The 50826-nt window shown below is 54.8% G+C and carries 36 protein-coding genes and 5 pseudogenes (1 of these 41 only partly in view); 19 read left to right on the forward strand and 22 right to left on the reverse strand.

From position 1 onward, the window contains the following. The 4 genes from cobT to OSC10802_RS0111470 all read right to left on the reverse strand — a co-directional run. Positions 1 to 518 carry the start of a nicotinate mononucleotide-dependent phosphoribosyltransferase CobT gene (gene cobT / locus OSC10802_RS0111455; protein WP_017716907.1) on the reverse strand. It extends 640 nt beyond the left edge of the window, so the window shows 518 of its 1158 coding nt (coding positions 1-518); its start codon is at positions 516 to 518; its stop codon lies beyond the left edge, outside the window. A gap of 354 nt (positions 519 to 872) precedes the next feature. After that, positions 873 to 1712 carry a DUF2232 domain-containing protein gene (locus OSC10802_RS0111460; RefSeq protein WP_017716908.1) on the reverse strand — a complete coding sequence of 280 codons (840 nt, stop codon included), beginning with the start codon at positions 1710 to 1712 and terminating at the stop codon, positions 873 to 875. A gap of 192 nt (positions 1713 to 1904) precedes the next feature. Beyond that, positions 1905 to 2429, reverse strand: a complete 525-nt coding sequence (locus OSC10802_RS0111465) for a universal stress protein (RefSeq protein ID WP_017716909.1) — start codon at positions 2427 to 2429, stop codon at positions 1905 to 1907. Positions 2430 to 2937: 508 nt separating this feature from the next. Continuing rightward, positions 2938 to 3645, reverse strand: a complete 708-nt coding sequence (locus OSC10802_RS0111470; RefSeq protein ID WP_017716910.1) for a Crp/Fnr family transcriptional regulator — start codon at positions 3643 to 3645, stop codon at positions 2938 to 2940. A 30-nt stretch (positions 3646 to 3675) separates the two neighbouring features. Between OSC10802_RS0111470 and OSC10802_RS39735 the strand changes: the two genes are divergently transcribed. The 4 genes from OSC10802_RS39735 to pgsA all read left to right on the forward strand — a co-directional run bounded on the left by OSC10802_RS39735 (position 3676) and on the right by pgsA (position 11089). Next, complete coding sequence (locus OSC10802_RS39735) at positions 3676 to 3996, forward strand: hypothetical protein (protein ID WP_044170077.1); 321 nt, start codon at positions 3676 to 3678, stop codon at positions 3994 to 3996. Positions 3997 to 4252: 256 nt separating this feature from the next. Beyond that, on the forward strand, positions 4253 to 9076 hold the full coding sequence (locus tag OSC10802_RS44270; RefSeq protein WP_017716912.1) for a hypothetical protein: 4824 nt from the start codon (positions 4253 to 4255) through the stop codon (positions 9074 to 9076). Positions 9077 to 9765: 689 nt separating this feature from the next. Next, positions 9766 to 10416, forward strand: a complete 651-nt coding sequence (locus OSC10802_RS0111485) for a sugar transferase (protein ID WP_017716913.1) — start codon at positions 9766 to 9768, stop codon at positions 10414 to 10416. A 151-nt stretch (positions 10417 to 10567) separates the two neighbouring features. Beyond that, entirely contained in the window at positions 10568 to 11089 is a 522-nt protein-coding gene (gene pgsA, locus OSC10802_RS0111490; protein ID WP_017716914.1) for a CDP-diacylglycerol--glycerol-3-phosphate 3-phosphatidyltransferase, read from the forward strand. Positions 11090 to 11528: 439 nt separating this feature from the next. Here pgsA and OSC10802_RS39745 read toward each other — a convergent pair whose 3' ends face one another. Continuing rightward, entirely contained in the window at positions 11529 to 12134 is a 606-nt protein-coding gene (locus tag OSC10802_RS39745; protein WP_017716916.1) for a hypothetical protein, read from the reverse strand. A gap of 109 nt (positions 12135 to 12243) precedes the next feature. On the opposite strand from OSC10802_RS39745, the gene OSC10802_RS39750 reads away from it, so the two are divergent. From OSC10802_RS39750 to OSC10802_RS0111515, 3 genes are all read left to right on the forward strand, one after another. Continuing rightward, entirely contained in the window at positions 12244 to 12468 is a 225-nt protein-coding gene (locus tag OSC10802_RS39750) for a hypothetical protein (RefSeq protein ID WP_017716917.1), read from the forward strand. A gap of 132 nt (positions 12469 to 12600) precedes the next feature. Then, entirely contained in the window at positions 12601 to 12891 is a 291-nt protein-coding gene (locus OSC10802_RS0111510; protein WP_017716918.1) for a nucleotidyltransferase family protein, read from the forward strand. Continuing rightward, entirely contained in the window at positions 12888 to 13229 is a 342-nt protein-coding gene (locus tag OSC10802_RS0111515) for a HepT-like ribonuclease domain-containing protein (RefSeq protein WP_017716919.1), read from the forward strand. Before OSC10802_RS0111510 ends, OSC10802_RS0111515 begins: the two co-directional genes overlap by 4 nt. 94 nt (positions 13230 to 13323) lie before the next feature. On the opposite strand, the gene OSC10802_RS0111520 is transcribed toward OSC10802_RS0111515, so the two are convergent. After that, positions 13324 to 14322, reverse strand: a complete 999-nt coding sequence (locus tag OSC10802_RS0111520) for an aldo/keto reductase (RefSeq protein WP_026098386.1) — start codon at positions 14320 to 14322, stop codon at positions 13324 to 13326. A 344-nt stretch (positions 14323 to 14666) separates the two neighbouring features. Here OSC10802_RS0111520 and OSC10802_RS0111525 point away from each other — a divergent pair, with 344 nt between their 5' ends. Continuing rightward, on the forward strand, positions 14667 to 15485 hold the full coding sequence (locus OSC10802_RS0111525) for an SDR family oxidoreductase (protein ID WP_017716921.1): 819 nt from the start codon (positions 14667 to 14669) through the stop codon (positions 15483 to 15485). Between the two features lie 74 nt (positions 15486 to 15559). Continuing rightward, on the forward strand, positions 15560 to 15754 hold the full coding sequence (locus OSC10802_RS49530; protein ID WP_155967583.1) for a hypothetical protein: 195 nt from the start codon (positions 15560 to 15562) through the stop codon (positions 15752 to 15754). Positions 15755 to 16139: 385 nt separating this feature from the next. On the opposite strand, the pseudogene OSC10802_RS46150 reads toward OSC10802_RS49530, so the two are convergent. Further along, positions 16140 to 17145: pseudogene (locus tag OSC10802_RS46150) on the reverse strand (IS4 family transposase). An 88-nt stretch (positions 17146 to 17233) separates the two neighbouring features. Between OSC10802_RS46150 and OSC10802_RS55555 the strand changes: the two are divergent. Beyond that, positions 17234 to 17359: a hypothetical protein gene (locus tag OSC10802_RS55555; RefSeq protein WP_017716924.1), complete on the forward strand. Its 126-nt coding sequence runs from the start codon at positions 17234 to 17236 to the stop codon at positions 17357 to 17359. Between the two features lie 124 nt (positions 17360 to 17483). Here OSC10802_RS55555 and OSC10802_RS0111550 read toward each other — a convergent pair whose 3' ends face one another. Further along, complete coding sequence (locus OSC10802_RS0111550) at positions 17484 to 18092, reverse strand: hypothetical protein (RefSeq protein WP_017716925.1); 609 nt, start codon at positions 18090 to 18092, stop codon at positions 17484 to 17486. Between the two features lie 553 nt (positions 18093 to 18645). Between OSC10802_RS0111550 and OSC10802_RS0111555 the strand changes: the two genes are divergently transcribed. Further along, on the forward strand, positions 18646 to 19569 hold the full coding sequence (locus tag OSC10802_RS0111555) for a DUF2382 domain-containing protein (protein ID WP_017716926.1): 924 nt from the start codon (positions 18646 to 18648) through the stop codon (positions 19567 to 19569). A gap of 102 nt (positions 19570 to 19671) precedes the next feature. Then, positions 19672 to 20634: an S-layer homology domain-containing protein gene (locus OSC10802_RS0111560; protein ID WP_017716927.1), complete on the forward strand. Its 963-nt coding sequence runs from the start codon at positions 19672 to 19674 to the stop codon at positions 20632 to 20634. 203 nt (positions 20635 to 20837) lie between these two features. Here OSC10802_RS0111560 and OSC10802_RS0111565 read toward each other — a convergent pair whose 3' ends face one another. The 3 genes from OSC10802_RS0111565 to surE form a co-directional block, all read right to left on the reverse strand. Further along, a complete protein-coding gene (locus OSC10802_RS0111565) occupies positions 20838 to 23513 on the reverse strand; it encodes a C2 family cysteine protease (protein ID WP_017716928.1) in 2676 nt (891 codons plus the stop codon). 183 nt (positions 23514 to 23696) lie between these two features. Beyond that, a complete protein-coding gene (locus OSC10802_RS0111570) occupies positions 23697 to 24632 on the reverse strand; it encodes an NAD-dependent epimerase/dehydratase family protein (protein ID WP_026098387.1) in 936 nt (311 codons plus the stop codon). Between the two features lie 261 nt (positions 24633 to 24893). Beyond that, a complete protein-coding gene (gene surE, locus OSC10802_RS0111575; protein WP_017716930.1) occupies positions 24894 to 25565 on the reverse strand; it encodes a 5'/3'-nucleotidase SurE in 672 nt (223 codons plus the stop codon). 188 nt (positions 25566 to 25753) lie between these two features. Here surE and OSC10802_RS39770 point away from each other — a divergent pair, with 188 nt between their 5' ends. The 4 genes from OSC10802_RS39770 to OSC10802_RS0111600 all read left to right on the forward strand — a co-directional run bounded on the left by OSC10802_RS39770 (position 25754) and on the right by OSC10802_RS0111600 (position 35669). Then, the gene (locus tag OSC10802_RS39770) at positions 25754 to 29914 is read left to right on the forward strand and encodes an FHA domain-containing protein (RefSeq protein WP_052334302.1); all 4161 of its coding nucleotides are present in this window, start codon (positions 25754 to 25756) and stop codon (positions 29912 to 29914) included. Between the two features lie 355 nt (positions 29915 to 30269). Then, complete coding sequence (locus tag OSC10802_RS44275) at positions 30270 to 32516, forward strand: HEAT repeat domain-containing protein (protein WP_017716932.1); 2247 nt, start codon at positions 30270 to 30272, stop codon at positions 32514 to 32516. Between the two features lie 51 nt (positions 32517 to 32567). Next, on the forward strand, positions 32568 to 34220 hold the full coding sequence (locus OSC10802_RS39785) for a HEAT repeat domain-containing protein (protein WP_017716933.1): 1653 nt from the start codon (positions 32568 to 32570) through the stop codon (positions 34218 to 34220). Positions 34221 to 34334: 114 nt separating this feature from the next. After that, positions 34335 to 35669, forward strand: a complete 1335-nt coding sequence (locus OSC10802_RS0111600; RefSeq protein ID WP_017716934.1) for a GTPase family protein — start codon at positions 34335 to 34337, stop codon at positions 35667 to 35669. A 262-nt stretch (positions 35670 to 35931) separates the two neighbouring features. Here the strand turns inward: OSC10802_RS0111600 and OSC10802_RS0111605 are convergent, their stop codons facing one another. Both OSC10802_RS0111605 and OSC10802_RS39790 read right to left on the reverse strand, forming a co-directional pair. Next, positions 35932 to 36096, reverse strand: a complete 165-nt coding sequence (locus OSC10802_RS0111605) for a hypothetical protein (RefSeq protein WP_155967585.1) — start codon at positions 36094 to 36096, stop codon at positions 35932 to 35934. Positions 36097 to 36106: 10 nt separating this feature from the next. Then, complete coding sequence (locus OSC10802_RS39790) at positions 36107 to 36391, reverse strand: hypothetical protein (RefSeq protein WP_155967587.1); 285 nt, start codon at positions 36389 to 36391, stop codon at positions 36107 to 36109. Positions 36392 to 36480: 89 nt separating this feature from the next. Between OSC10802_RS39790 and OSC10802_RS0111615 the strand changes: the two genes are divergently transcribed. Then, a complete protein-coding gene (locus OSC10802_RS0111615; RefSeq protein WP_017716937.1) occupies positions 36481 to 38397 on the forward strand; it encodes a GTPase family protein in 1917 nt (638 codons plus the stop codon). 188 nt (positions 38398 to 38585) lie between these two features. On the opposite strand, the pseudogene OSC10802_RS0111620 reads toward OSC10802_RS0111615, so the two are convergent. From OSC10802_RS0111620 to OSC10802_RS39795, 3 genes and pseudogenes are all read right to left on the reverse strand, one after another. Further along, a pseudogene (locus OSC10802_RS0111620) lies at positions 38586 to 39428 on the reverse strand (SDR family oxidoreductase); the annotation flags it as partial. Between the two features lie 999 nt (positions 39429 to 40427). After that, a pseudogene (locus tag OSC10802_RS54295) lies at positions 40428 to 40588 on the reverse strand (transposase family protein); the annotation flags it as partial. Positions 40589 to 40733: 145 nt separating this feature from the next. Continuing rightward, positions 40734 to 40973: a hypothetical protein gene (locus OSC10802_RS39795; RefSeq protein ID WP_017716939.1), complete on the reverse strand. Its 240-nt coding sequence runs from the start codon at positions 40971 to 40973 to the stop codon at positions 40734 to 40736. A 347-nt stretch (positions 40974 to 41320) separates the two neighbouring features. Here OSC10802_RS39795 and psb32 point away from each other — a divergent pair, with 347 nt between their 5' ends. Beyond that, positions 41321 to 42046, forward strand: coding sequence for a photosystem II repair protein Psb32 (psb32, locus tag OSC10802_RS0111630; RefSeq protein WP_017716940.1), 726 nt, complete (start codon positions 41321 to 41323; stop codon positions 42044 to 42046). On the opposite strand, the gene OSC10802_RS0111635 is transcribed toward psb32, so the two are convergent. The 6 genes and pseudogenes from OSC10802_RS0111635 to OSC10802_RS0111660 form a co-directional block, all read right to left on the reverse strand. Then, a complete protein-coding gene (locus OSC10802_RS0111635) occupies positions 42043 to 42426 on the reverse strand; it encodes a DUF4346 domain-containing protein (protein WP_017716941.1) in 384 nt (127 codons plus the stop codon). The two genes, psb32 and OSC10802_RS0111635, sit on opposite strands and share 4 nt — an antisense overlap. Before the next feature lie 26 nt (positions 42427 to 42452). After that, positions 42453 to 43236, reverse strand: a pseudogene (locus OSC10802_RS56415) (RNA-guided endonuclease InsQ/TnpB family protein). A 346-nt stretch (positions 43237 to 43582) separates the two neighbouring features. Beyond that, positions 43583 to 44199 (reverse strand): annotated as a pseudogene (locus OSC10802_RS47560) (IS607 family transposase); the annotation flags it as partial. Between the two features lie 129 nt (positions 44200 to 44328). Continuing rightward, positions 44329 to 45003 (reverse strand): lysozyme inhibitor LprI family protein, encoded by a 675-nt coding sequence (locus tag OSC10802_RS52825; RefSeq protein WP_017716943.1) that lies wholly within the window; start codon positions 45001 to 45003, stop codon positions 44329 to 44331. Positions 45004 to 45507: 504 nt separating this feature from the next. Then, positions 45508 to 47334: an aspartate kinase gene (locus OSC10802_RS0111655; RefSeq protein ID WP_017716944.1), complete on the reverse strand. Its 1827-nt coding sequence runs from the start codon at positions 47332 to 47334 to the stop codon at positions 45508 to 45510. 391 nt (positions 47335 to 47725) lie between these two features. Then, entirely contained in the window at positions 47726 to 50521 is a 2796-nt protein-coding gene (locus tag OSC10802_RS0111660) for a toll/interleukin-1 receptor domain-containing protein (protein ID WP_017716945.1), read from the reverse strand. Positions 50522 to 50546: 25 nt separating this feature from the next. Between OSC10802_RS0111660 and OSC10802_RS55560 the strand changes: the two genes are divergently transcribed. After that, complete coding sequence (locus OSC10802_RS55560; protein ID WP_255349131.1) at positions 50547 to 50672, forward strand: hypothetical protein; 126 nt, start codon at positions 50547 to 50549, stop codon at positions 50670 to 50672. The last annotated feature ends 154 nt before the right edge of the window (positions 50673 to 50826 follow it).

The raw sequence follows: 50826 nt of genomic DNA on the forward strand, positions 1-50826 counted from the left end.
GTTAAAATCGCTAGGGCGGTGGTGGTGCCTCCCACCACGCACTCGCTGACGATTAAATATCCGGATGAATTCGCCAGCTTTTCGCCCCAGCTGAGTCCTTGCGCGAGCAGGTGTTTGACTGCTGGCAGTTCCAAGGCGGTGCCGGTGGTGAGACAGCGTGCCGGTGCGCCGCCCAAATTTATTGCCGGTACTGCCGGCGCTTCCGGCAAACCCGCATTGAACAGGTAAACGGGGATATCTAAAGCCTCGACAACGGCGCGGGAAATCAGCACCGGCGATACTCCCGCACACAGGGGGGGTAAAGGATATTGGGGACAAGGTACCGGCCCACTGCAGAGAAACTCGGCGTCCGCAATTGCCGTGCGCCGCCTTGCTTCTGGGGTTGCGCCGGCAGCTGAAATCCCGGGAATTAAACAGGTGTCCGTGAATCCCAAAATGCACGCGAATGCCGGTTTGATTCCCCGATACTTTTGCAGCCACCGCTGCCCAAGTTCGAGCTGGGTGTAGACGCGAATCATATCAATTTCGGTTGAGGGCATGGGGTATCGGGCATGGGGCATCATCGCATGGGGCATCATCGTATGGGGCATGGGGCATCATCGCATGGGGCATCATCGCATTGGGCATTGAGGAAAACAATTAATCCCCTATCCAAAATCCAGCCTCCAAAATTCAACATCCAAAATCCTAAATCGAAAATTTAAAATCTGATCGGTGGGGATTTGGGCCGAGATTAGGAGATTAGGGGATTAGGAGATTTGGGGTTAGGTTTTCGGGGAAAGCCAATCCCCCATCCTAACTCCTAACTCCTAACTCCTAACTCCTAACTCCTAACTTCAAAATCTAAGCTCCCAACTCCTAACTCTTAACTCCTATTCCTCAGTTAGCAGGACTTGCACCCAGGGTGGGGGTGGCGGAATTGGGTTGCCCAGGCGTTCCAGCAGCAGACAAGCAGCCAGATGCACCGCGAACAAATAAATCACATTATTGAGCAACACAACTGCAAGAGCGATCGCCTGAATCATCGCCAATTCTGGCTGAGCGAGCAAACCCAGACGCTCAAAAATCCATTCAGTCAATTCAGTAATTTGAGCAGTCAGGTAAACCCAGAGGTCTTCACCCAGCAAGATTGAGAGCAGCCAAATGCGAAAAAACACCCCGAAAGTGCCCACCAGAGAGCCCATAAAAATAGAGGCGTTCCAGTTGGCACCGCGCCGCCACAGCCCACCCAGGAGCACCCCCAAGAGGCCAAAAGGCATGACAAAGAGGATACTGCGCGTCGGGCCCATGAGCACTGCGAGCAGCAACCCAGAAACCAGCGCCCCCATCCAGGCGGCTCGCGGTCCCCAGCGCAGGTAAACCAGCGCGATGGGAACGGGAAAAAAGATCCGCAGCACCGGCCCGAGGGGAAAATAGTAATTGATCAGCCAAATCAGACTGGCGGTACTGGCCAGAAAAGCTGTTTCCACCACAATCAAAGGGGCAACATCCCTCACGCGCCCGTCGGAAACAGGTGGCGAGCCGGTCGGAGGGGACGCCGCTGCCGGTGGGTTGAGGTCATCGTCCGGTATCCACTCACCGGCATCTGACTGATCTCGGTTGCTGACCGGCTCAGCAGCAGATTGCTCATCTGCCGGTGAGGGAAGCTGGTTTTCAGCTTTACCGGCACTAGCTGTTTCAGGCGAAAAGCCCTCTCCCTGGGGATTGCTCATGCAGATTCTAGGGCAGCCGACATGGGCCCGCCCGGATTAAGACAGCCGCAGACCATTCCGAGCCGGAGCCCGGACGCCAGTGCGACAGACGCCGACATCTACCATTATCTGCGTTTATCTGCGCTCATCTGCGGTTTTTTAATCAATCGCGGCCTAAAATCCAAAAACTGCCATCTAAGAATTCAAAGCCGGCTAAGTCGCGGGACCGGCAGAGATGGGCGAGACTTCCGGCGCGGTCGGGTGCTGAATCACCAGCACAGAACAGGGAGCACCGTGCGTGACATAGTTGCTGACACTGCCGAGCAAAGCTTCTGCCAGTCCCGTGCGCCCCCGGCGTCCCACCACAATCAGATCCGCTCCCCAGCTTTTGGCCAACTGACACAGCAACTCACCGGCTTCGCCAATCTTGCAGTCAAATTCTGCCGGCACGCCCTGACTGGTGGCGGTATGGCAGTAGCGGCCCAGCATTTCCCGCGCCTGCTGTATCTGGGTTTCCACGAGCCGGTGCTGAGTCTGGAAAGTGTAATCGACAGCGGCAGGAGACAGGCCCAGCTCCACCGGCATCGCCACCATTGGCTCGCCGAGGGTTTCGTAAGTCAGGCCGTGAAACAGCATCAGACTGGAACCTTGCGCCAAAGCCATCTCCAGCGAGCGGGTAAAAACCGACTTGCTCAATTCCGAGTCATCTAGGGCAACGAGAATCTTTTTAAAACTCATAGCTTCCGATACATTTTTGCTCACAACCTTTAACAGTTGTCAGCAAATACATAAGCCAAAAGAGTTTCTTTTGGCCAAGGCGTATCAACCCATGCCCGCAGGGAACCCGCGAGCACAACGTCCAAACTCCAGACAGAGTGACTTCCTTTGAGAAAGAAGCTGTCTCAATCAAATCTAAAGGCCATTTGCCTTTGGGGTTCGGGCTTTAAGGCGATTTAGCAGACACAGCCACCTCCCTTTGGTTTTCGGGTTTAGATAGCTGTTTTGGACTTTTCAGAGCAACTACCCGCCTTTGGTTTTCGGGTTGGGGTGGCTGTCTTGAGCAAAGTATAGCATAGATTAGTATATGGTGGCAAATCGCTTGCTGGTGCCAGCCTCCTGCGGGGGGGGTGGAGGGCTTCCCCACCCTAACCTTAGCGCAGTCCGAGGTCAGCGCTGAAGCCGCATAACAATACTTGACAATTGAGAGAGAGGGAATGGCTTCACTTGGAGAGCGAGCCCCCGACCGCTAGACCAGCAGGCGCTCTAGGGCGTGCAAGTCGGGAATGCAAAGAACATCGCGCTCCCGCTGAATCAGCCCTTTTTTCTCCAGCTTGCTTAGCACCCGCGTCACCGTTTCTCGGGCCAGTCCGCTGAGACTGCTCAACTCCCGGTGGGGCAAATTGGGAATTTCAAGACCTTCGGGGGACTGTTTTCCTTGGCCCTCCGCCAGAAACAGTAAAATATCAGCCACTCGCGAAGTGCTGTCTGCTTCCCGCAAGCGCAAGCGGCGGTTGACTTGACGCAGACGCCGGGCCATCAGCTGAGCCAGCCGAATGCCCGCCAGGGGCTCTGTGTGAATCAGCTGGACAAAATCCTGAGCTGGCAAATTGCCAATCACAGTAGGAGCGAGAGTAATCACATCCGTTGAGCGAGGCACCTCATCGAGTGCCGCCATCTCGCCAAACAGCTCTCCCTTGCCCAGAATATTGAGAGTCACTTCCTTCCCATCCAGGTTGTAGGTGCGAATCTTCACCCAGCCGTCCAAAATGAAGTAGACCGAACTGCCCCAGTCATTTTCGAGCAAAATCACCTGATTCGCTGGATGGCTGCGGCTGACAATATGGGCAGTGGCCTTTTCCACAATATCCTCTGGCAGGCCGGCAAAAAAAGGGGTAGAGCGAATCAACTGGTCAACACTGGAGTGGGGCTCGCGGAGGCTAAATCGTTCGTCCATGGGGCCTTCATATCCTAAACGCTCTTGAGGATGGATTCAGTTCTAGAGTGCGGCGGGCGGGATGGGGAAGGGCTGAGCGCGTTTCAACAAGGGCATCCCAGGTGGCCGGCCAACTTCAAAGGCAGCACCCGCACGCTCCTGACAAACCTATCTAGATCCTACAGGAGCCTTGACGCGGGTATGTTTCCAGCCTGCCAGAGCGCAGGGGGGCACCGGCAGCGGGCTGAAAAGCGCCCGAGCACTTTTGGGGTGGGGTGGGCTTCCACCGGCTGGCTGCTGCTAACAGCAACCTGCCTGCAAAGCGCTTTTCACCAGAAAAGCCACCGCAATGATAGCTCAAAGAGTTTGTGATTGCGGATCTGGAATGGCGACCGCTCTCGGCGTGCGCCCAACCCCATTGTGGCAGCTTTTGCCCACAGGCCGGTGCTATCCCACAGGAGAGCGGTTTTCAAATCAATGCTCTATCTGTTCCCCCGCCACGCACGGGGGGGGATGGGGGGTTAAAGGGGGAGCTGTTTGGAGGATAACTGTATAATAAAATCACCCAGCGGCAGAAGACTTTTTTCAAGAGCTCAATCCCGGGAAGGGGATTGAAACAAACAAACCTATGAGCTCCCATCTGGATCAAATTCAAGCACTTATCTCCGACATTGACGGAGCGCTAGCGGCACCAGCGCCCCGCCTGCCTTGGATGGGAGATACTGCCAACTTTCGCCGGCTCCTGACGCGAATTCGCAACTATCTCGTCTGGCTGGAGGGCCAGGTGAGTGCGGACGAGTCTTTTCTGCAACCGAAAACGAATCAAAATCTGCGCGGCGCTGCCATCGAGCAGGGGACGGCTGTCCCCTCCCTGGAAACGCCGGTTTGGGCAGGGCAGCTGCTGCAAGCGGTTGCCTCAGAGATGGCATCTGTGCGCTCTGCCCTGGCGCAGCCACTGCAGGCAGACTTGGCCGCCCTGCATCAGCAGCGGGACGCCCTGTTCAAAGAAATTCGCCAGCTCGAGGCGCAGCGACAGCACCAATACTCTCTGGTTCAGCAACAGGCTTCCCAGCAGCAAATTATTTCGGAATTTTTGCAGGCGTTAATGGGGCGCTTGCAGGAAAGCTTGACGGAGCAAGTGGCCCAGACCTTGGGCCATCTGGAGCAGCAATTTTTATCCGGATATGAATCGCGTCCTTTAGGGCAATCCCAGCTGGAAGGGGCGGGCTACTCAACCTCAACTCCGTCCCTGCAGTTCGCCTCCGCCAGCCGCCAGATGCACCCGCAAGAGCGCTTGGAGCGGATGCGGCTGCTGCAGCAAAAGAGCGACGAGCTGTTACTGACACTCGACTCCACCCTCAAGGTGATGTTTGAAGCGCTGCTGCGGAATATTCACAGCTATGAGAAGTCTTTGGCCCGAGGGCTTGACAAAAGTTTCAATCCTGTTCCCGGAATTCAGCTAGCAGAAATATCCCCGCCGCCGGCACCGGAATTTATTATCCCGGAAACCGACCGCAGCGAGTCCCGAAAAAACCTGCCACCGGCTGCTGCAGGGGAAACGCACGACCCGGAGAGCTCGGTGAAATCCAGCCGCCGCGCCGGTGCGGCTAAGCTCAAACAGCCTATTTCCGGACAGCCGGCCCCACAGAGCAAACGGCAGCAGCAAGCCGCCGCCAACCGCACTCAGGCCACCGGCACGGGGGCTTCCGACCGGCAAACACCGGAAAAACCCAGCACAGAAGCCGCAGCGACAGTCACTCCGCCCCAGCAAGAATCGGCCCCAAAGGTGGCTGGTGTGGGCCAAGCTGACGCGGCGGAGATGGAAACGGCGGAGATCGAAACCCTGCTCAATCTGGACGTGGGGGCAACTGCTGCGCCAGCCCCACCAGAGCTGGCTCCGGATGAGGATCTCAATGCCGTTCTCGATCTGCTCAATGCCGAGCGCAATCCCCCATCCGAGCCAGCTGAGGCCAGCAGCATTCCAGCCCGGTTGAGTGCCGGTGGGGCCTCTGCCGACGTCTCGCCAGATCTCCACGAGCTTTATGCCAGTCTGTTTGCGGCGGAGGACGCCCCCGCCACCACAGCGCCGGCAGGGCAGACTGCCACCGGATCGCCGGAGGTTCTGTTTGAAGAGGTACTGTTTGAGGGATTTGCGGACACGGCGGCAGTTGCCCCACAGGAACCCCAGGAAGAGCAATCTGTGGCGTCTGTCACCCCGTCGCTGGAAGCGTTTTTATTTGATGAGGATTCATACGGTAGCATTCGCACGGGCTCCCTCAGGGTGGCAGATTTATTCCGGGAGACAGCAGCAGAGCCGGAGGAGAGTAGCACAAAAGAGTCAGTTAGTCAAGTGCCAAATGCTCTCAGGGACCGACCTGGGGCAAGCAGTACCGGCAGCGAGGATGACATATCCCTGAGCGAGCTTTTCGGAGAGCCAGAGGCAGGAGAGAGCAGCCAGCACTTGGCCTTCAGCCCTCAGGCGGGCGCGGCGACCGACAAGTATGGGGCAAAGGGCGGGGAGGATCGAAACCAGACTGCTGCCGCTCTCACGTGGGAGACAGACAGCTATATCCCAGCATCGCCGGATGAGGATTTACTGCCAACGGTTGAAGAGGGGGAAGGGAGCCGGCTGCCTGCCTTCTGGATAGATGACAGCACCCTCGAGCAGCTTCGGGAGGATCTTTCCTTTGAGCCCCGCTCCGGGGATTCAGCTGGCAGAACTGTTTCCCCCCCGGTAGCAGAATCGACCGCACAGTCAGCCCCAACCGAGTCGGGCGCAGAGGATTGGCTGGCTGAGCTCTGTGGAGAAAGCTCCCACCTGGCTTCCGCTACGCCAGAGCCAGAACCGCCGCCTTTAGGGGACACGCCCACCATGACACTCGAAGAAGCGTTTGCCAGCTTGACGGAGGCAACGGCACCGCCCTTGCCGGCAGCCATTAGCCCTAGCGATATGGAATTAGCGATGGGCGATAGCGAACAGGCGGCGCGGAAGGGGCAGCGGGCCCCAGGGCCAGCTCAAGGGCCAGCAAGGGGTTTCAACTCTTGGGAAGAGGCGGACTCACAGGATGTTTTGGATTGGGAGGCTGGGGGGGAAAGCCCCGCTCGAGGCCGGGACGTGTCGGCGCTCGACGACCTGTTTGCTAGCTTGACGGGAGAGGAGCCGTCACCCTCTGAGTTTGAGGGGGTGGACTTATTCGAGCCGTCTGGGGGAACGCTGGATGCGGACGCCACCGGAGATATGCGGGCAACGGATCTCGACGATCTGTTTGCCGGCTTTGGTGAGGACACCCCGACGCTGGGTGAGCCGTGGGCGCAGCAGCCCTTTAAACCCCCCGCCCCCGACTCGGGGACAGAGGAAAAAAAAAAGGATTTAGGGGCGGCTGAGCTGCTGGCTTTTCTTGAGCCGGCCACAGCCGCACCGGCTTTGGGGAGGCACGAAGATACTGCCGGCATCCGGCAGAAAGCCTCAAGCGCTGCCGGTGGGAAAACTCCGGGACAGGCATCTGGCCGGTCCGGTGCGCCATCCCTGGTCCCTAGCGAGAGCGAGACCGGCGCTGCCCTCGATCGGGCTCAATCTCAGGGGAAGAGCGGCAGCGGTTCCCCACAAGGGGTGCCCTCTGAGGGCTCACCCTCAGAAAAGGTCTGGTATTTGGGAATTGACTTTGGCAGCACCGGCATTTCGGCAGCGCTGCTGAATCGCCAAACGTTGCAGGTGTATCCTATCTACTGGGTGGAAGGGGAACAGCCAGAGTCAGGGAAGCCGCAAGAGCGCTCGTTTCGCTTGCCCTGTGTGGCTTCTCTGTCAGGGGCTGGCGGTGAGTGGTCAGTGGCAGAGGCTGGGCGGGCCACCGGCACCGGGCCTCAGGAGAAACCAGGGCTGTTGCTGCAGAATTTCAAGCCTTATTTGAAGGTGGCGATTGCCGGCACTTCCGCCGGGGCGGGGGCTGAGGCTGAGTCGGGGCCCAACCCGTGGGAGCCTTGGGTGCAGTGGTCAGACCGGCACCTGATTCCTGTGAGTTGCCTGACAGATGCGGCGCGGGCGCTGCTGGCCACCCTGAAGCCGGGGAGTTCGGTCGCGGGGGGGAGCGGGCGCTTTGAGCGCAAATCCCCTATGAGCGCTGGAGCTGCGGGGCTCGAACCGGCAGCTTTCAGCAATGCGATGGGGAGTTTGGCCGCTGCGATCTTGAGCTGCAACGTCTCTTGGCCAGATAGCTACAGTTTTAATCTGCGAGAAGCGGTGCTGGCGGCCAGGCTGGTGGGGCGTGCGGAGCAAATTGTCTTCGTTGAGGATGCGCTGGCGGCTGTGCTGTCGGTTCTGGGAGGGGCTTCTGGGGAAACTGTCACGGTTTCGGGAAATTCTTCCCAAAAACTCCATCTTTTTAAGGCGGACTGGCTGGGGGTGACTTTGGCGATCAGTGCCGGTGCGGCGGCGACGGAACTTTGTTTAGTGAATTTGCCGGACAACCTGCAAAATTTAAGCCACGAGTCTTTCCGCTGTCACAGTTTTCCGTATGCCGGGGATGCGATGGATTTGGATATTATCTGCCAGCTGCTTTTGGGAGAGAAAGGCAAAAGTCTGGCTCCCTTGAAGGCTCTGCCGGCAGAAGAGTTGCCGCGACCGGGCGAACCCGACTTGCAGAAGCGCTATCGATTGCAGCAGCTATTGCGCAGCTCGTCTCAGGGACAAGCGCTTCTGGAAGCGGCGAAGCATTTGAAGTTAATTTTGCAGCACCAAGAGCGCTTTACTTTGGAACTGGGCAGCCAAAGGTGGGTTTGCACTCGCAGGGATCTGGAAAGCCGGGTGTTTGTGCCGTTCGTGCAGCGTTTGAATCGCGAGCTGAACGCTCTGCTCAGCCACACCGGCGTGCCGGTGCAAGCGATCGACCAAGCCCTGTGTACGGGTGGGACGGCAACACTACCGGCTATCGCCCGCTGGTTGCGGCAAAAACTCCCCAACGCCACGATTATTCAGGACACTTACGCCAGCGATCGCCCGCCGGCTTGCAGTCGTGTGGCCTACGGTCTGGCCACGCTGCCCCTCCACCCCCAAGTGTTCGATGTCAAAAGCCTGCACTACAGCGACTGCTTTCTGCTGCTGGAGCTGCTGCGGTGCTGTCCGGACCGACCGCTGTCTGTGGCGGAGATTGTGCGCTTGCTGGAACTCAGGGGGATTAATACCGGCATTTGTTTCGACCGCATCCTGGCTGTGCTCGAAGGCGATCTCCCCGTCTGGATTCGTCCAGATCCCGCATTGGCTTTGCTGCTGACTCCTGAGTTCCGGGAAAATGCTGACGTTCTAGGACTGCATGCGGCTCCCCTGTTCTACAAACAAGACGATAGCACTTACCGCCCCAATGTCGAGCAGTGCCAGCGGCTGCGCCACTACTTGAGCCAGCTGATGGCGGGCACTTCCCAAAAATTAGACGAACCGCTCACGGTTGATTTGGTTTGAGTCCTCTGTGAGAAAGTTCAGGGGGGGCGCGACACGGATGCGGAACCCCCCCAACCCCCTCCTGTCAAGAGCGCAGCTGCTCCGAAGGAGCCCCTAGGAGGGCGCTACACAATTGCGGGACGCTCATCCCTGTAGGGGCTGGCCCGATGCCCAATGCCCCACGCCCGATGCCCAACCCTCCCCCTGGAGATGGCTCCCGCTGCAGGCGTCGAGGGCCGCGCTCTGTTAAATAATATAAATTCCGTTTGATTACTTTAGATTTTTTAGACGGATTCAAGAATAAAAGCTTATAGCTTATAAGTTTTATACCGCAGACGCCCGTTTGCTTTTGAAAAGCAATTAAGCGGAAATGATCTAAAAAACTTTTTGGCAATTTGGCAACATGGGAGCGTATAGCCTTTGTACCATGAGACTGGTGGTCGTGGGTGGGAGAAGACCAGAGAGTAAGTCCACTGTCCATAGGTGCAGTAACTTTTCTGAGCCGTAGCATCTACTCGTCGGGACAAAAACATGAAAACTTTACAAAACGGCTGGGAATTGCAAAGATTCAATAAATTTCTCTACTTGGGCGCGCTACCTATGGGGGAAATCCCCTAAAATGTTTTACAGAAAAGCCAACTGATCTGTAAGTATTTAGAGCCGTGATTACTACTTCTGACGTACCCAGTTACTTCGCAAGCAAACTTTCTGTGGTTGATGGCAAATTAGAAGCGCTCTCATTTGAGCAACAGGTGCATCCTTCTATCAAGAGCAAAATCAAACGCCTAATTGATGTTTTGGGCGCACTGATAGGGGTGACGATAACTGCTCTTTTGGCGGTTCCCATCGCCATCGCTATTCAGCTGGACGATCCGGGCCCGATTTTCTACAGCCAGATTCGCTGCGGCTATCAGGGGAACTGTTTTCGGATTTGGAAATTCAGGTCGATGGTTGTGGATGCTGAGAAACTGAAGCATCTGGTCCCCAATCAAGCCAATGGGCACATCTTCAAGAATGAAAACGACCCGCGCATCACGCGGGTGGGAAAGTTTTTGCGCCGCACGAGCTTGGATGAGTTCCCGCAATTCTGGAATGTGCTGGTGGGGGATATGAGCTTGGTGGGAACCCGTCCGCCAACATCGGATGAAGTGAAGTTCTATAACAACTACCACTGGCAGCGCTTGAATGTCAAGCCGGGGATAACGGGCGAATGGCAAGCCAACGGGCGCTCGTCTGTGAAAGACTTTGAAGATATCGTTCGTATGGATATGGATTATCAAAGAAAGTGGTCTGTTGTGTACGACCTGAGGCTGATTTTCAAAACAATTGAGGTTATTTTGAATAAAAATGGTGCTTGCTAACCGGAGAGCGCTTTAATGGGGTGCTTGAATGTTTTCGCTGTAAGATTTTGGGTGGCTCAGGCAAGCTCTGCGCCGGCATTCCCGCTCTGGGGAGGTGCCGGTGCGGAGCTTTTCAGGTAAGCTGGTAAGTGTGGTGCGCGGTTTGCGATCGATGACTCTTGCTAGCTGGATTACTGTCTCCCGCCTTTTGGGAGTGCCCTTTTTGCTCTATTTCCTGCACAGCCCGACACCGGCACAGCGGTGGGTGTGTCTGGCCATTTTTATCGTGGCTGCCGGCACGGATTGGCTGGATGGGTATGTGGCTAGGAAGTACAACCAAATCACGGATTTGGGCAAGTTTCTCGACCCGCTGGTGGACAAGTTGCTGGTTCTGGCTCCCCTGCTGGCACTGGTGGAACTGGGACAGCTGCCGGCGTGGGGGGTGTTTTTGATTTTGGGGCGGGAGTTGGGGATTGCCGGCTGGCGGGTTAATCAAATTTCGATTGCCGGTGCGAATATCTGGGGAAAGCTGAAAACTGTCAGTCAAATTGTGGCGGTGTCACTGTTAATCGCACCTCTGGCTGATGTCTGGCGAGTGCCGTCTCTGGTTGCTTTCTGGATTTGTGTGGCTCTGACTTTGATTTCTGGCGCTATTTATCTTTGGCCGACAAATATGGCGGGTAAAGAGGCTTGATGGGGATTAAGCTGTTAGGCTTTTAACCTGCTTTTCCGTTGAAAGTCGGCTGAGCCGACAGATTGCGTTCCCAGCCTCAGGCTGGGAACGAGAGAAATGCCTCGGCATGGGAGCCGGTGCCTGCAGATGCCAGGGATGCCTCTGCAGGGGAAGTCTCCGCACCGGCGCTCCCCCTTTCCTGCGCTATTGAAGAGGGAGCGGCTTCCCGCTTTCTTGGAGCGCCAGGGCGTTGCGCCTATGCGCCGCAACAGCCGGCTGCCGCGCAAATTGCGAGAACTTCGGGTTTTGGCGCTCAGAACAAAATCGAGTCAGCTTTGACGACTGCCTCCACCGGGTCTAGGTCATCGGTGTCGATGAATTTGATGGCCTTGTCTTCCAGCTGCATTACTTGCATTGCCTGCCGGATGGTGTAGCCTTCCCGCAGCGCTGCGCTCCGTTTTCAGTGATTCTGCTCGCGGAGCTTGCTGGCCTTCGCTCCAAATAGCAATAGGTTAATTTTCTCCGAGGCGTTGACGTACATCCACTGCTTGCGGTTGTCCGATAGCTCTGGATGACGCGCGATATAGTCCTTGATGGCGTCGGTGAATTCGCGGCGGATAATTTTGCCCTCGTTCCGCAGCTCGATGCGCCGGTTGCGCTCCTCCTCAGTGCGGTCTATGCCGAACTGGGCGTCGGCGCGGCGCTCGATGGACTCGGCGGCACAAGCTCCAAGAAGGCGAGCGGCTATCACATTTCCTGCAACTGCCTCCTTTGTCCAATAAGCAGCAGCTAGGTCAATAGGGATGGCGTTGATGCGAGTGCCCCCTCGTCCTTGATGGTCTTTGTCAACAGGGATTTTGACGGGCGTATAACCCTTGTATGGCAAGGCTTCCGGGCTATTTGACTTGCAGAATTGACGGACGTTAAGCTCGCCTTTTCCTACCGCTTCAGCTACCTGGGTCTGACTCAGACGATACTGGCCATCTTCCAAGAGGAATACTTCCAAGGGGATATTGCCCAATTGAATAACGGTGCGCTTGGCGCGGGCTGGATTAGAATTATTCATGCTTTGCCTCCTTTTTAGGCAGGGCCGGCGAGCGCTACTGTTATACGCAGTGCGTTCGCACTAAACTATTATTAGTGTACAATAATAAAAGCGTTGCTGAAAAAGAACTATGGGAAAAAGAGGAAAGCCCGATATCTGGGATGAGGTCAAGCGTCACGTTGCGGTGGCGCTGACACCAACCGGGGTGCGGGGGCTGGATGCGGTGGCTGCTCAAATGAACCTGAGCCGGTCGGAACTGATAGAGCGCATAGGGCGCGGGTTTCTCAAGGTGGTGAGGAATGAGGGGGCTGAGGTGGACTCTGTGACAAGCCGGTGCGATGCCGGTGACAGGTGATGGCGGGCGGTGAGAGGAAAGCCGGCGCAATCTTCGTCTCTTCGCCCAGGTGAGGAGAAGCCGGCATCTTACCTTTGTTATATGATTATTTGGTGGATTGCATGGTAGCGCCGGTGGGGCGGCTGTTTTACAATGGGAATTGACGAATTGCTTAAAAGTCGCCGCGAGGAAATTTTGCAAGTTGCGGTAAAGCACGGGGCTTATAACGTGCGGATTTTTGGGTCTGTAGCGCGGGGTGAAGCAGGCGCGGACAGTGACATCGATTTTTTGGTCGAACTCGAACCGCAGCGGACTTTGCTAGATTATATTGCTTTAATTCAAGCGCTGGAAGCGTTGCTGGGGCGCAAAATTGATGTTGCAGAGCCGGAAACCCTGCACGAGTGCATCCGAGAGCAAGTGTTGCGGGAGGCAGTGCCGTTATGAAGGGCGACCGCCTTTACTTGAGCAATATTAAAGAGTGTATCGAGCGGATTGAATCTTACACGCGCGAGGGACGAGATGCGTTCATGCAGACACCGATGATTCAAGATGCGGTGATTCGGAATTTTGAAATTATCGGGGAAGCGACAAAGCGATTGTCTGCGGAGTTGAGAGCGTCTCATCCAGAGGTGCAGTGGCAGCAGATAGCCGGGTTCCGAGACGTGCTGATTCACGATTATTTGAGGGTAAACTTGAATCGAGTTTGGGGGATTGTCGAGCAGAATTTGACGGAATTAAAACAGGTGGTAGACGCGATTTTGCGCGACTTGGATGGAGAGTAATCGGGGGGGGAGGTTATCCTCGTTACCATGCGGAGCCTGGTAACGAGGGGAATCATGCAGACTGCTGTTGATGGCGACATCACCCTGCAGTGTCTCAACTCTTTTCGCTATCTAACATTGCCATCTGACCGGGATCATAGCGATCGCCAGCGACAGCATCAGGCGGAACCGCCGCCTCAATGCGCGCGAGATCCGCATCTGCAAGGCGCACATCCAGAGCGCCGAGGGCTTCCTGCAGCCGGTTGCGCCGGCGAGCACCGATGAGCGGGATGATGTCCTCCCCCCGTGACAGGACCCAAGCAATCGCCACTTGCGCCACACTGGCATTTTTCTCTTCCGCAATCGTGCGAATCGCTTCAACCAGCGACAAGTTATGCTCCAGATTATCGCCGGTGAAACGCGGCAAATGACGGCGAAAATCCTGCGCCGTTTCCGAGCGTTCCTTTGACCAGTGCCCGCTTAACAAACCCCGTGAAAGTACGCCATAAGCTGTAACTGCAATACCCAATTCACGGACTGTTGGGAGAATTTCAGCCTCAATGCCACGGCTGAGGAGCGAGTATTCAATCTGAAGCCAAGTAATAGGATAGACAGCGTTCGCGCGCCGAATTGTATCCGCACCGGCTTCCGACAGACCGATATACCGGACATACCCAGCTCGCACCATTTCGCCAATCGCCCCGACGGTATCCTCAACCGGCACTGCTGGGTCGATCCGAGCCGGCTGGTAGAGGTCAATATAATCGGTTCCCAGACGCTGCAGCGTATAGGCGAGTGAGGTTTTTACCGCAGCCGGACGAGCGTCAAAACCGATGAAACTGCCATTAGGAGAGCGCAGCGCACCGAATTTCACTGCAATGAAAACATCTTCCCGCCGCCTCCCTGCTAGCGCCTCCCGCAGCAGAAGTTCATTATGCCCCATTCCATAAAAATCGCCAGTATCGAGCAAGGTGATGCCGGCATTGAGAGCCGCGTGAATCGTTGCGACGCTCTCCTCGCGGTCAGCCGGTCCATAAAAATCCGACATCCCCATACATCCCAGACCGAGCGCCGGCACAGGTGGGCCGTTTTTTCCGAGCTGACGCATCAACATAGTGACTTCTCCAACGAGCGTGTGCTGGCGAAACTAACATAGATTAATATTAACCCAAGTTGCTACTTAAGGAGGCAGAGCCTCCTTTCTTGGCGTTCCCAGGCGGAGCCTGGGAACGAGGGGAACGAGGGGAAGGATCTAAATAAACCCGCCCCGGCACAGCCCAACACCAGATACCTATTACCTGTAGGGGCGGGGCAAGCCCGAAACTTTCTGTACAGGAAAGGATCTAAATAAACCCGCCCCGGCACAGCCCGACACTCTCTAAAGATTGTAGCATCTCAACGTTATTGATACAGGAAGCTGTAAACTGTATTGAGGCGATATAGTTCAAGGAGGAATCTGTGTCCGAGCGGGTGTTAGTTGTGGGAGCCACCGGCGGTGCTGGGCAGTTAACGGTTGCGAAATTGCTGGAGAAGGGCTTTTTGGTGCGGGTGCTGGCGCGCAGTGCCGGCAAAGCTCGGCAAATGTTTGGCGAGCGCGTGGAAGTCTCTGTGGGAGACATCCGCCAGCCAGAAACGCTGCCACCGGCTATGGTTGATATTGATTTTATCATCTGCACCACCGGCACGACAGCTTTTCCTTCCGCTCGGTGGGAGTTTGACATTCCGCCGCAATTGAGCGGACTGCAACGCTTGCAAGAATGGGGAAAGATTTATCTGGATGCCGCTTACCGCAATGCCAAAGCCAAGAATAGCCCGCAAAAAGTTGATGCGGAAGGAGTCCGCAACCTCGCTGCTGCGGCTCCTCGCTCTTTGCAGCGATTTGTGTTAGTTTCCTCCTGCGGCATTGAGCGCAAAGACAAGCCGCCTTATAGCGTGCTGAATGCCTGTGGCGTACTCGACGCCAAGCAGAAAGGGGAGTCAGCGGTGCGCTCTGGGGGCTTTCCTTATACTATCATAAGACCGGGCCGGCTGATTGATGGCCCTTACACGTCTTACGATTTGAATACGCTGCTGAAGGCGACAACCGGCGGAAAGCTGGGAATTGCCCTCGGCACGGGGGACAAGTTAACTGGACAGACGAGCCGGATTGACGTAGCGGCGGCTTGTGTGGAATGTTTAAAGGTGCCGGTGACAGCCGGAAAAGTGTTTGAAATCATCAGCCAAGGAACGCGCCCGCCGGCGCTCGACTGGGCAGCACTGTTCGCCCAGATAGATTAGTTCTCCCACTCCCTTTGTGGGAGAAGAGATATTCAAAAGTGCGGGGTTGTGTGAGGTGATTGAGGAGAACAAAGGTGAGCGAAGAATCAGAAGTAATTATACTAGCGGTAATGTGCGTGTTGCTAGTGCTGCACTGCGCAATCGGGCTGGCGGCAGCTCAGGTGGCGAAGCGCAAGGGGTTGAATTTTAGCCGGTGGCTGACTTGGGGCTTAATTGGCGGCACTCCCGCTCTGGTTGCAGCCCTTTTGAGCCAGGAGAAACAGCAGTAGGAAGGCAGCGCTAAAAACCCTGGCGATTGAAATCGCGGCTATACAAACAAAGTCCGCCTGCGCGGACTTTTTGAAAGCCGGTGCTAGCTATAAGGTGCGTTTCCTTTGGGAACGCACCCTCCCAGCTATATGTAGGGGCGGGAGAATTCTTTTTAAGGGGAGGTTTTTTGGAGGTTTCGTTGGGAGCGTGCCAATTTGGGATTGTCGCAGAAAAGGTGCCGGTCACACAAACTTTCGCCGGCAAATGCACAAGCTGGCGGGAGGGAAACTCAATATCGCACCTCGGGCTGATGTCTGGAGAATCCTGTCTCTGGTCACAAGTGTTGAATTCTGTCACAAAACTTTACATTTTAGCTTACATTTATCCTGCCCTGAGTAAAAATGCTTACCCAGAGAGAAGTCGTTCTATCCAGTGGACATAGCTGATTTCTTGACACATACAACATTGAAGATAGCGGAGTTTATCTAGTAGCGTAGTCCCCCATTATTTAGGAATATCTACTATCTTTAATATCAGGTAAGCTATCAGCGAAACATAAATTTGTTTGTATAGCTATACTATTTACATTTTTAGTAATCAGCTTGTCCAACTTAAGGTGCATTTTAAGAAACTTCCATAGCAACTCTATGTGCCACCTATATTTGTAGATTTCCATAAGCTCTTCATCGGAGACTTCGGCCCGCTCCAAATTGGTTACCAATCTATACTCAGCAAGCTTTTCAAGATCGCAAAAGTTAACAACTCTATATATTCCTGAGTCCTTGCCTGTCCCAACTAGAAACTGCCCCTTATTTTCAGAAAATTGAAGTTTGTAGTTGTTAGGTATGCGCAAGACAAAATACTTGTTTGACTGCTGGGCGAGCCGTAAAAATTTTAAACTAGAAAAGCCCCGAGCCATTACCCCTAAACCGTTTAGGGGCAAACTAGCTAACATCTCTTTTCCATATCTGTAGTCAGAGTCGTATCCAAAATTTATTAAGTTTTCTTCTGGAACTCCTGTGGTTAAATTTAAGGAGCTAACAAGCTTAACTTGGGAGTATTCTTGCAGCAATAGCAATTTAATTGTTAGAGTAATGACAGTTTAATCAATAGGATACATCTCATATTTTTGGAGGTTTTTTTGACGGCAAATTTCCTCATTAAGTTGTTGATAAAGTTTCAAAAATGGCTCTTGACTTTTGGACGCATTAGCTTTGGAGAAAGTTGAAATATCTAGCTCATAGCCAGTTCTATTTAGTCGCTTGAATATATCTCTCATACTGGTCAAGCTTTTATCCATTGCATAGCTCAACCCTATGGACATAAACAAGCTGGTGTTAAGGACAGGATAATCATTTTTAGGCAAAGAAGCCAAACGATTTTGGACAATCTTAGAGAATGAGTTGAGCACAGGTTATTAACAGGATTGATTTGACAGTAGCCCAAAGCATAGCACGTTTTGGGCGCTTTTTTTATGTCGAATTATTAAGATTAAACACTTGTGGTCTCTGGTTGCGTTCTGGAGTTCTGTTGACCTGAAGTTGATGGGTGGTGCCGTTTACCTGTGGCACCGAAAAATCGAGCAGCCACCGGCTGCCGGCAATGCTCAGGCAGCTGATGGCTGAGAGGTGATTGGTGATTGGTTTTATGTTATCTTTCTGTCTGAATTAATAATTGAGCTTTTCAATTAAGTGAGGACGCCGGCAGCACCTTGACCTGTGGGGCAAGGAGTACCCTACTTAATTGAGTTCAGGTGTGAGCGTGCGGTTTCCTGGCTCCTAAAGAGGCTCCAATCAGGGATGCTATTAAACCCAGTAACGAGCCGAATATAAATCCCCAAGCAGCCTGTGCCGAATTGCGAGCGATGTTGCGAGCTTGAACGGCATCTATATTGGGGGCGTTCAGGTCAGCACCTCCGGGAACTTGTGCCGGGTTGAGGATCTCCCCAGCATTGGAGGCGACAACACCAAAAGCGCCCGACACTCCACTGGCGAGCAGCCAAGCACTAACGGCGAGCGTAGTCGCCCAGAGAATTGCGCCATTGAGCATGGCTGTTTTACTGTTCATCGGGCCACAGGTGCGGGCCATCACCCAACTGCCGAGAAATAGGGCAATTAGCAAACTGATGATTGACCAAATCCCCAACCCCGTACCAACGGCACGCGCATCCGAACCGGCGGCACCGACACTCAACCCGATAGCAGCCCCTAAAGCACTCAAAATCAATTGCGTGCTGATGGCAACGACGATTCCTGCAAAAATCGGCCCCCACCGCACGCGATCGTGGTAGTCAACTACCGCCGCATTGACTACAGGCGGCTGCGCGATATGGTTGGCTGTTCGCTCTGCATATGACATAAACGTTTCAGTCCTTACGCTGTTGTTTTTCTTCCAATAAGACTCACAAAGTGGCTCAAATCCTTAAGTATTAATCGTAAGTAATATTTCTGCTTGCTGTATCTACCCCTGGTTAGAACACCCGCTCCGCCCTCTGAATATTTATTTATGTTTCAATCTATGACGATTTGTGAAGCAACCCGGAGATTTTGTCCGAAGAGTGCTAAGCTATTGCGCATAGAATTTGCACGCTGACATCTCTATCCTCTCGTTCCCAGGCTCTGCCTGGGAACGCTGTCCTGGAGGCTCTGCCTCCTTCGGGCACACAGGAAGATTAAAAGCCTAACAGCTTAGTTCTGACTGTCTCTGGAGCTATTTTGTGGGAAAATGAACCGCTGATTGGCAGAGGTTGACGATTTTTTCCGAAAATTTTGAACGTCGAACATTTCATGGTAGCACAAAAAATAAATTTTGACATACAGCTTAACGAATCAGTCGCAAGAAGGAAGACTCAAGGTCTGGCGCTATCTAGAGTAGAGGATACATAGATGCAGGCAAATCAGGAGAGAATAGCATGGCGCTCTACAAACTGGAGGATTATAATCCCAACTACCGCCAAGAAGCTTTTAATGGCGAGGACATCAAGGAGTTTGATGTTTATGCGGGGGCAAACAACGAGAAGATTGGCTCCGTTCACGACGCGCTAGTTGATGAGACAGGTCGTTTCCGCTATCTGGTGATTGACACCGGCTTCTGGATTTTTGGCAAAAAGGTCTTGCTGCCAATCGGGCGCTGCCGTATTGATGCGGACAACCGGCGGGTTTACGCCACAGGACTTGCGAGCAAAAAGCAAGCTGAAGATTTACCGGAATACGACGAGCGGATGACGGTTGATTACGATTACGAAGAGCGAGTGCGGGGCGTTTATCGCACGCCAACGGCAGAAGAATCAGCCCCTGTGGAGACGACAGCGCCGGTGGAAGCAGTAGGAGTTCCGGGAGTGGCGACTCAACCTGTTCTGCCTCGCCGCGACTCTGATGACCGAGATACCTACACTTACGAGCGAGAGCCGGCACTCTACCAGACAAACGAACACGACCATCAAAAGCTCAGACTCTACGAAGAGCGGCTGGTTGCAAACAAAAACCGTCACAAGACTGGGGAAGTCGCAGTTGGCAAGCGGGTGGAAACCGAAACCGCACGGGTTTCGGTTCCTGTAGAGAAAGAGCGAGTGGTTGTGGAGCACTCGACCGCCAGCTCAGAAACGCCGGTCACTCCTGGCGATCGTGACTTCCGTGAGGGCGAAGTGGCTCGAATTGAAGTCTACGAAGAGACGGCTGATATCCACAAGCAAGCCTTTGTGCGGGAAGAAGTCAGCGTCAGGAAAGAAACCGATCGGGATACGATTGAAACCACAGATCGAGTTCGTCGCGAAAAATTAGATGTTAAGACTGAAGGGCATCCAGCTGTGGACGACCGGCATCTCACGGATCGCTGACTGACTTCGCTGCCGGTTTGAGGTTTTGAGTTTAGCAGCCGCTCAGCTTTCGCCGGCTGCTAATCTCGCTTATGAGTTAATGGCAAAAGGAGGGGATTTGTGATGACTTATCGATTTGGCTGGCTGCCGGCGATGGCAGCAGGGCTGGCTCTAAACACCTGTGCCGGTGCGGCTATTTTTTGGGGAACAGATGCGCGAGTTTCAGCTCAACAGGCGTTTCCTGATGTCAAGCCCGACTACTGGGCCAGCCCGTTTATTCAATCCCTAGCCGAAAGAGGCATTATTGTTGGGTATCTGGACGGAACATTTCGACCGGATCAGCCCGTAGATCGCGACGAGTTTGCGGCCCTGATCCGCAAAGCATTCGAGCGAGAAAAGGTGAGGGAAATTCCTAGTGGGAGTGTCTTTAACGATGTTCCTGATAACTACTGGGCAGCCGCTCCCATCGAGGAAGCGTATGAAACAGGTTTTATGAATGCCTGCACCGGCAACTTGTTTTGCCCGCAAAAGCCAATCCCAAGAGTTGAGGCATTAGCTTCCTTAACCAAGGGACTGAACATGTCTTACCAGCCTTATCCCTCAATAGCAGATCGAGCTCCCGCAACTCCTGTGACGGCCAGCCGAGCGAATCGGCGTCGGGTTCCCAAGTATCGCATAGCGTTTCCAGTGGCGATGACGTCCATGATCCCGCCCGGATTAGTGGCCCAGCGGGCCAGTAAGAAGCGCGCTAGCAGGGACTCACAGCCGGTAGCAACGGTTCAGAATGTGCCGGCGCAAGTTTCGGCATTAAATTTTCTCCAATCCCACTATGCTGATGCCGACCAGATTCCTCGAGATGCCATAGAGCCGGTGGCAGCCGCCACACAAGCCAAGATTGTCGTCAACTATCCGGTGGTGGAATATATCAATCCTGACCAGTATCTCAAGCGGGGTACGGCGGCGGCGATGGTTTATCAAGCTTTGGTAAAACAAGGCAGGTTGAAACCCCTTCCTGACAGTATGGCGGCCTCTCGGTACGTCGTTGCCGGCTCGTCCCAAAACTCAGCTCCCCGAGCTTCTAAATAAGTTCTGAGATTCCCATTCTTATGGATTGGCCTCGCCCTCACCCCGCAGCGTTAAGAACTGCCGCACGATCGTTAATAGCGCACCCTACTTAGATATAGCGGTTCTCAGTTGGATGAACTGCGTCCAGAAAACCCGGTTTCTTTAAGAAACCGGGTTTTTCAGTCCCTCTCAAAGGATGAGAGACGCTAGATATGAAGGCTCCCTCAAACGATAGTGCCGTCGGAAAAGAATATCTGGAACTGCTCAAACGACAGGTCAATAAACCCATCGTTATTCCTGTCCCTGGAACCTGCCGGCCCATCTACGCCCCAGGGATTAAACACGACAATCCGCTCAGCGTCTGAGTCAGTCACATAAACATCCGTAACTGCATACGGGTGATTTGCCACTATCAAACCGGCTGAACTAGCGGCACTTTCTCTGTCAGTAGAGGCCGCTACAAACCGGCCCGCATCAAACGCTTGGCTTATCCGCTCAAACGTGAAGTCCGCAAAGGTGCCGGTGGCGCGGCTATCTCCATCCCTAAACACATCCGCATTGCGGGAAGTCAGCTGGGAGAGCGCCTCAGAAACATCACCCCCCCGGCTAATCAATTCATAGCCATTTGTCGCGTCACCTTTTTGCCACTGCTGCCACGCTGCGTAAGCTTTTTCCAGCAGCGCTATCCAAATGGGCCGGTTATTCGGGTTGCTGGGAACCTCCAGATTTTTGTCCTTAGCGCCGTATATCTCGCCGGCATACACTGCCACATCCTGATTCACTGTCACCCACTGCTCAGCGCCGTTTTCGTAGAAGCGCACGCCGTAGGTCCCGTCGCCGTTATCAAAGATCCCACCGGCAATCGCCTCACTCGATTTTCCTGGATTGTTCCCCGCCACCGGCCTGAACGTTGCGGCAACCGCCGCAATCAAAAAGCTGTCCGCAAACTGATTTTGACTCACCTGCGCAATTTGCGGCACATTTTCGCTGCCATACAGCGGTCCTGTTAGCCGCTGAAGCTCCAAGTTGAAAACCCTGGAATCCCCACTGCCGTCTGTCGCCGTGTACGAAGGATTGTAAGGCTGGACAATCCCGCGAAACCAGCGGTCAACAATCTCCTTGAACGAATCTATTTTTACGGTTCCTAGACTGTTCGCTATCTTGCCCGCATCCTGAATAACCTGTTCCGAAATAAACGCTACATAGGGCGGCAAATCAAACTGCTTCTGATTCCCCACTAAGGCTTTAAAATCTTGCAACTCGGCTGCTGTGATGATATCATTGTCTGTCGATCTGTCAAATATCTGCAACATGTCGTTGCGGCTTAATTGCCCATCTGCCGACAGCGTGAGGGCGTCTGTTCGCACTTCTTCATCTTGCAAGCTGTTCAAGTCGAGGGTTGGGTCTGGCAGCGGTGTCGAAACCAGACGGGCGTTCAAAGTGTAACTTCCTGTGGCGTCTTCATTAAAGCTAGTCACGCGCACGATGTACTCAGTTCCCGCATCTGCAGTGAAGGTCACGGCGGAGTTGAGGTCGCCCCGCGCCCGACCGAAATCTTTGCTTTCCGCCACCGGCATGCCGGTGAGGGCGTCTATCACTTGCAGATAAGTTTCAAACTGACTCGAAGTGGCTCTAATTTGCACAATTTGATCCGCAGGAACGCCTGTCAGCCGGTAGTCATCGCTGTAGGTTCCGGGACGTGTGGGGTTGTGCAAGTCCGTGGTGGCGAGGGAGTTGCTGAGGGAGGAGGAGACGGCGAGGGAAGCAACGATGGGGCTGGAGGCATCTGCCGTAAGGGTGAAATTGCCGGTGCCGGCAATTTTTGCCGGATCGCTCGTCACGCGAATTGCATATCGCACGCCTTCTTGTGCGGTAAAGTTGAGTGAGGAATTGCTGTCGCTGCCGGTGGGGATGGCTTCTCCGGTGAGGGCGTCCACCAGTTCCAGGCGGGGGCTGAATTCGGTGGAGGTGAGGGTGACTTCTACCTGCTGACCGGCTGTTACCTCATCCAGGATGTAGTCTTTGGCGAAAGTCCCCTCTTGCAGGGGGTTAACTTTGTCTTGAAACGACAAACTGCCATTAATGGTATCATCGCCAAGGATGAAGTCAGTCGCTTCAGCGCCGGTTAAGAAGCTGCCGTTTTTTAGGGTGCGGCGCGGCTCCCTGATTCCAGTGGTAATATAGTGTTTGTAGGCTCCCTCGAAGTTGAAACCGGCTGCCTGCAAGTCAGGGCTTGACTCTAAGTACGATCTGACATTAAAATTTTCTGTGGAGGCGCGTCCTTCGTTAATGCCGGTGCTTTCAAAGTGTTCTAGCAGCTGCAGGTTGTTGAGGCGGGCAGCCCGCAAGTCGGGATTGGCATTCCGGTAAAACTGAACATCAAACGCTGGGGAAAAGGGACGACTTTCCGCCAGACCGTAGTTTTCCAGGTGCTCTAACAGCTGCCGTCCTTTCACACCGGCAGCCAGCAAGTCTGGATTCTTGGCGAGATAGTAATTGGGGTCGAAGAAGGGGGATAATTTGCGCTGTTCCGCTAAGCCGGATAGCAGCAGGTGGTCGTAGGCTTGCTCCTGGTTGCCCTGAAAGGCTTGCTGTAAATCGGGGTTGGCTTCTAAATAATATTCTAAATCGATAAAGGGGGAAAATTTGCGCCCTTCCCGCAAGCCATAGTTTTGCAAGTGCTCGAAGAGCTGTTTGTTGGTGGTCAAGCCGGCAGCTTTCAGGTCAGGGTTGGCTTGCCGGTAGAAGTTGAGGTTGATGAGCGGGGAGAAGGGACGCCCTTCGTTGAGGCCAAACTGCTGGAAGTGAAGCCGCAGTTGTTGGTCAGCTGTCAGACCGGCTGCTGCTAAGTCTGGGTTGGCTTGCCGGTAGTAATTGACATCGAATAAGTCTTTGGCCACAGGTTGTTGCTGCTCGATTAGGGAGTTATGTAATATTATTTTAACGTGCCGGTGGTGAGTCGTAGTCGTAGCGTTACGGAGTAACGCTACTGGGAACGAGGGGATAGACGGAATATCAAGAAAGCAGGTTTCTTTAAGATTCGCTTTCTTTGGGTGCGTGCCGGTTTAGCACGCACCTGAATTCTAAAGGGATGAGAGGATTTCGTCGTCCGTGGACAAGTCCACTTCGGCGCTGTCCCGACCGGCAGCCAGGTAATCGTTCTCGAATGAGTCTTTCAGCCCAGAAACCAGGTCAAATTCTGGTGTCCAGTTCAGTTCAGTCATGGCTTTGCCGACACCGGCAAAGAAGTGCTGCACTCGCATCGGGAAAGCTTTGCGCTTGCCGAAATCAAATTTTTTGGGATCGTAATGCACGATTTGCACTGATTCAGGGGATTTGCCGGCGGCGGCGGCGCAGGCGCGGGCTAATCCGTCGAAGGTGACGTAGCGCTCGCCAGATATATTATATATCTGACCGATTGCTTTTTCATTGCCGAGTGCGGCGGCCATCGCACCGGCCAAGTCTTTGCAGTGACCCAGCTGCGTGAAGTGCAGTCCGTTTCCGGGGATGGGAATCGGGCGATCGCGGACGATGCGGTCGAAAAACCACGCTTCTAAATCGTTGTAGTTTTGAGGGCCATAGATATACGTCGGGCGAATGGCAGTAAAGGGCAATCCCTGTTCTGCTAAGTAAGCTTCCGTTTCGTATTTGCCCTTATGCCGGCTTTTCGGGTCAACCGGATCGCCCTCAATATGGGGCATCTGGTCAGATTTCTGGTAGACGCCGGCGGAACTCATATATATAAAGTGCCGCACCCGACCTTTAAATATCTCTGCCAGGGGTTGGGTGTCGCTCAGTTCGCGGCCATTGTTGTCATAAATGGCGTCAAATTCTTCCCCAGCTAACTTTTCTTTCAGTTGGGCGGCGTCGGTGCGGTCGCCGTGAATTTGCTTGACTCCTTCTACGGGTGCCGGCTTGTTGCCGCGATTGAAGAGCACCACGTCGTGCCCTCGCTCGATCAGGATTTTTGTCAGATACACCCCGATAAACCGAGTGCCGCCCATCATTAAGATTCGCATTTTTCTTCTCCCTCTCTCTTGGCCGGTAGAGGCCACTATCTTGCAGTTTGCCCTTAGCTATATTATATCAGATCCGGTGGCTTTTGGTGTGGCAGATAGGAGCGGTATCGCTCATATCCTTCCCTGTGTGGGGGCGGGTTTATAAATATTCTCGGCTTTTCCGATAAATTGCTGGCGAACCCGCGCCTACAAGCCTTTATATACAAAAGCGATCGGACATGATATCACACCTTGTCGGGGCGGCGGGATGCCGGCCCTTTGCTAAAGTTTCAGCTGAGTCACGGCAATTTTACCAGAAAAGCAGACATCCACATCGGTGCCGGCTGCCCGCCGGCGTTTGGCGTATTCTCCCACATAGTAATATTCATCGCCCTCAACTCGGTAATTCACCGGCAGCGGTTCGGTGCACGCCGGGCAAAACACCACCTCTGGATCGGGTTCTCCTGGCAGCAGATGAGGCAAATTCACATTCCAGAACGTTCCCGCTTCCAGGGGGCGGGTGAGTAAATCTGCTAGCACACCGGCAGTCCACCGCGCCGCGAGATCCCAGTCAACAAGTCGGCTTTTGCGGTAGTGGGAAATGGCGACTCCCCCAATCCCGTGCAGCGCCGCTTCCCGCGCCGCCGCGACGGTTCCTGAAATGTAGATATCCGCCCCCAGATTGCCACCGGCATTGATGCCAGACAGCACCCATTTGACATCCGGGCAGAGATGTGTTATTGCCAGGCGGGTGCAGTCGGCGGGGGTGCCGGCAACGGCATACTCGGTGGCTGAGCGCTGGTGGACGCGGATCAGCGAGGTGGTGACTCGATGGCCACATCCCGACCACTCCTCTTTGGGCGCGACGAGGATGCCGGTGCCGTTGAGGGCTTTGTGCAGCGCCCGAATGCCAGGGGCGTCGATGCCGTCGTCGTTGGTTAATATTAGTGTCATCTGTCGTTCTGTCAGTCAATCCTAGATCGCAGCACCAACTTTCCAGCATATCTTCAATTCGCCGGCGCTGCACGCCACCCCGCCCAACATGTTAATTTTTGTTACAATCCGGTTCGCTGTTCGTTTATATGAGAGAAGATAAGAAATTAATTGGCTGTAATATCAGGTGCGAACCAGGAGAAGGACTGATGTATGTTTACGCTACGCCTGAGTGCAAACGAAAGGCAAAGCAGTACAATGTAGAGGACGTGGTTGACAAACTTTGTGAGGAGGAGAACCCCCTGTCGCGCTTCAGGAGGTTCTCTCATGTCTACTTAAAAAAGACAGTGGACAGAAATCTCAGACTGATTGCCAAGCTCGTCGAAACCTCGGAGCGCGAGCCGGTGCTGTGCTTGCTCGATATTCTCAAACGCGGGGATGCAGAATATGAAAAAGACTTCTGCTTTGAACCAGAAAGCTTTGGCGAGAATCGTTTAGAGCCTTTGCTGGAGATAGAACAGCTGCGGGAGTGGCTGAATGAACAGCAAAATTTGCCAGAGGTTTCGGAGAGCCAAGCCCAGCGGATTCCAGAGGAGTTACGTCTTTGGCTAGAGCGGCCAGAGTGGGGGCTGGAGGCCCAAGAACTTGTCATCTGTGAGAGCGAGGAATGGGTTCGCCGGTTCAAGCTAGACACAATCAAACTGGACTGGTATTTCTACTGGGAGATTGTTTTCAAGCTCATTGAAAATACCAGCAGTGAGAGCCAGGAATTGGCCGAGGAGGAAACTGAGTGGCGGGGAGTGAAGCTGTGCGGAAATACCGACGGGCGGTATGTGCTGTTCAGCCGGATAGAAACGGCGGAAACAGCGGACACAGCGGCGCGAAAAGTCATCTTTCTGCTGGCTCCATTTAATCGCAAACCCGCGCCAAAAGAAATAGAAGAAGTGCGGCGGGGAACCAATATTTTCCCATTAGATAGCAGCCTGCTGTCGGGAGCGTTAGCGCTGAAAGACTTGGCCCCCTATGCCCGACGTTCCTATCCGGGCTATATGCTTTACGATAAGGAAAGCTGGCGTGAAATAGAGTGCGATGATGAGGCAAATATAGCTCTCTCAGCTGAAGAGGAGCAAATTCTACTGTCGGTGTCAGCGCCGGGGAACAAATCCCTGCCAATCTTTATTAATGGACGAGCCGGCAGCGGCAAGTCTACCATTCTATTTTACCTGTTTGCCGACTATTGCGCTCGCCACCAGGAGTATTGCCAACAGCAGGGAAAAAGCTTCGGTGAGACACCCCACCCCCTGTTCCTCACTTACAGTAAAAGCCTGCTAGAGATCGCTCAGAAGGTGGTGGGCCGGATTGTCGCGTCCCATCACAAGTTTGTGGCGAAAAGGACGGAAGAGAGCCAGAAACTTTCTGCTGAGAACTTGCAGCCACTTTTCAAGACATTTCGGGATTTTATCCTAGACCTGCTTCCGCCAGACGAGCGCGATCGCTTCCAGCCAGAGAAGGAAATTTCATTCTATCACTTCCGGGAGCTCTACAAGAAGTGCAAGCTGCCAGAAGCGAAAGATAAAGATTGCCCTCCCGAACTCTGCTGGCACATCATCAAAACCTTCATCAAAGGGTACGATCTCGACGAGGAAGTAGACCCGGAATACTACCGGTCGTTTGTGCCCAGAAGAGAGCGCACTGTAGATCCGGAGCTGTTCAAAAAGATTTACAAAACCATTTGGGAGAGGTGGTACAAAAATCTGACAGCGGCGGATAGCGAAGGCTACTGGGACGATCAGGACTTGGTGAGAAAAGTTCTAGAATCCGGGAGTTACCCTCACGACTACACCGCCATCTTCTGCGACGAAGCTCAGGACTTCACGAGTTTGGAGCTCAAGCTAATCCGACAGCTGTCAGTTTTCTCCCAGTATGACTTTGGATACCAGCCGGTGCCCAGTTTGCCCTTTGCATTTGCCGGCGATCCGTTCCAAACCTTAAACCCGACGGGATTTCGCTGGGAAAGAGTTGGGTCTTCTTTCTATAGCGAAGTAATCGCCAACCCGATCGGTGGCAAGAAGCTGGATCTCGAAATGAACTTTCAGCAGCTAGAATTAAACTACCGCTCCAGTCGCCCCATCGTCCGGCTCACCAATTTGATACAGCTGTGGCGCTGCGTTCGCTTTGGGCTAGACGACCTCAAACCCCAGAAACCCTGGCAGAATAAAGACAGTTCCCTGGAGCCGCAAAAGTTCATATTGGGCGAAAACCTCTCCCTGGAAAAGCTGAAAGCCCACATTCAAAAGAAGCCCATCTTTATTATACCTTGTGAGGCGGGCGGCGAAATCGACTACATCCGCAATGACGAGGTTCTGCACGAGATATTCCCGGACGTGACAGAGGAGAATCCGCCTGAGAACCTGTACAGCGCTATCAAAGCAAAGGGACTGGAGTTCCCTCTGGTTGTCCTCTATAAGTTTGGAGACGAGCTTCACAAAAGATACAGCCACAAGGTGGTTTGGGATAGTGCCGGCGAGCGCTCAGACCATTTAGTGGGGCTGGAATACTTTTTCAACAAGCTGTATGTGGCTGCCAGCCGCGCGATGTCAGACTTGTTTGTGATAGACTCAAAAGAAGGAGATCGCATGCTTTGGCAGTACGCCGGCGGCTCCGAGATAGAGCGATTCCTGCAGCTGGCTAGCGGTGGCGCAAACTGGAAAGACCTTGTGGGAACCCTCGCCCTTGGCGAAGATATAGCAGCGCTAGATAAAGATAACCGGCAGTCTCAAGCTGAGCAGTTGAAAAAGCGGGGGATGCAGGAAAAAGACCCGCAAGACTTGCGAGCCGCCGGTAAATTCTACAGAGCGCTTGGGTGTGCAGAAGAAGCCAAACGCTGCGCTGCGTCCGCCTTGAAATTCGACCGGCAATACAGGGAAGCCGGTCAGCTTTTCCTGGAACTCGGCGAACAAAAGCTGGCTTGGGAATGCTTCTGGGATGGACTGTGCTGGCAAAATTTGCTAGAATGGCACTTGGGAGATCCTGAGGGCAAGAGAGAATACCGCCCCCTGGTTGAGTTCATGGCTGAAACCCCAAAAACCCAAGAGGGGATTAACGATTTTACAGAATTCCTGGAAACCCTTGAACTCGAACAGCTCAAAGAGAATCGCAAGCGCCAGCAATGGCAGAAAGCCGTGGGAGAGTATGCGGGTCTAATCCAAGGTTTGACGATCTTCCAGCAAGTTCACCAGCCAAACTGGCAGCGGTTTGGGGACATCGTAGAAAAGTTGGCAGAGGCTCGCTATAGTGGAATGCGCGAGCTAGCGGGAGACTGTTTCTTCCGCACCGGCACCCGCGAGAACCTGGAACGCGCTGTGGAGTGCTGGGAGACTTGCGGCGCAACGCAAAAGCGCGAGTATTACTTGGCTAAAGCTGAGTTAAGTAAACTTCTTCCAGAGCGCCTGGAATATTTGGAAAAGGCAAAGGATTTCCAGCGCCTGCTGGGAGAGTGGGAGCGTGCCGGCAAACCAGTCACCCCGCTGTGGTCAAAATATGTTGAGCCGATTCTGGACAGCCAGAAGCGTTACGCGGATCTGGCTGAGTGTTTAATTCGCGGGAATCAGTGGCTCAAAGCCATAGAAGTGCTGGAAAAACACCCAGAAACCGCAAGTTTGGGCTTTTATGTCGTGCGGGAGCTGGCTGGATCGAACCTAGCGGCAGAGAATTTTCTGGAGGATATGTGCCGGCGCTACGAGAGATTCATCAGCACCCATGTCCTCGCCAATCCCAACTGGCTGCAGCACGTTTCGGCGCAGGATGTGGGAGCCGCACTGGAGAAAACGGGAGAGCTGGTGGCCACCTTAAAGTTTTACGAGGGATTCACTGAAAGCCGCGACCAAACCCTGAAACAGTTGGCGCGTCAGCGATGGCTGAAGAACAAGATAAAGCAGGCGGATTACCACCAGAATAAAGGAGAAACGAACAGATCGGAAGAAATCCGGGCGGAAATTTTACGCAAGGCAAATGAGTGGCGAATTTCGACCGCCCGACTGATTTGCCGGCACGCCGGTGCGCCGGTGCGAGAATTTTTCCTGGATGGCAGCAGCCGGTACAGAATTGGGCGCTTCAGTTCGGAAGCCGGTCGCGACGATATCATCGACCTGCAAAAATTCCCGCAAGGCGAGTATATCTCCCGCAGTCACGCTGAAATTTATCAAGAGGGCGGGGAGTGGAAAGTCTTAGATACAGGATCGCGCGCAGGGGTGTTCATTCAGCGTGCCGGTCAGGAGCGCCGGCATGCTAAAGTTGATGTGCCGGAAATTATAAAAGCCGGTGATGAGGTTGTTTTTGCCACTATTCCCTTCCTGTTTCAAACACCTTGAAACCGGGCGGATAAGCGGGGAGCCCTAGCTGGACATTCCTGCGATGAAGAACCCCACCCCCCAACCCCCTCCCCGCACGCGGGGAGGGGGAGCAACAGGGGATGACCCTCGTTCCCCGGTCCCTCAGGGGAGATGCCCAAAAGGAGGCTGCGGATATATCTCGTAGGACAGGCGTCGCGCTTGCGCGCCGAAGGACGCTAACGCCTGTGCCAATCTGTCCCCGTTTCCTTGAGAGCGAGCGAGATGACATTTTTCCCTGCAGCTGTTAATATACTGCAGAGTGCGAGAAAATGGAAACAAAACGTTTCCCCGCCAAACCACACAGAAGCTAAGTTAAACCACCCAGTTTAGCCCAATGACGCCTCTAGATTACACCGCAGAAACCCTCCCCGAACAACTCCCCCAGCTGAGTGACGAGCAGCTGAAACGGGAGTATTTGAATTTCCTGAAATGGACAGGACCCCTAGCGCAGATGTTGGCGCGTGCCGGTTCGCAAGACCAAGCGCTGCGAGCGGTAAAATTAGCCCTAGAAGTGGACTGGCAGCTGGGGGCAAAGCTAGCAGGAGCCGTCAAACCGGAATTTCAGGCGAAAACAGTAGAGCGAGTGGCTAATTTAGACATTCCCCAACACCTGAAGCTGAGACTGTTAGGACTCACCGGCTCTGACAGCGCTATCTCGCCCGTGGAGCAAGCCTTGAGCGCAGAAGACTACGATCTTCGCTCCAGCGCTGTCGAGGCATTAGGCAAAATTGGATCGGAGGCGGCGGCTCGCCGGCTGCTGCAAGTTTTGGACGCCGAAAACTCCGGAATTCGCCAGAGCGCTTTCGAGGGGCTAGGGGAAATTGCCTCGCCAGCAACAGAGCCGCTATTGCTGCTCGCCCTCAACGACGAAGACGTAGCAATCAGCGCACTGCTAGCGCTGGTGAAAATCAGCCCAGAAGCCGGCGCAACCGGATTGCGGCAAGTGTTAAACCATCAAACTGAGCCGGTTCGCGAAGAGGCGAAAAACCTCTTAATCGGCGGCGAAGAAATCAGCTCGCCGGCGTGGGTGGCGGCACTCGTGCGAGCCCTGAGAGATAGGGATTCTGCAGTTCGCATTTATGGGGCGACGGGGCTGCACGAAATCGGCTACACCTTGCGGAGAACCGGCAGCTCACCTGCAGTGGAATCCCTGATTGAAGCTTTGGGCGACGAAAACCCAGAAGTTCGCCGGTGGGCGGCTGCAGCCTTAGGGCGAATTGGCACCCAAACCGCAGTGCCGGCGCTCATAGAAGCCCTCAGCGATGAAAACCCCAAAGTTCGCAACTCCGCTGCTAGTGCGCTGTACGAAACCGGCTCCCCAGCTGCCGCGCCGGCGCTCACCCAAGCCCTCAACGATACCGAGCGGTTGGTGCGCGCTTCCGCAGCAGAAGCCCTCGGCAAAATTGGCTCCGAATCAGCCGTACCCGATCTCGTGCGAGCCCTAAATGATGAAAACCATACCGTTCGCGAGAGCGCAGCTTCTGGCTTGGGAAAAATCGGCACACAAGCTGCAGTCGAGGCGCTGATTCAAGCCCTCAGCGATCGAAACCCTCACGTTCGCGCCAGCGCTGCAGTAGCCTTAGGAGAAACCGGCTGTGAGGCTGCAGTGCCGGCACTCTTAGAAGCCCTGAAAGACAGGGACTCGCAAGTTCGCGACAGCGCTGCAGTGGCATTAGGAAACATCGGCTCCTCAGAAGCAGTGCCGGCGCTCGTGCAAACCTTACTCGACGATATGTATATCGATTCTGGATACGATTTTAAAGTTCGTTCCGAAGCCGCCAAAGCCCTAGGGAAAATCGGCTCCGAAACCGCAGTGGCAGAACTCGTGCAAGCCCTGAACAACCCAGATGCTTTAGTTCGCGAAATCGCTGCCTATGCCTTGAGGAAAACCGCCACACTCGCTGCAGCGCCGGCACTCCTGCAAGCGCTGAAAGATGAAGACTACCACGTTCGCGCCAGCGCTGCAGTCGCCTTGGGGAATATCGGCTCCGAAACCGCCGTGCCGGCGCTGATTGCAGCCTTCAGAGACGAAAAATGGATGGTTCGGGAAGACGCCGCCGAAGCCGTGGGGAAAATCGGCGCTAAATCCGCCGTGCCGGCACTGCAGAAACTTTTGAATGAAGAGTCCCCCGAACTTCGCCGCAAGGCGGCTGAAGCCTTAGGGAAAATCGGTTCCGCAACAGCACTTCCCGCCCTGCTGGAAGCGCTGAGCGACGAACACTATAAGGTGCGCCAGGAAGCCGCCGAAGCCTTAGAAAAAATCGGCACCTCAGCCGCTGTAGAAAGCCTCCTGAAAGCGTTGAGCCACCCCAATTCCAGGGTGCGCTGGAAAGCTGCCGAAGCCCTGGGCGAAGTCAGGTCGCTCGCCGCCGTGCCGGCACTGCTGAAAGCCCTCAGAGATGACGACTCTGATGTTTGCCGCAGCGCTGCAAAAGCCCTAGGTAAAATCGGCAGCCCTGAAGCTCTGCCCAGTCTTTCCCCACTCCTGCGGAGTGAAAACCGATTTGTAATTTCCGCCGCCCTCGATGCCATCTCTGCGATTCAAGAGCGTTGCGGTTATTACAATAAGGCACTTTTATGAACCGCCAAGACGCCAAGAGCGCCAAGTTTTAGAAGGGGGAGCATCTATCCGATGAAATCTCAAAATTATCTTGACAAAAACGCCCGGAAACTGCTAGAATGTCTGGCAAGTGGAAATCGCCTGAGTCGCCGGCGCGCCGCCCGCGCCTTAGCGCAAATCCCCACAGACGCAGCTGTTACCGGGCTGCTGGGAGCGCTCAACGATTCAGACTGGGAGATTCGCGGTTTGGCGGCGTGGGCGCTCGGGCAAATCCGCACCGGCACTGCCATGACCGGCTTGCGGCAAGCCCTCAGCCACCCAGACCCGACCGTTCGCCAGTGGGCGGTTTGGGCGCTGGGGGAAACCGGCACCGGCGCGGCAATTTCTGTCGTGCTGGAAGCCCTCCAGCATGAAGACTTTGAAGTTCGCTGGCGGGCAGCTTCCGCACTGGGAAAAACCGGCAATTCTGACTATATTTCCCCCCTGCAGTCAGCCCTCAGCGATCGGGAGCTAGAAGTTCGCGGAAAAGCCGCTGCAGCCTTAGGAAAAATCGGCTCTCCCACCGCAGTTGCGGCGCTGCTGGGAGCCCTCACGGATGACGATTGCGTTCGCTGGAAAGCCGCTTCTGCCTTAGCGGCAATGGGCTCAGAGGAGGCTGTCGCTGGGTTGCTGCAACAGCTCAGCCATCAGGACTCTGAGATTCGCGGAGTTGCTATCTGGGCGCTAGGAAAAATTGGCTCTCCGCCGGCTATTGCCGGTTTGCTGCGCGCCCTCAACAGTGGGGATTCCTCTGAGCGCACAAAAGCCGCTGAAGCCTTAGGGGAAACCGGCAGTGAAGTGGCAATTTCCGCCCTGCTGGGAGCCCTCAGCGATGCGGACTTTTATGTTCGCTGGAGAGCGGTTTCTGCCTTAGGACAAATTGGCTCGCCGGCGGCAATTTCCGGACTGCTGGGAGCCCTCGAAGATGAAACCTCCTCAGTTCGCGGCTCAGCCGCTACCGCCTTAGGCAAAATTGGCTCAGAGTCAGCCATTCCCGCACTCGCGCGAGCCCTCGACGATGACAGTTCGTCTGTTTGCCAGAGAGCCGGTGAAGCGTTGCAAAAAATCGGAACCCCAGCCGCACTCGCCGCACTGCAGCCAAATTCTGTTGAAGCTGGCAGCAGCGCCCAAGAAGAACAAGAAACCTCCCCTGAAACTATTATAGCAGAAGTTCAGAGCGATAAACTGCCCAAACTCTTCATCACCGGCTGTGCGGAAGCAGGCGCTCGCATCCTCTGCAAAATAAGAGGGCCATTCATCAAACATCTCATTTCGATTGGCAGCCCTGGCGCACCGCTCCCCCACGGGTACAGCCAAGTCCCCCACCGGCTGCGGCTGGAATTTAACGACATCCACGCGCCAGACAGCGACCCGGAATTAGTTCTGCCCACCGTTCAAGATATACTCAAAGTAATAGACTTCGCATCCTCAGTTTCGCAGTTCGGCGGGCACCTGCTCATCCACTGCCAAGCCGGCATCAGCCGCTCCTCAGCAGTAGCCTTAACAGTTTGCGCCCACATCCTGGGTGCCGGGAAAGAAAAAGAAGCCGTGGATTACATCCTAGCCGCCCGACCTCAAGCCCTCCCTAACTGGTGGATAGTAGAATTAGCAGATGAAGCCTTGAATCGAGATGGCCGGTTAGTGCGAGCCCTTGAAACCTCAGGCATCTATCCAGGGAGAAACTAATATCCAACCTCTTGGCGTCTTGGCGTCTTGGCGGTTCCTTAAATAAAATCCCCTCCCTCCCTTCCCAAAACTCAAAACTTTTTTTACAATATCAGCAAGGAGAAAGCCGCTAACATGACAGAGCAACGCGACACCGATTCACCCCCATCTGATTCCGTAAAATTGGACAAGCCGGCGGCTCAGCCCCTGAGCGCTGAGCCAGGAGATAATTCCCCCCGCAGCCGCATTGCCGGCATCTGGAAAGACGCAACCGCACGCTTCCAGCAACTCGCGCCCCTAGAGCGAGTGGGGCAAACAGCTGTCAGGTGGTTTAATGTTAGCGAAGATCGGGTTGCCGAGATTTTGGAAACCGTTCGGGCTCAACTGCCCACCACAGAAGCCCTCCTGATTGGCAAGCCCCAAGCCGGCAAAAGTTCCATTGTGCGGGGGATGACAGGAGTTTCTGCAGAAATTGTCGGTCAGGGATTTCGCCCCCACACGCAACATACCGAGCGCTACGCCTATCCGTCAAAAGACCTGCCCCTGCTAATTTTCACCGATACCGTTGGACTGGGAGATGTCAGCCAGAACACTCAGACCATTATACAGGAACTGGCAGGAGATTTGCAACAGCAAACTCGCTGCGCCCGAGTCCTGATTCTCACTGTCAAAATCACTGATTTCGCCACCGGCACCCTGCGAGAAATTGCCACTGAGTTGCGCCAGAAGTATCCCAACATCCCCTGTTTGCTGGCGGTGACGTGCTTGCACGAACTCTATCCTGCCGGCACAGCCGATCATCCCGCCTACCCGCCCGAATATGAGGAAGTCAGCCGAGCCTTCGCCGCCATTCAAGAAAGTTTTGCGGGGCTGTACGATCGGGCGGTTGCGATTGACTTCACCCTGGAAGAAGACGGGTACACGCCCGTATTTTATGGCTTAGACGCGCTGAGAGACACCCTAGCAGACTTGCTGCCAGAAGCGGAAGCCGGTGCGATTTACCAGCTATTAGATGAAGAAGCCGGCAGGCAGCTGAGTGACCTCTACCGCGATGTCGGACGCCGGTACATTTTGGCATTTTCCATTATGGCAGCCGCCCTGGAAGCCGTGCCGCTGCCACTCGCCAGCATGCCGGTGCTGATTGCCTTGCAAGTCTCGATGGTGAGTTTGCTGGGGAGACTGTACGGGCAAACACTAACTGCATCGCAAGCTGGGGGAGTTGTCAGCGCAATTGCCGGCGGTTTCCTCGCCCGCGCAGTCGGACGGGAATTAATCAAATTTGTGCCCGGAATAGGCACCGCAATCGCCGCCTCTTGGGCGGGTGCGTACACCTGGGCGCTGGGCGAAGGTGCCTGCGCCTACTTCGGCGATTTAATGGGGGGCAAGAAGCCAGATACCAAGGTCATTCAGTCCGTAATGCGACAGTCTTTTCAAACAGCAAAAGAGCGGTTTAAGGAAATCAAACGCTGAGCGCTTCTCCCCACCTGTAGGGTGCGGAGCGCGAAGCGTAACGCACCCGAAAATTTATTATACAAAATTGCTATTTTCCGGGCGATTATAAATCGCGGCTATACAGACAAAGCCCGCCTGCGCGGGCTAAGAGAAGAGCGATATTTTCAAAATATGCGCGGGTTTTCCCTCGTTCCCAGGCTCTGCCTGGGAACGCCTGAAAGGAGGCTCTGCCTCCTTCTCTCCCACCCAATAAAATCTTTAACAAAAGGGGATGCCAAACTTATTCAAAGAAAATCAAATGGCGAGCGCTTATCAACACCGGCAATACTTTGCGCCGGTCCATCAGAAACATTTCCTCGTAGGTAATTATACATCCAATGTCCTTGGAGGGCAGGCGAGACGCCTGCCCTACGGTTTGTCGGTGCTTACCCGGCAGGACCGGCATCTTGCCTGTCCTATAGGCGATCCACATAAATGCCGGCACGGCTAACTGCAAAGTCTGACAGTACCGGCGCGTTTGGCCCGACACACGCCTCGAATTCATGAGCCAATCTATCAAGGAGCGCATCAAACTCTTCATCCTCCTGTAACGATGCCTTATCTTCCAATCCCCGCTGTTTTGAGGTTGAACCTTCTCCAAGCAAGGTTAGGACTTCAACAAAATCAAGCACCTCCAGGAGTTTGGCTTCAGGGAGAAGATGGAGCCGGCGCACAATCTCTTCAATTATAACTTTCATCATTCCTCCCCCTTTAGATAGGGATCGAAAAACCATCCCAGAAGTGTTACAACTAGCAGTATAACAACTCTACCCAAAACAAGCAAGAGACAATGGTGCGATTAAAACTGTGGCAATGGCTCGTGCTAGCACTGCCGGTCGCCAGCATCATCATCTTCCTGATGGTAGCAGCGGGGCAGCAGATTAACCAGTGGGGCATTAACTGGATTTGGGGCGTATTCACCCTCGCCTTAGTTGGCTGGCGCTGGCTGCTGGTGAGGTGGACTCGACCGGCATTCGAGCCGGTGGAAGCCCTGGTGGCGGAAGTCAGCAAAGAAATAGAACCCCCTGCAGGCAGTACCGCCCCCCTGCCGGCACCAGATGAGGCGGCAATTAAAGCGCAAACCGCACTCCAAGACATCCTCAAAGCCTCACAAAACGACCCACCGGCATGGGATGACTGGCAAACCTTCTGGCAGCGGTGCCAGGAACTTGTCACCGCCATCGCCGGCATCTACTATCCCGAAGATAACTATCCCCTGCTCAACATTTACGTCCCCCAAGCTTACGCCCTGATTCGCGGAACATTAGACGACTTAGATCGCTGGATGCAACAGTTATCCCCCGCGCTCAATCAAGTCACAGTTGGGCAGGCGTACCAGGCATACGAAATTTACCAGAAGCTGGAACCCTCCGCTCGCAAACTTTCCAAAGCTTGGAACTGGGCGCAGTGGCTCCTCAACCCAGCCGCTGCAGTAGCAGCACAAGTCAGCCGGCGTTCCAGCAACCGCGCAACTCAGGAACTCGTGGTGAATTTGAGCCAGCTTCTGCGGGAAGCCGCCCTGCGCAACCTGTGCCGGCAGGCGATTGCCCTCTACGGAAGCCGCACCCTGCCGGCGGCTGCATTTCCCACTCCCGCACCGGCACTGGCAAAAGTCAAAACCCAAACCCTGCGAGACATCCTCGAACAAGCCGAACCCGTCGAAACAGTTGAGCAAAAACCCGTTACTATTCTGCTCGCGGGGCGAACCGGAGCCGGAAAAAGCAGCCTGATTAACACCCTATTTCAAGCCGATCGCGCAACCGTCGATATTTTGCCCAGCACCGAGCGGATTGAAAATTACCGCTGGCAAACTGAAACGGGAGAAAGCCTGACGCTCTTGGACACCCCCGGTTACGAACAAGTTAACCGTGAGGATTTCCGGGAATTAGTGCTTGAGTCAGCCAAAAAAGCCGATTTGTTGCTATTAGTCAACCCTGCCGGAGATCCCGCCTTGCAAATGGATGTAGACTTTCTCAAAGATATCAAAACACAAGTTGCAGATTTACCCGCACTCGCTATTATTACCCAGGTAGATCGCTTGCGTCCAGTGCGCGAGTGGCAGCCGCCCTACGACTGGGTGTGGGGCGAGCGCCCCAAGGAAAAAGCCATTCGGGAAGCCACCCAGTATCGCGCTGAACTCCTCGGCGAGTTTTGCCAGCGAGTCCTGCCGGTGGTCACCGCCGACAGTAAAGCCGGTCGAGTCCCCTGGAATGCCAACGTCCTGTCATTAGCGCTGCTAGAAGAAATATCGCCGGCAAAACAGCTCCGCCTCGCCCGCTTTTTGCGCAATCTGGACGCTCGCACCGCCGCCGCCGCCAAAATCATCGACCGCTATACCTTCCAGATGGCGACAGCCCAAGGCGTGACCGCACTGCTCAAAAGTCCCGTCCTCCAATTCCTCAGCACACTCTCCACCGGCTCTCCCACCCTAGCCTATCTGCTCGCAGAGAAAATTCCCGCCGAAAAGCTGCCGGTGGTTATTGGCAAATTGCAGATGGCTTATGAGCTGTTCGAGCTGTTTAACACAGACGATTCTAACCCGCTCAACTTTGACCTGCGCTCCCTCTGGCCACTGCTGCAAGAAAACTCCGCCCCACCCGACCGCAATGCCTGCGCATTCGGTCACGCCCTAGTGGAGTTCTGGACTCAAACCCTCACAGTTGAGCAACTCCGGGAGCGCTTTGAATACTATCTCAAGCAGGTTTGAACAGTAGGCCGACAAAACTCAACCGAACATCAAGAAACCAGGTTTTTAAATTAACCTGGTTTTCTGAGAAACCCGGTTTCTTTAAGAAACCGGGTTTCTGGGCCGGAGTTCATCCAACTGAGAACCGCTATATCCGCGATGTTAGGCTTACTTATCTGAGCAGACTTGTGAGCCGGCACCGCGCCCCATCACAGCATCGTCTCCGGATAAATCAGCTGATACCCCGCCGCCTTAATCTTCTGATTAGACACCAGTGCGTTATAAGGAAAAACCTGTTTCTCTGAAGGATTCCACGAAACCTTCTCCCAACCGTGACGAGCGCAGAGCCGGTCAAGCAATTCGCGGCGGGTGAGCGGAGTGTCATTCACCAAATTGTAAATTCCTTGGCATTGATGCAGGCGGGCAAACTCCAAAACCCCAACAATATCATCCAGGTGAATCCAATTGGAGATATCGTCACCGGCACCCGGGCGAGTCGTGCCGGCAACCCTGCCGAAAATCTTGGCCAGCTCCCGACCGGGACCGTAAATTCCTCCCAGGCGCAAGATGCAAACCCGCAGGTTTTCACCCGCCGCCCCCAGCAGAACTCGCTCCGTCGCGCACAAAATTTCACCGTTCTCATTGACCGGCGCTACCGGCGTTTCTTCACTCACCGGCTCACCATTCCTGTCCCCATACACCGAATAGCTGCCGGTGTAAAGCAGATGCCGCACGCTGGGAGTTTGCTTTAGCACCTCCACCAGGTTTTTTGCCGTTTCCAGATAGGTTTCCCGATATACGCTGCCATTCGCTGCGCCAACACTCAACAGCACAACATCCTGGTTTTCTGCGGCTTCCTTCAAGGCGGCTGAGTCATCCCCTCTCGCCACCACCACGCGCTGCGCCACCTTTTCCAGTTCAGCGACGCGCGCCTCCCTCGTCGTAGTTGCCGTCACGACATGACCGGCACTGCGCCACAGTCGGGCAACAGCAGTTCCAACGTAGCCACAGCCGATAATTGCGATGTTCATCCGTATCCCCCCAAGTGTTCCTGCAAGCCATTCCTGCCAGCCGGTGCAGTGTGTTCTTTGGGTAGAATATAACGAACTGGTGACTCCCCACTGACACCGGCACCCTTTGGCGAATGGCCACTCCCGGGCGCATCAACCCTGGGGCCAACTCTCACCTTGGCCAGTGCGCCCAGTTAAGGTTTTGCGCATTTAAGTTGCACTATCCATCTCTATCCCTCGTTCCCAGGCACTGCCAGGGAATGCGGCTCTATCGTATTTGCCTACTTCCTATAACAAGCAGATTAAAAGCCTAACAGCTAAGTCGGGCCTTGAGAGCTTGTTTATTATAGCAGCAGGCACTTAGGTTCGTACATTTCGGCCTCTTTTGCACCCCCCACTCCTGCTCCTATTGTCCTAACCCATATTACTACTGGGATATAGACGTAGGTACGGCGTCCGCCGGGACTGAAGGTCTAATGTTCTAACCTAAGTGCATACTGCTATATCCGTCTTTTGTCACTTTGGGTGAATTCGACGAATTTGCGGGATTTCAGACAGCGACAGATTGGGCTTTCACCCTAGTTTGACAGAAGAGGGTGCTATATAGACGTAGGGCAGGCGTCCCGCCCCCCCTGAAGGTCTAATGTTCTAACCTAAGTGCATACTGCTATAAAAAAAATCTTAAAGGTTGCCAGGCGCTGGAAAAGTGGCTCTCCCCCCCGCAACCCCCGTGTTCAGGGGACTTGGGGGGATCGGAGTTGAGGATGTTAGGGAACAGGACCTCTGATATAGCAGCAGTCATATTGGTTTGGATATCAGTGGCCTAGGGATAAAAGGCGTAGGGCAGGCGTTCCCTCCGTGCCCTACCGTCCTAACTTAAGTGAATACTGCTATAGATTTACGCGGCATTTGCGGGCATCCCCGGCCAATATAGCGATAGCACTATGGCAGCAGTCATATTGGTTAGGACATTAGTGGCCTAGGGATAAAAGGCGTAGGGCAGGCGTTCCCTCCGTGCCCTCTCGATCTAATGTCCGTGCCCTAACTGGCTGCTGCTGCATCCCCGGCAAAAGTGATAGAGGCGGTATCCCGCAAAGCTTTCAGGAAAATCCCACGCATCGCCGTTCCAGTCTTTGCGATAGCATAAACCCGCAACTGGGACAGTGGAAAACTTTGGAACCACCTAAACGGGTGTGGACATTTGCCGGCTGCGAGTGCGGGTCTTGCTCTTCACCCCCCTCAAAACAAACATCCTCTCTGGCAAAGTTAGCGGGCGGATGCGTGCGCTGCTGTGGGTGCGGCGCTCCCTGACTCAAAACTCAAAGCCGAAAGCTCGCTGTGCTTGCATCAAAATGGAATGTCATCGTAAGGAGGCTCGTCATCGGGACGAATGATTTCAGGCTTGCCCGTAAGTTCAGGGGAACCTTTCTGCCGGTCGATCCAGCGCTTGACTTGTTTGAGCGCATCCCGTTCCGAGATCGCCTCTGGGACTAGAACCCGGTGATTGCCCTTCTCGTCCCAGACCTCCACACAGTAAACTTGCTGCACCTTAATTATCCAGCCATTGTAAACGTCTGGTGAGCTCATAGCCTTACTCTCCCCAATTTCTGACCGCCGCTCCTAAAACCATGATAAGTGGGACAGTTACCTTTTTTGTCACCGGCACGCAGATCGAGCAGCGCTACCTGCGATTTGGATGCCAGAGTCGCACAAGGGAAGTGGTTTTCAGCTTTTTGCCTGACTTCTCTGGATTACCGCTCTGGGTTGGCATACACTATCATACCCCAATCCCCGAAGTGCCAGAATTTGTCAGGATTTTTCGCCCATGTAACCTGCCCTTTACGCCTACCCTAACACGCTCACCCCCTCCAGCGTGAGTTTTTCGGCCACTTCTGCAGTATTTTTTGGAAATGATCGCTTTTAGGACTCATCCCATGCACCCTATCCTCCAGCAAATCTTCAGCAGGTTGCGTTACCACACGCGCCTGATTTTGTCAATCGCGCTGGTTGTTTTGGCCGCGTCGCAGTTCGCGCCACCGGCACACGCCACCGGCGTCTATCAAATGCCCGCCCTGAAAGCCGGCGACTCGGCCTGGACAATCGACTTTGATGACGTGCTCAGCCGCAGTACAGAAAACCAGCTGGACAGCGTTTCGGAAAAGCTCGCCGAAAAAACAGGCAATGAGGTCAGGTTCGTCACCATCCACCGGCTCGACTACGGCGAAACCATTGACAGCTTCACCAACAAGCTGTTTGAAACATGGTTCCCCACCCCAGAAGCGCAAGCCAATCAAACCCTGCTGGTTCTGGACACCCTCACCAACAACTCCGCCATCCGCACCGGCGAGGGAGTCAAGAGCCTGATGTCCGACGAGATCGCCCTCAGCATTGCAACGGAAACCCTGCAAGCGCCCCTGCGCCAGGGCAACAAATACAATCAGGCCTTCGCCGACGCCAGCGCCCGCCTGCAAGCCGTGCTGTCGGGCCAGCCTGACCCGGGCCCGCCCCAAGTCGCCGACACCCTGAACGTGGACAGCACCTTCAAAAGCGCAGAAGAAACCGACACCGGCAACTCCACGGCTGTCGTCGTGGTGCTGTTAATTGCCGCCACCGTCATCCCGATGCTCACCTACTTCTGGTATCAAAATTTTTCAGGCTAGTCCTGCACGTACTCGCCGCCACTCACCAGCCCGATCTCAGCCCGCACAAACTCCCGCCCCAGATACGCTGCGTGATCCAGCAGCGTCACGGGACAGGGCTGAGTTTCCTCAAAAATCTTAACGCAAAGTTCCTTAGCAGTCCTGCCGGCGAACACCTGCGTGTGGGTGCGCTCCACCTTCCCCCGTGCGGGAATCACCTTGCCGGTTTCAGGATCGACAGCCAGCCCCCGTTCGTCAATCACATTGCTGAAATGCTTAGCGCAAATTAACCCCCCCTCCCGATCCAGATAAATGATAAAATAGCCGCCCGGGTCGAGGTCGAGGTGACGCTGGGAAAGCTTTTCATCAATCGCGGCTAAATTTTCTAGCGTTTGAGACATGTCTTTGCTAATCCTATCTGATACATTTACGCGACATTACCTGGGATAACCCCGGACAACGCAACGATAGCACTATCACCGATAAAAGTGATAGAGGCGGTATCCCGCAAAGCTTTCAGGAAGATCCCGAAAGCGCCATTCCAGTCCCGAGATAGCGTAAACCCGCAACTGGGACAGTGGAAAACTTTGGAACCACCTAAACGGGTGTGGACATGGCCACAGCGAGTGCAAGTCTTGCTGGTGAATTCTTCTGTCACATCCAAAACGGTGGTTCCTGTCAGTTCGGCTTGATACTTTAAAGTCATCTTAAACCGATAGTGCGCCCATGTCAGCATCGCTCTCGCCGTTTTAGATTTGATTCTTCTCTTTACCTTGGCAACCATGTCGGAAGTCTCGAAGGTAGGCAGAAAAATCAAACGGTAATTGCGGGTTAGATAGTGTGCGACCTGCTTGTGGACTTCATCTATCAAGTCTCGAATTTTGACTCGCATCCTCTGAGCGGCATGTCTCATACTTCGCCGCCGCTTCTTGCTGAGTTCTTTTGCCGTTCGGCTCACCAAATCATCTAAGTGCTGGCACAACCGTTAGCGTAGCGGCTCCGTCAGGAGCGGTGATGCGCCCAATATCCCCGCTGCCGAACTCTAGGAATTTTCGCCCATCAAAGCCCGTCAGGAAAGTCCTCACGCCCGGGTCTAACGCAATAATCCCATCCGCTTTGGTGGGGTTGAGTTGGGCGAGTTCGGGGAAAACAGCAAACCACCTCCCCTTGTCAAATACTAGCTGGGTTCCTTGACTGCAAGAAATAGGGATTGGCTCAGCAGCGGTAAAAGAAAGCCCCTTGGTTAATTTTGGATACCAGGTTACCTGAGAGAAATTGCTGTCATTAAATTTAATGGCTTGAGACGAATCGCGGCAGCTTCTAAACTTAGCATCGGGGCTGGCGCTGAAGGCTAGGTGAGCGTCAAAGATTGCATTCTGCCGGATGTGGCACGGCGTTTCTTTGACCCATTGGGGTAAGTCGCCCTGCATGATTTCGTTTCGCAATTTCAGCTTGCTGAGTCGCTTGCCACTCCGCTGGCAGGCAATAGCCTGGTTGTAGCAGTACCGGCAAGCTGCGAGCCATTTCCTCCAGGTTTTATTAAGCTCCGAGCTTGGGTAAATCCGCAGCTTTCTTGACCTGAGTTTTGTACTTTCGGAGTCCGTAGAGCTTGGAGCTGTAGCTTGCTTCCGCGAAGCGGTAGCCGTGGAGAATGGCGAGGATATCCTCAACCATTTCGCGATCCCGACTGAGACTTGTTTCGTTGAGTACCACGAGTTCACACCCGTTTGGCTCGCAGACCCATCGAAACAGGTCAAAGCCTTTCCTTGCCAATCTGTCAAAGTGGGCAACGACAACCAGCCGGACATCTCCTGACAGAATTCGTCCCAGTAGGGCTTGCAGCTTTTTTCGTTTGAAGTTGAGTCCGCCGCCGATAGCGTAGCGGCGCGCCAGCGCTTTTCGGCGACGATTTCTGCTTGCGGGTAGAGGCTGCTGAGTGCTGCTCAAAGCCGGTTGAGGTCGGACTGTCCGGCCCGACCGCTGACTCTGGCGTAGGCAACGACTTTTCTTTTGTCCCTGCCGGATTTGACAACATAGAACTCGATGTTGTAGCGGCGCTGTCCTGATGGGGTTCTGATGGACTCAATCCGTCCATCTCCCTCCCACCGGCGGAGTGTCCGCTCATTGACTCCTTGGGCTCCTGCCACTTCTTTGGGCTTGACATATTTAGGCAACGGGGCTTCCTCAAATCTCTCCCTGTATTATATCACTTTATCGTACTTTGTCCGGAGAATCTGGGATTAAATTTTTGCTCTCCCCCCACACTAGCAGAAAAGGGCCAGACCGGAGGCAGCCACTCCCGCTTACCGCCCTTCCATCCCCCCCAGAAAATTCTCCAATTCCCCGGTGCGCTGTTCAGTCAGGCGCGTCAGGCAAAGATTCTCACCCGCCCGCGCCAGCGTGCTTTCAAACCGGCAGTTTGCATCTCGAAACTTTATCCACGCCAGTTGTGCCGTCTCCAGTTTAGTTCGGCGTGCGGCGGAGACTTTAGAGCGCAGTTGCTTGTAAACTTGATTCAGCTTGCTGTCTGCTTCCTGATAGCTCCTGCCCGCTGGCTGTAGCAGCTGACCCCGGTTATAGCTCTCCAAAGAAGCCGTGCGCTTTTTAGTTATGTCAGCAAGGCACCCCGAAAAAATCATCGGTTCCATCGAGCCCCCCTCAACTTCGGTTCTGGCAAACGCGCAATTCCCATCTCGAAACTCAATCCACGCCAACTGCGCCAAGGTCAATTTCTCCCGGTTCGCTCCTTGCAACTTCGAGCGCACCTGCTGGTACACTTGATTTAGCTTTTTGTCCGCATTCTGATAGGACAAGCTGGCGCAGGCGTTCATTTCCGCTTGGTTTTGGGGATCGTTGCAGTTAGGCTCCTGCGCCAAGCGCACTCCGAGTTCAGCCGCAGCGCCCCCGCAGCTCGCCGCTGCCAGCGAGCCGGTCAGCGCTGCCGCCGCCAGCCGGAAGAAGAGCCGGTTGAATTTCATATTCTAGCCCATCACTCATGGCGTTTATCTTAAATTATATCACTCATAATCTGGCTGGGTGGGGGCGGGTTTATTAATACCCATTGCTGTGTCTGAAATATTTTTTTACAGCCCGCCCCTACAGTTCTAGCAGCAGTCATATTGATTAGAACAATAGAAGCTTCGGGAGCGGAGGAGCAAGGGAGGCCGGAATGTACGTTTCCTAAATGCATACTGCTATATAGACGTAGGGGGGGCGTCCGCCGAGCCTGAAGGTCTAATGTTCTAACCTAAGTGCATACTGCTATAATGTAGAGTGCGTTCCTTTGGGGAACGCACCCTACTGGGCTTGGCGCTCCTTCACGGCGGCGGGAAAAAAATCCGCTCTCAATTAGAACCGCTATATCATGTCGGGTTGATTAACCGCTCTCAGAACCCAATGCGATGATGCCCCATGCCCCATGCCCCACCATCGAGATATTATGGGCAATCAACCTGACGCGATATTACAGGAGTGTCACGCGATTACACCGGCACCTCAATTTTTTTGCTGCCAGACAAACCGAAGGCGGCGTGCACCGCTTGCAAAGCTCGCACCCCGCTTTCCTCGCCCACCACACAGCTGACCTTAATTTCCGAAGAGGCAATCATTTGAATGTTGATTTTCTCCTTCGCCAGAGCTTCAAACATGCGAGCCGCGACGCCGGGGGAGTGAATCATGCCGGCACCCACCACGCTGACTTTAGCCACTGCAGTGTCAACCACCAGCTCACTAGAGCCAAACTCCCGGACTAAAGGTTCCAGCACTTTGCGGGCGTCCTCGGCGTCAGGTCGCGCCACGGTGAAGGCAATATCCCGCATCGCCACGCCATTCATGATGCGGCAGCGCTGGGACTGGATAATCGTATCGACGCTAATATTATTTTTGGCCAGCAGTCCGAACACTTTGGCCGCCATCCCGGGCCGGTCGGGAATATAGCGAATGGCCAGACGGGCTTGGTTTTTGTCCAGCGCCACCCCCCGCACCGGCGGGGGGAGCTCGTCGGCGGGGGACAGGGGGACACCGGCAGGGTTCATCTGCACCGGCGAACTGCTGAGGTCAAAGGTTTCGCAGAGCGCGGCAATGGCGCGATCGCAATCTTCGGCGTCAATAGCGCAGCTGACTTTCACCTCCGAGGTAGAAATCATTTGAATATTGACACCGGCCTGTGCCAAGCTCTGGAACATCTGCGCCGCCACCCCCGGACGCCCAATCATACCGGCACCGCCAATGCTAACTTTAGCGATTTCCCGCTTCACCATCACCTCCGCTTCTTCCGGTGCGGCGTCGAAGTGGCTGCGCAGTGCCGGCGCAATGGCAGACGCCACAGCTTCCGCTTGATTGAGCGAGTCCCTGGTCACCGTAAAGGCAATGTCATTGCTATTGCCCTCGTGAATTGACTGAATAATCAAGTCCACATTCAAGTTTTGACGCCCGATTTCCCCGAAAAGGCGGGCGGCGACCCCCGGTCGGTCAGGCACTCGCAGCAAGGAAACCTTGGCTTGATCCGTGTCGAACTCCACCGCATCTACCGGGTGAACAATTTCCAAACCCTGCAGGGGGCGGGGCACCCGTGCCGGTGAGATCACCTTCGTCCCCGGGTCGTCTGTCCAGCTGGAGCGCACCACCAAGGGCACGCCGTAGTTGCGGGCAATTTCTACGGCGCGGGGGTGCAGCACCTTCGCGCCCAAGCTCGCCAATTCCAGCATTTCGTCGCAGGTAATCTCCGACATCAGCTCGGCGGAAGGCACCAGGCGCGGGTCTGCGGTTAAAATGCCCGGTACGTCGGTGTAAATTTCGCACAGGTCAGCCCGCAACGCGGCGGCGAGCGCGACTGCAGAGGTGTCGGAACCGCCGCGCCCCAGGGTGGTGATTTCTAAGTCCTCGCTGGCGGTGATGCCTTGGAAACCCGCCACCACCACGACTTTCCCCTCGCGCAACTGGCGCTCCATGCGCTCGGTTTCGATGCGCAAAATCCGAGCGCGGGTGTGTTCTGCTTCTGTGACGATGCCGACTTGAGCGCCGGTCATGGAAATCGCCGGCTGGCCCAGTTCCTGCAGCGCCATGCTGACCAGGGCGATAGAAACTTGCTCGCCGGTGGACAGCAGCATGTCCATTTCCCGCCGCGAGGGGGTGGGGGTAATCTCCTTGGCCAGTTTGACCAGCCCGTCGGTGGTTTTCCCCATCGCGGAAACCACCACCACTAGGGAATTGCCGGCTTTAACGGTTTGAATAACGCGCTGGGCCACTGCTTGAATGCGCTCAACTGACCCAACCGAGGTGCCACCGTATTTTTGGACTATCAGCGCCATGATTTTTGTCTCTCTGAACTTCCTGCTCTCCACCTGGCCGGTTGAAGCGTGAAACCTGTCAGGTACGCCAAAATGTATTTAAACATTAACTTCTTCAAATTAACAGACTTAATTTTCGCAAAACCGCCGAAATATATAATTTAATAATATTCTTTTCTCAGGGCTGGCCCTGTGGATTGACGCCCCGCAGGACCGGCATCTTGCCTGTCCTTGAGGGCAGGCGGGACGCCTGCCCTACGTCTATACCTCGCTTCGACAGGCGCTCCCACCAGCCAGACAATCCGATTGAATAGATTGTGATTTGCGGGCGGGGAGTTAAGCGGGATTGATTGCCTGCTGTAACTCTTACCCGCTCGCGCCGGCAAAATATCAAAAGCAATCAAACGTAAGTTCACTGCCGGTAGGCAATCCCGCCGCACAGGAGCCGGTCGCTTTCTGGGACATTGGGGTTGTTCTTCAGGTAGTCGCGCAGCCAATTGCAGGCGCGTGAGAGCAGCTTGTCGGAATTCATTTGAGCCATGCGGCGCATTTCATAGATAGATTCAAGGTTCCAGAGGATGGCGGTGCTGTCAGCGGAAGCGGATGCTAGGGTTTGGCCATCAGGCGACCAAGCGACAGCCGACACCCAGTCCCCGTGGTGTTCCAGCGCCGCCAGCAACTGGCCATCCAGATCCCAGAATTTCACAGTATCATCTTCAGCCACCGTGGCAATCATCTGGCCATCCCGACTGAAGCTCACCTGCCAAACCCCACCGGCAAACCCTTTTATCGCGGTCAGTTCTGTCCCATCCAGGTTCCAGAGTTTGACGATTTTGTCAGCACCGGCAGAGGCAATCGTCTTGCCATCCGGACTGAAACTGACACTATTGACCCGATTCGTGTGCCCGACAAAAGTTTTCACCGGCGTGCCGTCTCTGCGCCAGAGTTTCACCGTGCTGTCACCGCCGGCAGTCGCAATCAGCTCTCCATTTGGCGAAAAAGTGACATCATTCACCTCAGCGTCCTTGTGCGCCTCGATAGTGATTATATCCGGGCTATTCACCCCCCAAAGTTTCACGGTGCCGTCAGCGCTCCCCGAGGCGAGCGTTTCCCCATCCGGCGAGAAACTGACGCTCTTCACCGCAGCAAAATGGCCTCGCAGGGTTTCCGGCGCATCCCGCTGCAGGTCCCACAGCAGCACCTTGCCGTCATAACCGGCAGTCGCCACCCGCTTCCCGTCAGGCGAGAAACTCACATCTGTGACCGGGGTTTCACTCTTGAGCGTTCGCCGCAGCGTGCCGTCGGAAACCCGCCAAACCAGCGCCATACTGTCCGCACTGCCGGTGGCGAGAAATTTCCCATCAGCGCTGAAACTGGCACTTTTGACGCCGGCAGTGTGCCCTTGCAGGATATCGCGCACCGCGCCCTTGAGACTGCGAAGGCGAATAATTTTATCAGCACCGGCACTGGCGATTTCTGGCTGCTTGGCGTTAGGCGAGAACCGGACGCTCTTCACACTGCCCCTGTTTTCCAGAAAAGTTTGCAGCAAATTGCCGTCAGTGTCCCACAGTTTTACCGTTTTGTCATCGCTGGCAGTGGCAATATTCTTGCCGTCGGGGGAGAAACTGACGCTATTCACCCAGCTGGTGTGGGAAGCCAGTACCCGCAGGAGAGTGCCATTAGTATCCCACAACTTTACCGTACCGTCACGGCTGGCTGAGGCAATTGTTTTGCTATCCGGCGAAAAGCTCACCTCAAGCACTCTGCCGTCATGCGCCTGCAGCAGTTTTTCCAGCTTGCCGCTCGTATTCCATAGCCTGACGGTCCTGTCGGAGCCGCCGGTAACAATTGTGCGCCCATCGGGGCTGAAACTGAGGGCGGTCACAGCACCGACATGCGCTTCTATATTTGCCACCGGCGTGCCGTCGGAAACCCACAGGATCAGCTGCCCGTCTGCAGTGCCGGCGGCTATCAGCTGCCCATCCGGACTGAACGCCACATTTAAAACATCCGCATCGCGCTGGAGGATTTTGATTTCAGTGCCGTCTGAATTCCACAGTTTCACCGTTCTGTCGGCGCAGACGGTGGCTAAAGTCTGCCCGTCGGGCGACCAGGCGACAGAGCGCACGCGGTCCGGATGCGGTAACGTTGCTTCCAGTGTGCCGTCTGCGCCCCAGATTTTTGCCGTGCTGTCCTCACTGGCAGAGGCAATCAGCTGGCCATCGGGGGAGAAGCTCAGTTGAGTGACGGTATCGGTGTGCCCTTCCAGCCGGTTGCGCTCGCTGGTTGTGTTGATTGCCACCACCAGGGTTTGCAGAGTCCGGTCGCGAACAGCTGGGGGGATGCCGGCTTGCACGCTTAGCTGTTTGGTGGCTCTCACCGCCCACAGCAGCGCCTCCAGCCCGTCGTTGGCTTGCAGCCGGTTTTGAGACAGGGTGTTTAAGGCGCTGATGTAGTTTTCTCCGGTTCGGGATCGCTGCTGTTCCGCATCGGCGGGCTGCCGTTTGCTGTCGAGCCGGCTGGCGAGGGAGGCTTGGTACTGGCTAAACGCCAGTCCCGCCAGCACGGCAGTGAGCAAGCCGCCCCCAGCGAGAGCGGCGAGCCCTGCGCCCAGGAACTTGATTTTGGCGCGGGCGCTGGCGGTAATGTACTGTATTTGCAGTGGCGTCGGGGAGGGCTCTTTGGCTTCGCTCTCGATTAGCCATCCCTCGGCTTCTTTTAGATCCTTACCATTTAATAGAAAGTTGGGGTCGCGCTTTTCGCTGTCCCACTCCAACGCCCGCACCAGCAAGCGCGTGTGTTCCCAGACATAGTTTTGGTCGGCATCCACAGCGCTGAGCAAGGTAGAAAAGGCGCTGTGGAAATCCTCAGTTTCTGGAAAGGGAATCGGGTTGACAGCGAGAAGGGCGGGATGCAGCTTTGAGGGAGGAGTCTGCCGGCAGATCACCGGAATCAGCCGTTTGTGGCAGTAGAGCGCGTGAGCGATCTCTTCCTGACAGGCTTCATCGGGAGCGGAATCGGGGGAGATAATGAAGATGAAATTGTTTGCCGCTTCAATACCGGCAAGCATGTCTTTGCGCCACTCCGGCGTCAGCGGAGTGTTCTGCCAGTTGGCGAAGACCTCGCGGCTGTGTTGCTGGAAAGCTTCGTAGAGTTTTTTGACGAACTCCAGATCCTCGTGCGAGTGGGAAATATAAACCTCTGCCATGCCTCTCTCTGGGACAGTCTAACGTGTGCCTTCGACTTCACCCCAACTTGACCCCTCTGCAAGCTACCGCTCTTTAGGCTGGAACCGGCTGTCACCGGACCGGCTGCCGGTGGCGGTGTCCGTCTCGGAGACGAAACGCGATGCCACATAAGTATACCTTAAGAGATACTTCGTTGCGGGAGATTCAGGGTTCGCAGTTGGGCTTCAGCCCAAAGGTTCGCAGTTGGGCTTCAGCCCAAAGGTTCGCAGTTGGGCTTCAGCCCAAAGGTTCGCAGTTGGGCTTCAGCCCAAAGGTTCGCAGTTGG

This window comes from Kamptonema formosum PCC 10802 (assembly GCF_000332335.1).
Lineage (GTDB): Bacteria > Cyanobacteriota > Cyanobacteriia > Cyanobacteriales > Oscillatoriaceae > Oscillatoria.

Coding starts and splice junctions, on each gene's coding strand:
- OSC10802_RS0111460 (WP_017716908.1), bottom strand. CDS start 1,712: ATGAGCAATCCCCAGGGAGAGGGCTTTTCGCCTGAAACAGCTAGTGCC.
- OSC10802_RS0111465 (WP_017716909.1), bottom strand. CDS start 2,429: ATGAGTTTTAAAAAGATTCTCGTTGCCCTAGATGACTCGGAATTGAGC.
- OSC10802_RS0111470 (WP_017716910.1), bottom strand. CDS start 3,645: ATGGACGAACGATTTAGCCTCCGCGAGCCCCACTCCAGTGTTGACCAG.
- OSC10802_RS39735 (WP_044170077.1), top strand. CDS start 3,676: ATGGATTCAGTTCTAGAGTGCGGCGGGCGGGATGGGGAAGGGCTGAGC.
- OSC10802_RS44270 (WP_017716912.1), top strand. CDS start 4,253: ATGAGCTCCCATCTGGATCAAATTCAAGCACTTATCTCCGACATTGAC.
- pgsA (WP_017716914.1), top strand. CDS start 10,568: ATGACTCTTGCTAGCTGGATTACTGTCTCCCGCCTTTTGGGAGTGCCC.
- OSC10802_RS39745 (WP_017716916.1), bottom strand. CDS start 12,134: ATGAATAATTCTAATCCAGCCCGCGCCAAGCGCACCGTTATTCAATTG.
- OSC10802_RS39750 (WP_017716917.1), top strand. CDS start 12,244: ATGGGAAAAAGAGGAAAGCCCGATATCTGGGATGAGGTCAAGCGTCAC.
- OSC10802_RS0111510 (WP_017716918.1), top strand. CDS start 12,601: ATGGGAATTGACGAATTGCTTAAAAGTCGCCGCGAGGAAATTTTGCAA.
- OSC10802_RS0111515 (WP_017716919.1), top strand. CDS start 12,888: ATGAAGGGCGACCGCCTTTACTTGAGCAATATTAAAGAGTGTATCGAG.
- OSC10802_RS0111520 (WP_026098386.1), bottom strand. CDS start 14,322: ATGTTGATGCGTCAGCTCGGAAAAAACGGCCCACCTGTGCCGGCGCTC.
- OSC10802_RS0111550 (WP_017716925.1), bottom strand. CDS start 18,092: ATGTCATATGCAGAGCGAACAGCCAACCATATCGCGCAGCCGCCTGTA.
- OSC10802_RS0111555 (WP_017716926.1), top strand. CDS start 18,646: ATGGCGCTCTACAAACTGGAGGATTATAATCCCAACTACCGCCAAGAA.
- OSC10802_RS0111560 (WP_017716927.1), top strand. CDS start 19,672: ATGACTTATCGATTTGGCTGGCTGCCGGCGATGGCAGCAGGGCTGGCT.
- OSC10802_RS0111570 (WP_026098387.1), bottom strand. CDS start 24,632: ATGCGAATCTTAATGATGGGCGGCACTCGGTTTATCGGGGTGTATCTG.
- surE (WP_017716930.1), bottom strand. CDS start 25,565: ATGACACTAATATTAACCAACGACGACGGCATCGACGCCCCTGGCATT.
- OSC10802_RS39770 (WP_052334302.1), top strand. CDS start 25,754: ATGTATGTTTACGCTACGCCTGAGTGCAAACGAAAGGCAAAGCAGTAC.
- OSC10802_RS44275 (WP_017716932.1), top strand. CDS start 30,270: ATGACGCCTCTAGATTACACCGCAGAAACCCTCCCCGAACAACTCCCC.
- OSC10802_RS39785 (WP_017716933.1), top strand. CDS start 32,568: ATGAAATCTCAAAATTATCTTGACAAAAACGCCCGGAAACTGCTAGAA.
- OSC10802_RS0111600 (WP_017716934.1), top strand. CDS start 34,335: ATGACAGAGCAACGCGACACCGATTCACCCCCATCTGATTCCGTAAAA.
- OSC10802_RS0111605 (WP_155967585.1), bottom strand. CDS start 36,096: ATGCCGGTCCTGCCGGGTAAGCACCGACAAACCGTAGGGCAGGCGTCT.
- OSC10802_RS39790 (WP_155967587.1), bottom strand. CDS start 36,391: ATGATGAAAGTTATAATTGAAGAGATTGTGCGCCGGCTCCATCTTCTC.
- OSC10802_RS0111615 (WP_017716937.1), top strand. CDS start 36,481: ATGGTGCGATTAAAACTGTGGCAATGGCTCGTGCTAGCACTGCCGGTC.
- OSC10802_RS39795 (WP_017716939.1), bottom strand. CDS start 40,973: ATGAGCTCACCAGACGTTTACAATGGCTGGATAATTAAGGTGCAGCAA.
- psb32 (WP_017716940.1), top strand. CDS start 41,321: ATGCACCCTATCCTCCAGCAAATCTTCAGCAGGTTGCGTTACCACACG.
- OSC10802_RS0111635 (WP_017716941.1), bottom strand. CDS start 42,426: ATGTCTCAAACGCTAGAAAATTTAGCCGCGATTGATGAAAAGCTTTCC.
- OSC10802_RS52825 (WP_017716943.1), bottom strand. CDS start 45,003: ATGAAATTCAACCGGCTCTTCTTCCGGCTGGCGGCGGCAGCGCTGACC.
- OSC10802_RS0111655 (WP_017716944.1), bottom strand. CDS start 47,334: ATGGCGCTGATAGTCCAAAAATACGGTGGCACCTCGGTTGGGTCAGTT.
- OSC10802_RS0111660 (WP_017716945.1), bottom strand. CDS start 50,521: ATGGCAGAGGTTTATATTTCCCACTCGCACGAGGATCTGGAGTTCGTC.